At 28.1% G+C, this 57,671-nt stretch carries 48 protein-coding genes, 1 pseudogene and 1 other annotated feature (2 of these 50 cut by a window edge); of the genes and pseudogenes, 42 read left to right on the top strand and 7 right to left on the bottom strand.

What is annotated here, in order from left to right; all coding sequences use genetic code 11:
- The 6 genes from IC213_RS13725 to IC213_RS13750 form a co-directional block, all read right to left on the bottom strand.
- Nucleotides 1-356, bottom strand: the 5' portion of a protein-coding gene (locus IC213_RS13725; RefSeq protein WP_227863180.1) for a CD0873 family tyrosine ABC transporter substrate-binding lipoprotein. 667 nt of this gene lie to the left of the window's left edge; only the first 356 of its 1,023 coding nucleotides appear in the window; it begins with the start codon at nucleotides 354-356; its stop codon lies off the left edge, out of view.
- A gap of 153 nt (nucleotides 357-509) precedes the next feature.
- Nucleotides 510-1,265: an ABC transporter ATP-binding protein gene (locus tag IC213_RS13730; RefSeq protein ID WP_227433316.1), complete on the bottom strand. Its 756-nt coding sequence runs from the start codon at nucleotides 1,263-1,265 to the stop codon at nucleotides 510-512.
- A complete protein-coding gene (locus IC213_RS13735; protein WP_227482956.1) occupies nucleotides 1,252-2,154 on the bottom strand; it encodes an ABC transporter permease in 903 nt (300 codons plus the stop codon). Before IC213_RS13735 ends, IC213_RS13730 begins: the two co-directional genes overlap by 14 nt.
- Nucleotides 2,155-2,953: 799 nt before the next feature.
- Nucleotides 2,954-3,991: an ABC transporter substrate-binding protein gene (locus IC213_RS13740; protein ID WP_227824760.1), complete on the bottom strand. Its 1,038-nt coding sequence runs from the start codon at nucleotides 3,989-3,991 to the stop codon at nucleotides 2,954-2,956.
- Between the two features lie 153 nt (nucleotides 3,992-4,144).
- Nucleotides 4,145-4,900 carry an ABC transporter ATP-binding protein gene (locus IC213_RS13745; RefSeq protein ID WP_227824761.1) on the bottom strand — a complete coding sequence of 252 codons (756 nt, stop codon included), beginning with the start codon at nucleotides 4,898-4,900 and terminating at the stop codon, nucleotides 4,145-4,147.
- Entirely contained in the window at nucleotides 4,887-5,789 is a 903-nt protein-coding gene (locus tag IC213_RS13750) for an ABC transporter permease (RefSeq protein WP_227482956.1), read from the bottom strand. Before IC213_RS13750 ends, IC213_RS13745 begins: the two co-directional genes overlap by 14 nt.
- Before the next feature lie 816 nt (nucleotides 5,790-6,605).
- Between IC213_RS13750 and IC213_RS13755 the strand changes: the two genes are divergently transcribed.
- The 15 genes from IC213_RS13755 to speB all read left to right on the top strand — a co-directional run bounded on the left by IC213_RS13755 (nucleotide 6,606) and on the right by speB (nucleotide 26,210).
- Nucleotides 6,606-8,192 (top strand): NAD(P)H-hydrate dehydratase, encoded by a 1,587-nt coding sequence (locus IC213_RS13755; protein ID WP_227824762.1) that lies wholly within the window; start codon nucleotides 6,606-6,608, stop codon nucleotides 8,190-8,192.
- Between the two features lie 189 nt (nucleotides 8,193-8,381).
- Nucleotides 8,382-8,828, top strand: coding sequence for an NfeD family protein (locus tag IC213_RS13760; protein WP_227436772.1), 447 nt, complete (start codon nucleotides 8,382-8,384; stop codon nucleotides 8,826-8,828).
- A gap of 20 nt (nucleotides 8,829-8,848) precedes the next feature.
- Complete coding sequence (locus IC213_RS13765) at nucleotides 8,849-9,892, top strand: SPFH domain-containing protein (RefSeq protein ID WP_227436770.1); 1,044 nt, start codon at nucleotides 8,849-8,851, stop codon at nucleotides 9,890-9,892.
- 758 nt (nucleotides 9,893-10,650) lie between these two features.
- A complete protein-coding gene (locus IC213_RS13770) occupies nucleotides 10,651-11,811 on the top strand; it encodes a glucose-1-phosphate adenylyltransferase (RefSeq protein WP_227436768.1) in 1,161 nt (386 codons plus the stop codon).
- Between the two features lies 1 nt (nucleotide 11,812).
- Nucleotides 11,813-12,943, top strand: coding sequence for a glucose-1-phosphate adenylyltransferase subunit GlgD (gene glgD, locus IC213_RS13775; protein WP_227436767.1), 1,131 nt, complete (start codon nucleotides 11,813-11,815; stop codon nucleotides 12,941-12,943).
- A 28-nt stretch (nucleotides 12,944-12,971) separates the two neighbouring features.
- Nucleotides 12,972-14,414: a glycogen synthase GlgA gene (glgA, locus tag IC213_RS13780; RefSeq protein WP_227824764.1), complete on the top strand. Its 1,443-nt coding sequence runs from the start codon at nucleotides 12,972-12,974 to the stop codon at nucleotides 14,412-14,414.
- A gap of 13 nt (nucleotides 14,415-14,427) precedes the next feature.
- On the top strand, nucleotides 14,428-16,848 hold the full coding sequence (locus tag IC213_RS13785; protein WP_227482953.1) for a glycogen/starch/alpha-glucan phosphorylase: 2,421 nt from the start codon (nucleotides 14,428-14,430) through the stop codon (nucleotides 16,846-16,848).
- 6 nt (nucleotides 16,849-16,854) lie between these two features.
- Entirely contained in the window at nucleotides 16,855-18,720 is a 1,866-nt protein-coding gene (locus tag IC213_RS13790) for a glycoside hydrolase family 13 protein (RefSeq protein ID WP_227863181.1), read from the top strand.
- Between the two features lie 233 nt (nucleotides 18,721-18,953).
- Nucleotides 18,954-19,592 (top strand): GntR family transcriptional regulator, encoded by a 639-nt coding sequence (locus IC213_RS13795; RefSeq protein ID WP_227436760.1) that lies wholly within the window; start codon nucleotides 18,954-18,956, stop codon nucleotides 19,590-19,592.
- 143 nt (nucleotides 19,593-19,735) lie between these two features.
- Nucleotides 19,736-20,575, top strand: coding sequence for a MerR family transcriptional regulator (locus IC213_RS13800; protein ID WP_227436759.1), 840 nt, complete (start codon nucleotides 19,736-19,738; stop codon nucleotides 20,573-20,575).
- A 97-nt stretch (nucleotides 20,576-20,672) separates the two neighbouring features.
- Nucleotides 20,673-21,977 (top strand): MATE family efflux transporter, encoded by a 1,305-nt coding sequence (locus IC213_RS13805; RefSeq protein WP_227482951.1) that lies wholly within the window; start codon nucleotides 20,673-20,675, stop codon nucleotides 21,975-21,977.
- A 528-nt stretch (nucleotides 21,978-22,505) separates the two neighbouring features.
- Nucleotides 22,506-23,981: an aminotransferase class I/II-fold pyridoxal phosphate-dependent enzyme gene (locus IC213_RS13810; RefSeq protein ID WP_227824766.1), complete on the top strand. Its 1,476-nt coding sequence runs from the start codon at nucleotides 22,506-22,508 to the stop codon at nucleotides 23,979-23,981.
- 60 nt (nucleotides 23,982-24,041) lie between these two features.
- Nucleotides 24,042-24,455, top strand: coding sequence for an adenosylmethionine decarboxylase (gene speD / locus IC213_RS13815; protein ID WP_227436754.1), 414 nt, complete (start codon nucleotides 24,042-24,044; stop codon nucleotides 24,453-24,455).
- Between the two features lie 35 nt (nucleotides 24,456-24,490).
- A complete protein-coding gene (gene speE, locus IC213_RS13820; RefSeq protein ID WP_227436752.1) occupies nucleotides 24,491-25,342 on the top strand; it encodes a polyamine aminopropyltransferase in 852 nt (283 codons plus the stop codon).
- Entirely contained in the window at nucleotides 25,332-26,210 is an 879-nt protein-coding gene (gene speB, locus IC213_RS13825) for an agmatinase (RefSeq protein ID WP_227824767.1), read from the top strand. The genes speE and speB overlap by 11 nt, the downstream gene beginning before the upstream one ends.
- Before the next feature lie 173 nt (nucleotides 26,211-26,383).
- Here the strand turns inward: speB and IC213_RS13830 are convergent, their stop codons facing one another.
- The gene (locus tag IC213_RS13830; RefSeq protein WP_227436749.1) at nucleotides 26,384-26,584 is read right to left on the bottom strand and encodes a cold-shock protein; all 201 of its coding nucleotides are present in this window, start codon (nucleotides 26,582-26,584) and stop codon (nucleotides 26,384-26,386) included.
- Nucleotides 26,585-27,050: 466 nt separating this feature from the next.
- Between IC213_RS13830 and IC213_RS13835 the strand changes: the two genes are divergently transcribed.
- The 27 genes and pseudogenes from IC213_RS13835 to IC213_RS13965 form a co-directional block, all read left to right on the top strand.
- Nucleotides 27,051-28,541 (top strand): 4Fe-4S dicluster domain-containing protein, encoded by a 1,491-nt coding sequence (locus IC213_RS13835; RefSeq protein WP_227482949.1) that lies wholly within the window; start codon nucleotides 27,051-27,053, stop codon nucleotides 28,539-28,541.
- 262 nt (nucleotides 28,542-28,803) lie between these two features.
- Nucleotides 28,804-30,300 carry a 4Fe-4S dicluster domain-containing protein gene (locus IC213_RS13840; RefSeq protein WP_227436744.1) on the top strand — a complete coding sequence of 499 codons (1,497 nt, stop codon included), beginning with the start codon at nucleotides 28,804-28,806 and terminating at the stop codon, nucleotides 30,298-30,300.
- 170 nt (nucleotides 30,301-30,470) lie between these two features.
- A pseudogene (locus IC213_RS13845) lies at nucleotides 30,471-31,386 on the top strand (ComEC/Rec2 family competence protein).
- Nucleotides 31,387-31,506: 120 nt separating this feature from the next.
- On the top strand, nucleotides 31,507-31,698 hold the full coding sequence (locus tag IC213_RS13850) for a hypothetical protein (protein WP_054272897.1): 192 nt from the start codon (nucleotides 31,507-31,509) through the stop codon (nucleotides 31,696-31,698).
- 223 nt (nucleotides 31,699-31,921) lie between these two features.
- Nucleotides 31,922-32,272: a DUF6483 family protein gene (locus IC213_RS13855; RefSeq protein ID WP_227436740.1), complete on the top strand. Its 351-nt coding sequence runs from the start codon at nucleotides 31,922-31,924 to the stop codon at nucleotides 32,270-32,272.
- A gap of 261 nt (nucleotides 32,273-32,533) precedes the next feature.
- The gene (locus IC213_RS13860) at nucleotides 32,534-34,039 is read left to right on the top strand and encodes a DUF1846 domain-containing protein (RefSeq protein ID WP_227436738.1); all 1,506 of its coding nucleotides are present in this window, start codon (nucleotides 32,534-32,536) and stop codon (nucleotides 34,037-34,039) included.
- Nucleotides 34,040-34,433: 394 nt separating this feature from the next.
- Nucleotides 34,434-35,528 carry a DNA polymerase IV gene (gene dinB / locus IC213_RS13865; protein WP_227863182.1) on the top strand — a complete coding sequence of 365 codons (1,095 nt, stop codon included), beginning with the start codon at nucleotides 34,434-34,436 and terminating at the stop codon, nucleotides 35,526-35,528.
- A 274-nt stretch (nucleotides 35,529-35,802) separates the two neighbouring features.
- Nucleotides 35,803-36,939 carry an ABC transporter ATP-binding protein gene (locus tag IC213_RS13870; RefSeq protein ID WP_227436734.1) on the top strand — a complete coding sequence of 379 codons (1,137 nt, stop codon included), beginning with the start codon at nucleotides 35,803-35,805 and terminating at the stop codon, nucleotides 36,937-36,939.
- A complete protein-coding gene (locus tag IC213_RS13875) occupies nucleotides 36,932-38,479 on the top strand; it encodes a glycine betaine ABC transporter substrate-binding protein (RefSeq protein ID WP_227482946.1) in 1,548 nt (515 codons plus the stop codon). The genes IC213_RS13870 and IC213_RS13875 overlap by 8 nt, the downstream gene beginning before the upstream one ends.
- 253 nt (nucleotides 38,480-38,732) lie before the next feature.
- Nucleotides 38,733-39,599 carry a cation diffusion facilitator family transporter gene (locus IC213_RS13880; RefSeq protein WP_227436730.1) on the top strand — a complete coding sequence of 289 codons (867 nt, stop codon included), beginning with the start codon at nucleotides 38,733-38,735 and terminating at the stop codon, nucleotides 39,597-39,599.
- A gap of 139 nt (nucleotides 39,600-39,738) precedes the next feature.
- On the top strand, nucleotides 39,739-40,881 hold the full coding sequence (locus IC213_RS13885; RefSeq protein WP_227863183.1) for an aldo/keto reductase: 1,143 nt from the start codon (nucleotides 39,739-39,741) through the stop codon (nucleotides 40,879-40,881).
- A gap of 396 nt (nucleotides 40,882-41,277) precedes the next feature.
- Nucleotides 41,278-42,501 (top strand): DUF6080 domain-containing protein, encoded by a 1,224-nt coding sequence (locus IC213_RS13890; RefSeq protein ID WP_227863184.1) that lies wholly within the window; start codon nucleotides 41,278-41,280, stop codon nucleotides 42,499-42,501.
- Nucleotides 42,502-42,529: 28 nt separating this feature from the next.
- Nucleotides 42,530-43,417 (top strand): decaprenyl-phosphate phosphoribosyltransferase, encoded by an 888-nt coding sequence (locus IC213_RS13895; RefSeq protein WP_227824770.1) that lies wholly within the window; start codon nucleotides 42,530-42,532, stop codon nucleotides 43,415-43,417.
- A gap of 21 nt (nucleotides 43,418-43,438) precedes the next feature.
- Complete coding sequence (locus IC213_RS13900) at nucleotides 43,439-44,068, top strand: HAD family hydrolase (RefSeq protein WP_227436722.1); 630 nt, start codon at nucleotides 43,439-43,441, stop codon at nucleotides 44,066-44,068.
- Nucleotides 44,069-44,099: 31 nt separating this feature from the next.
- Nucleotides 44,100-44,537 (top strand): COG2426 family protein, encoded by a 438-nt coding sequence (locus tag IC213_RS13905; protein WP_227436720.1) that lies wholly within the window; start codon nucleotides 44,100-44,102, stop codon nucleotides 44,535-44,537.
- Between the two features lie 242 nt (nucleotides 44,538-44,779).
- A complete protein-coding gene (locus IC213_RS13910; RefSeq protein ID WP_227436718.1) occupies nucleotides 44,780-46,147 on the top strand; it encodes an MATE family efflux transporter in 1,368 nt (455 codons plus the stop codon).
- A gap of 212 nt (nucleotides 46,148-46,359) precedes the next feature.
- Nucleotides 46,360-47,625, top strand: a complete 1,266-nt coding sequence (locus tag IC213_RS13915; protein ID WP_227436716.1) for a 30S ribosomal protein S1 — start codon at nucleotides 46,360-46,362, stop codon at nucleotides 47,623-47,625.
- A gap of 118 nt (nucleotides 47,626-47,743) precedes the next feature.
- Nucleotides 47,744-48,463, top strand: a complete 720-nt coding sequence (locus IC213_RS13920) for a phosphatase (RefSeq protein ID WP_227482944.1) — start codon at nucleotides 47,744-47,746, stop codon at nucleotides 48,461-48,463.
- A gap of 20 nt (nucleotides 48,464-48,483) precedes the next feature.
- Nucleotides 48,484-48,930: a hypothetical protein gene (locus IC213_RS13925; RefSeq protein WP_227863185.1), complete on the top strand. Its 447-nt coding sequence runs from the start codon at nucleotides 48,484-48,486 to the stop codon at nucleotides 48,928-48,930.
- 156 nt (nucleotides 48,931-49,086) lie between these two features.
- Nucleotides 49,087-49,331: a binding site (T-box leader), on the top strand.
- A 129-nt stretch (nucleotides 49,332-49,460) separates the two neighbouring features.
- On the top strand, nucleotides 49,461-51,203 hold the full coding sequence (leuA, locus tag IC213_RS13930) for a 2-isopropylmalate synthase (protein WP_227436712.1): 1,743 nt from the start codon (nucleotides 49,461-49,463) through the stop codon (nucleotides 51,201-51,203).
- A complete protein-coding gene (gene leuC / locus IC213_RS13935) occupies nucleotides 51,160-52,437 on the top strand; it encodes a 3-isopropylmalate dehydratase large subunit (protein ID WP_227436709.1) in 1,278 nt (425 codons plus the stop codon). The genes leuA and leuC overlap by 44 nt, the downstream gene beginning before the upstream one ends.
- Nucleotides 52,438-52,451: 14 nt before the next feature.
- Nucleotides 52,452-52,943 carry a 3-isopropylmalate dehydratase small subunit gene (leuD, locus tag IC213_RS13940; RefSeq protein WP_227436706.1) on the top strand — a complete coding sequence of 164 codons (492 nt, stop codon included), beginning with the start codon at nucleotides 52,452-52,454 and terminating at the stop codon, nucleotides 52,941-52,943.
- Between the two features lie 6 nt (nucleotides 52,944-52,949).
- Nucleotides 52,950-54,020, top strand: a complete 1,071-nt coding sequence (gene leuB / locus IC213_RS13945) for a 3-isopropylmalate dehydrogenase (RefSeq protein WP_227863186.1) — start codon at nucleotides 52,950-52,952, stop codon at nucleotides 54,018-54,020.
- Between the two features lie 307 nt (nucleotides 54,021-54,327).
- Nucleotides 54,328-54,843 (top strand): PaaI family thioesterase, encoded by a 516-nt coding sequence (locus IC213_RS13950; protein WP_227436702.1) that lies wholly within the window; start codon nucleotides 54,328-54,330, stop codon nucleotides 54,841-54,843.
- A 355-nt stretch (nucleotides 54,844-55,198) separates the two neighbouring features.
- Complete coding sequence (locus IC213_RS13955; RefSeq protein ID WP_227436700.1) at nucleotides 55,199-56,275, top strand: pyridoxal-phosphate-dependent aminotransferase family protein; 1,077 nt, start codon at nucleotides 55,199-55,201, stop codon at nucleotides 56,273-56,275.
- A gap of 239 nt (nucleotides 56,276-56,514) precedes the next feature.
- On the top strand, nucleotides 56,515-57,456 hold the full coding sequence (locus IC213_RS13960) for a D-2-hydroxyacid dehydrogenase (protein ID WP_227824771.1): 942 nt from the start codon (nucleotides 56,515-56,517) through the stop codon (nucleotides 57,454-57,456).
- Nucleotides 57,457-57,487: 31 nt separating this feature from the next.
- Nucleotides 57,488-57,671, top strand: partial view of a DUF1015 domain-containing protein gene (locus IC213_RS13965; RefSeq protein WP_227436697.1) — the beginning only. Its footprint extends 1,067 nt past the window's final position; 184 of the gene's 1,251 nt are visible here — the first part of the coding sequence; the start codon lies at nucleotides 57,488-57,490; its stop codon lies off the right edge, out of view.

Genomic DNA, 57,671 nt, shown 5'->3' on the forward strand with positions numbered 1-57,671 from the left:
GCTTGAGCAGATGGAGTAGATATTGCAAATATTAAGTCCTTTTTATCAGATGCAAATTTACTTGCAATACTTTGTGTAGTAGGCATATCATTTTGAGCATTTTGGAAATCTATATCAATATTTTCTCCATCTTTAAATCCATTTTTTTCTAAGGCTTTTACAAATCCTGTTTTAGTAGCATCTAATGCTGGATGTTCAACCAATTGAGTTATACCAATTTTTTTAACTTCTTTGTCTTTAGAGTTATTTTCTTGTTTAGAATTGCTAGAGTCTCCACCTTGTGAACATCCTGTAAGCATAGATATTCCAAGAGCACCAGCTAAAATTAAACTTACCAATCTTTTTTTATTAATCATTTTTATATCCCCCTCGAAAATTTTATTATTATATATGTTCATATATTCATATAAATGGTCGTAGTATTGCTAAAAATATTATGACTTTAAAATTATTTTATAAATAAACTAATTTGTAACTAAGCTAAAATTAAATTATCATAATATATACTTTTAAACAGCATATTCAAATTTTTCTAAGATTTCTTCAACTGTTAATTCTTCTTTTTCTTTTCCCTTTACATCTAAGACAACTTCACCTTTATGGAGCATAATTAATCTATCTCCATATTGAAGAGCATGCTTTAAGTTGTGAGTTACCATAAGTGTAGTTATATTTTTTTCTCTTACAATTTTATCGGTTAATTCAATTACCTCATTTGATGTTTTTGGGTCAAGAGCTGCTGTATGCTCATCAAGTAATAAAACTGAAGGACTTGTTAAGCATGACATAATTAGTGAAAGTGATTGTCTTTGACCTCCTGATAAAAATTGTACTTGTACGTCTAGGTATTTTTTTAAATCTAGAGAAACTCCTTCTAATAAATTTTCTAGAAAATCTCTTTTATAACGAAGACATTTTTTTAGATTTAATAACTTACCTTTATTAAGAGCCAAAGATAAATTTTCTCTAACTGTCATAGAGGGACAAGTTCCTAAACTTGGGTCTTGAAAAACTCTACTTACTATTTGAGTTCTTCTATGTTCAGCCAAATTAGATAAATTGTGTTTATTTAATAATACTTGGCCAGAAGATTCTTTTATAAGACCCGATATTATATTTAATAAAGTGGATTTACCAGTTCCATTACTACCTATGATACTTACAAATTCACCGTCTTCTATGTCAATTGATAAATTTTCAAATATAGTATTAGGTTGACCGTATGGATTGGGGAAACTCTTTGAAAGATTTTTAATTTGTAACATCTATAACACCTCTTTTTTCAGATTTATTTTTGGTACTAGCCTTGCACTTGTTTTTTTTTAGTGAGATATTTAAGTTACCAGTAGCTAAGAAAGCTATTATAACTATGGCAGTTATCAGTTTTAAATCAGTTGATAACATACCTAAACTCATTGCAAAGTATATAGTGAATTGGTATATGAAAGAACCAACAATTATTGCAGTAGTATTTTTAATAAAAGTGAATTTCTTAAATAATGTAATACCAATTATGATAGAAGCAATTCCAAGTACTAAAGTTCCGATACCCATATTTACGTCTGAGAATCCTAAGAATTGAGCCATCAAACTACCAGATAAAGCTATAAGTCCATTTGAAATCATAAGCCCTAATATTTTTATAGAACCGATGTTTATACCCAAAGATTTAATCATTTGAGAGTTGTCACCAACACCTTTTAGAGTGTATCCAAGACCTGTCTTTAAGAATAAATCTAAAAGCACTTTACAGATAAGTACAAATGCTAGAGCTAAAACTATAGGAGATATTTCTCCATTGAATAAATGCTTAAAACTAAATAGTGGGATATTTGATTTTCCCATTATTCTTAGGTTGATAGAGTAGAGCATTCCCATAACTAAAATACCAGAAAGTAAGTTAGATATTTTAAATTTAATGTGAAGTATACCAGTTACAAGACCAGCAATACAACCACATAAAATAGCCATTAAAGTTGCTACTATAGGAGAAATCCCATTAGTAAGAGAAAATGCTACAATAGAAGCTCCCATTGTGTAGCTACCATCAGCAGACATATCGGGAAAATCTAAGATTTTGTAAGTTATATAAACCCCCAGTGCCATGATTGATAAAATTAAACTTTGCGTCATTACAGATATAATACCTGACATAAATAAAACACTCCTTTAAAAATATTTTTATAATTTTAATTATTTGTTAATTTTGTATATAAAAAAACCACATAGTATACACAACTATGTGGTAAAAACACGAATAAGCCACATAGTATAATCTATGTGGCTCTTATATAGTTAAATGAAAACTCTATAAACAATATAGCCTACATAGATACAATCCCAAAGTTTTGCTAGTCTTAAGGGGTCTGTATCTATGTTAAAACGTAGGTACAAACCCTAGAAATAGTGGCTATAGTAATAATAATATTTTTTATTGTTTAATAAAGTATTCATAATTATCTCTCCCTTTTAATATTTTAATTAGTCAGAAAATTATATGTATTCTTGACTTGTTATAAATTATAAATTATACAATAATAAAAGTCAACTGCTAAATTTAATTAAGATACTACATAGTGTATACTTGGAATTTTTAAAAGAGAATGTATCAATTGGAAAAAACGTTATCCTAAACTTATAAATTGAATGGGAATTTTGTGAAAAAATATTTAATTAAAGAAAAATGTGGAATGAAGATAAAGCTGTAGATATTAAAATTTATAAAAAAAAGCTGTCTAAGAAATTTAAATTTCTATTTAGACAGCTCAAATAATGATTAGAAAGTTATATAACTTTCATAATCTGTCGTCAAAATAGACGACTTTATGGAAAATGAATAACTTTATATGCAATAAATTGCTACAATAAGTACAATTTTCAAAGGGTTAGGGTGGATAAGAGTACTTACTATATAAAGTTTTCATATTACCTACTTTTTTGAATTTACTACATTTTACTCTGCAGATTTTGCATTTTTATCTGACTTTATATACTTTATATTATCTGCTGATAGCTTTTGCATGTCAAGTGCTTTTAGTGTATCTTCATTGATTATTATTTCAGTTTCATCTAACATAGCAACAGGTATATCACCAACAGGTTTACCCTCTAACACTTCAATAGCAAGTTCTCCAGCCTTGTAACCTAGTTTTTCATAGTCTATTCCACAACAAGCTAAAGCACCAGATGATACAGAGCCTTCTTCAGAAGCTATTATAGGTATTTTGTTTTCGTTAGCTACTTTAGAAACTATAGGCATAGAAGAAACTATTAAATTATCAGTAGGAACATATAAAACATCTATTTTGCCAACTAAACTAGAAATAGCTTGGTTAACTTCACTTGAAGAACTGATTCCTTTTTCAACAACTTCATAATTATTTTTCTTAGCATAATCATGTAGAGAATCAACTTGTATTTTTGAATTAACTTCACTAGTATTGTATATAACGCCTATTTTCTTTGCTTTTGGAGTTAAAGTTTTAACCAATTCAAGTGTTTTATCAATTGAAAGATAATCTGATGTACCTGAAACGTTTCCACCTGGTTTTTCAAGAGATTTAACCAAGCCAGCCTCTACAGGGTCTGTAACAGCAGTCATGATTATAGGTATATCTTTAGTAGCATTATAAGCTGCTTGAGCTGAAGGTGTAGATATAGCATATATCAAATCTTTTTTATCAGATACGAATTTACTTGCAATACTTTGTGTAGTAGGCATATCATTTTGTGCATTTTGGAAGTCTATTTTTATATTATCTCCATCCTTATAACCTTTATCTTCTAGTGCTTTTATGAATCCCTGTTTTGCCTTATCTAAAGATGGATGTTCTACTAATTGAGTGATTCCTATATTTTTTATTTCTTTCTTGTCTGTTTTTTCATTGTCTTTTGAAGCATCTGAGCCTCCATTTTGAGAACATCCAGTGAGCATAGATATTCCAAGAGTACCAGCTAAAATTAAACTTACCAATCTTTTTTTATTAATCATTTTTATATCCCCCTCAAAAATTTTATTATTATATATGTTCATATATTCATATGAATTATTGTAGTATTGCTAAAAATATTATGATTTTACAATTATTTTATAAATAAACTAATTTGTAACTAAGCTAAAATTAAATTATCATAATACATACTTTTAAACAGCATATTCAAATTTTTCTAAGATTTCTTCAACTGTTAATTCTTCTTTTTCTTTTCCCTTTACATCTAAGACCACTTCACCTTTATGGAGCATTATCAATCTATCTCCATATTGAAGTGCATGCTTTAAGTTGTGAGTTACCATAAGTGTAGTTATATTTTTTTCTCTTATAATTTTATCAGTTAATTCAATTACTTCATTTGATGTCTTTGGGTCAAGTGCTGCTGTATGCTCATCTAATAATAGAATCTTAGGGCTTGCTAAACTAGACATAATTAGTGAAAGTGATTGTCTTTGACCTCCTGAAAGATATTGTACTTTGATATCTAAGTATTTTTTTAAATCTAGAGAAATTCCTTCAAGTAAGTGCTCTAAGTCATTTGTTTTATGACGAAGACATCTCTTTAAATTTAGCAATTTCCCCTTATTAAGAGCCAAAGATAAATTTTCTCTAACTGTCATAGAAGGACAAGTTCCTAAGCTTGGGTCTTGAAAAACTCTACTTACTATTTGAGTTCTTTTGTGTTCAGCTAAATTTGTTATATTAGTATTATCTAGAGTGATTTCACCAGAGGATTCTTTTAATAATCCCGATATTATATTTAATAAAGTAGATTTACCAGTTCCATTACTACCTATGATACTTACAAATTCACCGTCTTCTATACTAAGGGATAAATTTTCAAATATAGTATTAGGTTGACCATATGGATTTGGGAAACTCTTTGAAATATTTTTAATTTGTAACATCTATAACACCTCTTTTTTCAGATTTATTTTTGGTACTAGCCTTGCACTTGTTTTTTTTTAGTGAGATATTTAAGTTACCAGTAGCTAAGAAAGCTATTATAACTATGGCAGTTATTAGTTTTAAATCAGTTGATAACATACCTAAACTCATTGCAAAGTATATAGTGAATTGGTATATGAAAGAACCAACAATTATTGCAGTAGTATTTTTAATAAAAGTAAATTTCTTAAATAATGTAATACCAATTATGATAGAAGCAATTCCAAGTACTAAAGTTCCGATACCCATATTTACGTCTGAGAATCCTAAGAATTGAGCCATCAAACTACCAGATAAAGCTATAAGTCCATTTGAAATCATAAGCCCTAATATTTTTATAGAACCGATGTTTATACCCAAAGATTTAATCATTTGAGAGTTGTCACCAACACCTTTTAGAGTGTATCCAAGACCTGTCTTTAAGAATAAATCCAAAAGTACTTTACAGATAAGCACAAATGCTAGAGCTAAAACTATAGGAGATATTTCTCCATTGAATAAATGTTTAAAACTAAATAGTGGGATATTTGATTTTCCCATTATTCTTAGGTTGATAGAGTAGAGCATTCCCATAACTAAAATACCAGAAAGTAAGTTAGATATTTTAAATTTAATGTGAAGTATACCAGTTACAAGACCAGCAATACAACCACATAAAATAGCCATTAAAGTTGCTACTATAGGAGAAATCCCATTAGTAAGAGAAAATGCTACAATAGAAGCTCCCATTGTGTAGCTACCATCAGCAGACATATCGGGAAAATCTAAGATTTTGTAAGTTATATAAACCCCCAGTGCCATGATTGATAAAATTAAACTTTGCGTCATTACAGATATAATACCTGACATAAATAAAACACCCCTTTGAAAATATTTTAAAATAATTTTTTAAATATAATTGAAAATTAAATTTTGGATATAAAAAAACCACACAGTACATATAACTGTATGGCAAAAACACGAATGAGCCACACAGTATAATCCATGTGGCTCTCTATAATATGATGATAAAATAAAAACTTTAACAACAATCACTATAGCCAACATAGATACAATCCTTAAAAATGGTAATCCTAAGGGGTCTGTATCTATGTTATGACAATTTGTCTTAACTTAGCTACAAACCCTAACTAAATTGGCTACTAAAAAATCGTACTTGTTTGTTTAATAAAGTCTTCATATTTACCTCTCCTTTTAATTTAATAATTTTGAAAATTTTGTTTTATATTTTGTATAGTAATTAGTTTAATACAGTAAAAAATAAAAGTCAACAATAAATTTTGAAAAATTATTAAATTGTCAGAAAATTGAGTTCGAATAAAAAAAGTTTTATGTATAGGATTGGGTAGTTTTCTTAACTTTTAATTTATAAATAAAAATTAAAATTCATTTGGATTTTAGAAACAAATTGAGCAAAAGGTAAACTTTTTATAGAATTAATGAAAATAGATTTTGAAGTAATATAATGACCAAAATTATATGATATAATAAATTGAATGATTATTTCAATTCAGAATTTTTATTATTTTTTTAATTATTTTTAGGAATCTTATTTTTGATGTTTTTATTCAAAATGTTTACAAGATTAAAAAGACTTCAGTAGATATTTATATGTTTTTATTTAAATATTTTAGGAAGTATTTAATTTTATAGGAGTGATGATATGTGTTGATAGGTACAGCGAATTTAAGTAGAAGTGTTGATAATGCATGCGTAGAAGAATTGGGAATTCCAATGATTGTATTGATGGAAAATGCAGTAATATCTGCAATGAGAAACATGGATATAGATATATATAATGATTATACAATTGTATGTGGTGTTGGAAATAATGGTGGAGATGGTCTTGGAATAGCAAGACATTTAAAGCTAAAAGAAAAAAATGTAAATGTCTTTTTAATTGGTAATATCAAGAAACTAAGTGAATGTTCTAAAATCAATTATAATATACTTTTAAATATGGGGATTAATATTATAAATATTGATAAAAATGATTTAAGCGAGGAATATAATGACTATATAAATAAAAATAAAGTAGATGAAATTATTGAAACAGAAAAACAGAGTATAATTAAAAATAAAAATTTAACAATGTTTAAGGAAGCAGTATCTAAAAGTGATGTTGTAATAGATGCAATATTTGGAACAGGACTAAAGAGAGAAATAACTGGTATTTTTAAAGAAGTAATTGATATAGTAAATGATAACAGCAAAAATACATATTCTATAGATATACCATCTGGTATAGATAGTGACAAAGGAAGTATACTTGGAATTTGTATTAAAGCAAAAAAAACAATTAGTTTTGAGTTTTATAAAAGAGGTTTTTTAAATTATGATGTAAACTCACTTATTGGGGATGTAATTGTAGAAAAAATAGGTATTCCAGATTTTATTACAAGAAAATACCATAATGATGAATTCATAACTGATGAGAGTTTTGTAAAAAATAATATTAGAAGAAGAGATAAGAATGGATTTAAAAGTGATTTTGGAAAAGTATCTATAGTTGCAGGCTCAAAAGGATTTTATGGGGCTAGTTTCATAGCAACTGAATCTGCTGTTAAAAGTGGAAGTGGTCTTGTAACTTTGATTAGTAGTAAAGATGTACAAGAAAAAGTATCTATTAGACTCACTGAAGCAATGACTGTAAATTTTGAAGAAGAGAGAGTTGATAAACTATTGAGCTCTAGCAATGCAATTGGTTTTGGTCCAGGAATGGGAGATAATCACAAAACTTTTGAGAGATTACTTAGAGTAGTAGAAAACTCTAGTTGTCCAATAATATTGGATGCAGATGGATTAAATGTTATGAAGGATAGATGCTATAAGTTTTTAGAGTGGAAAAATAAGTTTGTAATTACTCCACATCTGGGAGAAATGGCCAGGTTGACAGGTGACTCAATTGGGTATATAAGAGAACATAGAGTAGATGTGGCAAAAGAATTTGCTCAAAAATACAATGTAGTTGTCCTTTTAAAAGGATATCAAACTATCATAACAGATGGTAAAGAAACATATATAAATCCTACAGGAAATAGTTGTATGGCAACTGGTGGAATGGGAGACTGTTTACTTGGTATGATTACTTCTTTTGTAGGTCAAGGTATGGATATACTTGAAGCTACAGTGAGTGGAGCATATGTACATGGTTATATAGGAGATAAGTTAGGAAAAAGTATGTATACAGTAAATGCAACAGATTTAATAAGTAACATTTCGTTAACAATGAACAAGTTTTTGATTATTTAATTACTAATATTTGATACTACTTTGTAACAACTTTAACAAAGTATGCTGATATAATACTATTAAATTAATCTCAAATTGACTTATTTTATTGGTTTTTGGTTGATTGTTTAAAATCATATTCAAATATATTGTATAAAGAATATGATTTATATAGTGTTTGATAATTCATATGAAAAGAGGGTAGATAGTATGAAGTTGATATGGTTAATAGTAGCAGTCTTATTTGGAATAGCAGAAATGTTGACTCCAAGCTTAACACTAATATGGTTTAGTGTGGGAGCAGTAATACTTATATTTTTAAGTACTTTTATAAAGAGTATATTTTTACAAGTTTTAATATTTGCTGTAATTTCTATAGCTATGTTAGTTGTAGCTACTAAGAAAATTGTAAAAAAAGATAAAACTTATAAATCTAATACCAATTTACAAGCAATGATATCTAAAAAAGGTGTTGTTACAGAGGAAATTTCTCCAAATCAAACTGGTTTAGTTGTAGTTGAACATGAAACATGGACTGCTATTTCTATAGATGATGAAAAGATTGATAAGGGCTCTACAGTAGAAGTATTAAAAATAGAAGGGGTAAAACTAGTTGTTAAAAAAGTAAATTCTGCAACTAGTGTGACGAATCAATAAAATAAAAGGAGGATATATTTATGGGCATGAAAGTTGTTTTAAGTATTGTATTAATAATAGTAGTAGTAGCAATAAGTTTAACTTGTATAAGAGTAATAAAACAATCTAAAGTAGGTATAATAATGCGACTTGGTAAGTTTCAAAAAGTGGCTGAAACAGGAGTACATTTCTTGATACCATTTTTAGATAAAATGGCATATGTGATTGACTTGAGAGAAATTGTAATAGATTTCCCACCTCAGCCAGTTATAACTAAAGATAATGTAACTATGCAGATTGATACAGTTGTATATTATAAAGTTACAGACCCAGTTAGATATGTATTTGAAATAGCAAATCCAATAGCTGCTATTGAAAATCTAACAGCTACAACTTTAAGAAATATAATTGGTGAACTTGATTTAGATGAAACACTAACATCAAGAGATATAATAAATGTAAAAATGAGAACAATACTTGATGAAGCAACAGATAAATGGGGAATAAAAGTAAATAGAGTAGAGTTAAAGAACATAATGCCTCCTCATGATATTCAAGTTGCGATGGAAAAGCAAATGAGAGCGGAAAGAGAAAGAAGAGAAGCAATACTTCAAGCAGAAGGTAATAAGTCAGCTGCTATATTACAAGCAGAAGGAGAAAAACAATCTGCTATATTAACAGCAGAAGCAAGAAAAGAAGCTATGGTACGTGTAGCAGAAGGAGAAAAAGAGTCTGCTATATTGGTAGCAGAAGGTGAAGCTGAGGCTATAAGACAAACAGCTATTGCTAAAGCACAAGGTGAAGCTGAAATGATTAAAAGAACTCAAATGGCTACTGCAGAAGGTTTGAAATTAGTATTTTCAGCTATGAAAGAGTCTGACATTGACAATAATATCTTAGCATTAAAATCTATGGAAGCACTTGAAAAAATGGCTGAAGGTAAGTCAACAAAATTGGTTTTACCTTCAGAAGCAGTTAATTTCTTAGGAACATTCAAAGGAATAAAAGAAGTCATGAGTGATGATAAAAATGATATATTAGATGTAAAAGATGCATTTAGTGGAAATGATTCATTAAAAAAATAAAAGAGTTTTTTTATAGTAGGAAGGAAATGGAAATTAAATGTCGAATTAATTAAATATAGTATAGAATGCACATTGAAAAGAAGAAGACTTATAGTTTTTTAGGTCTTCTTCTTTGTTTTTATTTATAAAACGCGATTTTAAAAATAAATTAACAGAATTTTTATACAATTTACCCTTTACTAATGTAAAAAGTGTTATATAATATTAAATAAAACATATAGGAAAAGAAAGTAACTTTAATTTGGATATTTATATTGATAACATATATAGTTATAAAAATATCAAACATAATGAATATGTCTAACAATAGAACTAAAATTTTATAATTCACTGATTTAATCATAGATGAGCAAATAACAAAAAATAAAATTAGCTAGTAATTATTTAAAGATTTTTAGATAATCATGTCATATTATGTTCTATTATTATCAAATCAAAAAGCATAAAAATTTAAGTATGTTTGTATGATATAAATTGATTTATAAAAAATATTTTTTATATCTATAAAATAAATGTTTATATTATTTTCTAACTAGGAATTGAATATTATAAGTACTATAGCACTTATGGAAAATAATGTATACTTCAATAAAGTAATTATGGGGTATACATTATAGAAATTGTATAGTTTATATTATTTTACTCTTATTACATTATCATTTGGGCAAAATTTATACACAACATTTATTGACTAAAAGTTTATAAAGGTAAAAATGCAATTATAAATATTAATTACTAGATGAGGGGAGTGTCATTAAATGAAAAAAGAGATGTTAGCTATGATTTTGGCAGGGGGGCAAGGTTCAAGACTTGGAGTTTTCACAAAGAGAATTGCAAAACCAGCTGTATCATTTGGAGGAAAGTACAGAATTATTGACTTTGTTTTAAGTAATTGTTCAAATTCTGGTATAGATACTGTAGGTGTTTTAACTCAATATAGACCACTGATATTAAATTCTCATATAGGTATGGGAAGTCATTGGGATTTAGACAGAATAAATGGTGGAGTATATGTATTACAACCATTTATGAATGAAAAAGAGGGAAATTGGTATAATGGTACAGCACATGCTATATATCAGAATATGGATTTTGTAGATACCTATAATCCAGAATATGTATTAATATTATCTGGTGACCATATATATAAGATGGATTATAGTAAAATGCTAAAATTTCATAAAGAAAAAGGCTCTAAGGCTACGATTGCAGTAATTGAAGTACCTTGGGATGAAGCTTCTAGATTTGGCATAATGAATACAAATGAAGATTCAAGTATTTATGAATTTGAAGAAAAGCCAGGTGAACCTAAAAGTAATTTGGCATCTATGGGAGTATACATATTTGATTGGAAAATGTTGAGAAGTTATTTTAAAGAAGCAGAAAAAAATTCAGATATAAATTATGATGATTTTGGAAAGAATTTAATACCTAAAATGTTAGAGGATAATGTTGGAATGTATGCATATCCATTTAAGGGGTATTGGAGAGACGTAGGAACTATACAAAGTTTATGGGATGCAAATATGGATATAATTAAATCTCCAGAAACACTGGATTTATCAGACCCCAAATGGAAGATATATACAAATACAATGGCAATGCCTCCTCAATATATAGGTAAAAGTGCAAATGTTCATAGATCAATGATAGCTGATGGTTGTAGAATTTTAGGAGAAGTAGGAAACTCTGTATTATCACATGGAGTTGTTGTTGGAAAAGGAAGTAAAGTAATTGATTCAGTAATCATGCCAAATGTTGTAATAGGAGAAAATGTAACTATAGAAAAAGCTATGATAGGTGAATGTGCAACTATAAATGACAATGTTCAGATAAAAAATGTAAATAATGAGATAAATGTAGTTTCTGAATATGAAAATATAGAGCCTAGATGCGTATTAATAGAAGGAGGTCTTTAAGATGAGAAATGAATGTTTAGGTATAATAAATTTAAACAAAAAAGGAGACCCTGCAATAAATAAACTTAATTATGGAAGACCGATAGCTTCTACACCAATAGCTGGAAGATATAGAATAATAGACTTTGCTCTATCTAATATGATAAATTCAGGAATCACAAAAGTTGGAATATTCGCAAAAGAAAAGTATAGATCATTGACAGACCATATAGGTAGTGGAAAAGATTGGGATTTAAGTAGAAAAAAGGGCGGTTTATCAATTTTTAGCCCAGAAAATACTAAGTATAGAAATACTTACTCACATAGAGAAGGAGATATATACACAATACTAGCTAATCTTGATTATATAGAGAAAAGTGAAGAAGAATACATTTTAATAGCTCCAAGTTATATGTTATGTAACCTAGATTACTCTCAGGCTTTGGAGTACCATAAAAAATCTCATAATGATATAACTATAATATATAAAAATGTAAACAATGCAAATAAAGATTTTGCTGGTAATCTAACCTTAAACTTAGATAGTAATAACAGAGTAATAAATGTAGGAAATAATTTAGGAAAATTCCCTAGAGCAAATATATGTATGGAAACATATATTATGAAACGTGAAGATTTTGTAGAATGTATATATAATATTGTAAATAAAGGGAATTATTGTTATTTAGAAGAGTTCATTGTTGAAGAAGCAGAAAATATGAAAATAGGAGCTTATGAGTATACAGGATATTTGAAATGTGTAAATTCTGTTGAATCATATTTTCAAATGAGCAAAGATTTATTAGAAATAGAAGTGGCTGATGAATTACTGTATTCTGAAAGAAAAATATTTACTAAAGAAAAGAATGAGTCACCTACGATTTACACAGATAGTGCAAAGGTAGAAAATAGTTTTATAGCATCAGGTTGCTTAATAGAAGGTACTGTAAAAGATAGCATTATATTTAGAAAAGTTAATGTTGAAAAAGGAACAGTTATAGAAAACTCAATAGTAATGCAAAATTGTGTAATAAAGTCAAATGCAAAACTATATAATGCAATACTAGATAAAAATACAAGTGTATCAAAAGGAAAAGAGTTAAAAGGAGATGAAAAATATCCTATTGTAGTAGAAAAAAATACGAATATATAAAAATATTTTTTAGAAGGGGGAATAGCTAGTGAAGGTTTTTTATGTAACAGCAGAGTGTTGGCCCTTTGCTAAAACTGGAGGATTAGGAGATGTATCTTATGCATTGCCTAAAGAATTAAAAAAAGAAGGTGTAGATGTAAGGGTAATAATGCCTAAATATTCAACTATACCAAGTTATTTAAAAGATCAATTAAAAGAAATAGCCGTTTTTAGTGTACGCGTTGGATGGAGAAATCAATATTGTGGTCTTTTAGAAATGGAACTAGATGGTGTTAAATTTTATTTTATAGACAATGAATTTTATTTTAGAAGAGAAGATGAGAGAAAGAGTATTTATGGGTATGGAGATGATGCAGAAAGATATACATTCTTTACAGATGCTGTCTTAGAAGCTATAAGTAGAATTGACTTTTATCCAGATGTAATACATATAAATGATTGGCACACAGGTATGTTACCATTAATTTTAAAAGAGAGATATGCAACCCTTGAGGGGTATAAAAATATAAAAACTATGTATACTATACATAATCTACAATATCAAGGTGTATTTGATAAGTATGTCTTAAATGATATATTAGATTTACCTGAAAAATATTTTGATAATGGAGATATAGAGTATTATGGTTCAATAAATTTTATGAAAGCTGGAATAAATTTTGCAGATAAAGTTATAACTGTTAGTCCTACTTATGCAAATGAGATACAAACATCTTTTTATGGAGAACAATTAGATGGTTTACTTAGAAAGGAATCAGGCAAATTAAAAGGAATATTAAATGGCATAGATTATGACCTGAATAACCCTGAGAAAGATAAGGATATATTTGTCAATTACAATGTAAATTCTATTGAGAAAAAATTGGAAAATAAATTAAGATTACAAGATATATTAGGATTAAAAAAGGATTCATCTATTCCATTAATAGGGATAGTTTCAAGACTAGTTTCTCAAAAAGGATTTGATTTAATAGCCTATATGATGCCTGAGCTTATGAGGGAAGATTTACAAATTGTCATTTTAGGAACTGGGGAACATCAATATCAATCAATGTTTAATTATTATGATTCTAATTTTTCAGATAAAGTATCTGCTAGAATTACATTCAATGCATCGTTGGCTCAACAAATTTATGCTGCAAGTGATATATTCTTGATGCCATCACTATTTGAACCTTGTGGTATAGGTCAAATGCTAGCTATGAGATATGGTTCTTTACCAGTAGTTAGAGAAACTGGAGGACTTAAAGATACTGTAATACCTTACAATCAATTTACTGGAGAAGGTAATGGATTTAGTTTTAAAAATTACAATGCTCATGAGATGTTTTTCTGTTTGCAAAATGCAATTAAAGTTTTTAAAGATAAAGAAAAATGGATTAAAGTAGTTGAAAATGCAATGAATACTGATAATAGTTGGAAAAAATCAGCTAAGGAGTATATAGAAACATATAGAGACATATGTGATTAAAGGAGTGGTTTTTTTGGTAACAATAAGCAAAAAGAAATTCAAGCAAAAATTTGAAGTGAAAATGTATAGCTTATATGCACAGTCTATCAAGGAAGCTACTGATGAACAATTGTTAAATGTATTATGTAGTCTACTGAAAGATGAAATAGCAAAAAAATGGGTTGCTACGAAATTAGATAAGAAAAAAGAGGTTTATTATTTTAGTCTAGAGTTTTTAATAGGAAGACAATTAAAATCTAATTTACTAAATTTAAATATTGAAGAAGAAGTTAGAGAAGGATTACTAGAATTAGGAATTAACTTAGATGATTTAATCAAAGCTGAGGTAGACCCAGCTATAGGGAATGGTGGTCTTGGAAGATTAGCAGCATGTTTTTTAGATTCTATGGCATCTTTGAACATAAGTGGTCAAGGATATGGAATTAGATATAAATACGGTTTATTTGAACAAAAATTTGTAAATGGTTATCAGGTCGAAGTACCTGATAACTGGCTTACAGAAGGACGTTATGCATGGGAAACTGTAAGACCAAATGAAGCGACGATGGTAAAGTTTGGTGGAGAAGTAGAGTTGATTAAGGAGGGAAACCATTTAAAAGTAGTCCATAAAAACTATCTTCCTGTAATGGCAATGCCTTATGATATCCCAATAATCGGATACCAAAATCAGTGTATCAATACTTTAAGATTATTTAAAAGTGAGATACCAAAAAGAGACTTTGGAGAACTTACTTCAAATGCTCTAAATTATTCAGGAAGTTATGAAGAGGCTCTAAAACACAAGTACTATACTGAAGAAATTTCACAGGTGTTGTATCCTGATGATTCAAATTATGCAGGAAAATTATTGAGACTGAAGCAAGAGTATTTCTTTGTAAGTGCAGGTGTACAAGATATAATAAGGAAGTATAAAAAGAATAAACTAAACATCAGTAATTTATTTGATAAGGTGGCAATTCATATAAATGATACACATCCTACCTTGTGTATACCAGAACTTATGAGAATTTTACTTGATGAAGAAGGCTTATCTTGGGATGAAGCATGGCAGATAACTAAAAAAACAGTATCTTATACTAATCATACTATAATGTCAGAAGCAATGGAAAAGTGGCCTGTAAGTATGATAAAAGAGTTATTACCAAGAATTTATATGATAATAGAAGAAATAAACAGAAGGTATGTAGAAGAATTAAATAATAAAGGATATGACCAAGACAAAATAAGAAGAATGAGTATAATAGACTGGGACAACATAAATATGGCAAATTTATGTATTGTAACAAGTCACAGTGTAAATGGAGTTGCTAAGCTTCATACTCAAATTCTTGAAACAGAAGTTTTAAAAGATTTTTATCAAGACGAACCAAATAAATTTAACAATAAAACTAATGGAATTGCACATAGACGATGGCTTATAAGTTCAAATCCGCAACTTAGCAATTTAATAACAGATTTAATTGGTGATTCATGGAAAACAGATACTTTACAGCTAAAGAATATTGAAAAATTTAAAAATGATTCTTCTGTTTTAAAAAGACTTGATGATATAAAATACAATAATAAAGTAAATTTAGCAAATTTTATAAATGATAAATACGATTTAAATATCGACCCTAATTCTATATTTGATGTTCAGGTTAAGAGGTTGCATGCTTATAAAAGGCAGCTATTGAATATTTTTAATGTACTTCATATGTATCATGAATTACTTGACAATCCTAATTTAAATATTGACCCAAGAACTTTTATATTTGGAGCAAAAGCTGCACCAGGATATTATTTAGCCAAGTGCATAATTAAATTTATAAATTCAGTTGCAAGTACTATAAATAATGATGTTAGAGTAAAGGACAAGTTAAAAGTCGTATTTATAGAGAATTATGGTGTATCATTAGCAGAGATAATAATACCAGCAGCAAATGTGAGTGAGCAAATTTCAACGACAACAAAAGAAGCATCAGGAACAAGTAATATGAAGTTTATGATGAATGGTGCTATAACTTTAGCAACATTAGATGGTGCAAATGTAGAAATATGTGAACAAGTAGGAAAAGAAAATATGTTTTTATTTGGACTTAGTGCAGAGCAAGTACTTAATTATAATAAGTTTGGTGGATATTCTTCACTTGACTTGTATCATTCTAACATGGATATAAAAAGAGTAGTAGATGACTTAATAAATGGATTTATTCCTAACCTAGGTGAAGAAGGTAGAAGTATTTATAATTCACTTACCACTTACAATGATGAATACTTTGTATTGAGGGATTTTGAAAATTATGGGCAAGCTCAAGCAAATATAAACAAACTATATCGTGATAAAGAAAAATGGAATACAATGTCTTTGGTTAATATAGCTAATTCAGGATTTTTTTCTTCTGATAGAACAATTTCTGAATATGCAAAAGACATTTGGTTTAAAAGGGTGTGATTATAAATGCAAAACATAATAGAATATAACTCTTGGGATAAAAATTTTAAGGCTCCGTTTGGAGCTTTAAAATTTGATGAAGAATTGATGATTAATGTCAAAGTAAATGAAGGATATAATGTTGAGTCTATTTCCCTAGAAATAAACAAAGAAGATGAATCAAAAACAATAATTTTAAATGAAGAATTAAACAATAATACACTTAGAAAGTATTTTTATTGTAAGGTTGGAAAATTTGATACAACTGGTGTTTATTTTTATTATTTTAAAGTGATTGCTGAAATAAATGGTGAGAAAAAGACTGTATTCTATGGAAAGAATAGAGAAAATGGATACACTTGTGAATATAATTATAATGATATCAATAAATATCAAATTACTGTTTATAGAGACTTTAAAGTGCCAAACTGGTACAAAGAAGGAGTACTTTACCATATATTTGTAGATAGATTTAACAATGGAAATCGTAATGGGAAGGTTGATAATCCTAAAAAAAACAGCTTTATATATGGCAATTGGGACGATATACCTATGTACATAAAGGACAATAGAGGGGATATTATAAGATGGGATTTTCATGGTGGAAATTTAAGGGGAATAATTAATAAACTTGGGTATCTAAAAAAATTAGGAGTGAGTATATTATATCTGAGTCCTATATTTGAAGCTTCTAGTAATCACAAGTATGACACAGGAAATTATAAAAAGATTGACCCTATGTTTGGAGATGAAGATACATTTAAAGAATTAATTGATAAAGCAAAAGAAAAAGATATATCAATAGTACTTGATGGTGTTTTTAGTCACACTGGAGCAGATAGTAAGTATTTTAATATGTATGGAAATTATGATAGTTTAGGTGCATATCAATCAAAAGAATCACCATATTATTCATGGTATATGTTTGAAGAATTTCCTCATAAATATAAAAGTTGGTGGGATATAAAGACCTTGCCAAATACAAATGAATTAGAAAAAAGCTATATGGATTATATAATATATGACAAGGATAGTGTCATAAACAAATGGATGAATATGGGGATTAAAGGATGGCGATTGGATGTTGCAGATGAACTGCCAACTGAGTTTATAAGAGAGCTGAGAAAGGAACTAAAAGAAGCTGATAATGACTCTATACTTATAGGGGAAGTATGGGAAGATGCCTCAAATAAGATTAGTTATGGTCAAAGAAGAAGCTATTTATTAGGTGAAGAATTAGATTCTGTTATGGGATATCCATTTAGAAATAATATGTTTTCATTTTTAAAAGGAGAAATTAATTCATATGAACTTAGCAATAAATATATGCAAATTAAAGAAAATTATCCAGAAGAATCATTTAAGTCTAATTTAAATTTAATTGGAACACATGATGTCACAAGAGCTAAAACTGAATTAAATAATGATATAGATTTGATGAAACTTGCTGTAGCTACGCAGATGACATTTGAAGGAGTACCATATATATACTATGGAGATGAGGCAGGTCTTTGTGGAGATGTAGACCCAGACAATAGAAGAACATATCCATGGAAAAATGAAGATGAAGATATGTTAAATTTTTATAAAAATATTATAAAAATCAGAAATAAAAATAAAATTTTAAGTTCTGGAGAAACAGAATTTATATATACTAAAAATGACAATGTGTTTGCATTTATAAGATTTAATGAATATAATGATAGGATACTGATTTTAATAAATAGAAGTAACAATCCTGAAAATATATCATTAAATATAGAAGGTAACTTTATAGAGGAAATACCTATAAAGTATAATCTTAAAAATATAAATAAAAATATACAGATAGAAAACAATGAATTAAAAATCCATATGGATTCTAAATCATTTATTATTTTTAGTGTATTTTAAGTATAATAATTTAAGTTAAAAATAAAAATGTAGCAAAAATTTTGATTTATCAAAGGTTTTGCTACATTTTTGTTTTAAATTATCATAAAAATTTTAGTATTTCAAAATATACAAAGAAGTGTAAAAAATATAGAAGTTATGATATTATATAGATAAGTAAGATAAAACAAAACCTCTCTACTGAAGTTGTAGGGAGATTTAACTTTTATAATCTTAATATGGAGGAGTGTCTTATGAAAGTAGATCCACTTACAACTCAAGTCTATGACTATATATCAAAAAAAATCCAAAATGGAGAGTATGAAGCTAATCAGAGAATTACTGAATCTGAAATTTGTAACTCTATTGGAGTTAGTAGAACACCAGCAAGGGAAGCACTAACGAGGTTGGCAGGTGAAAATTTACTAGAAAAGATACCTAATAAGGGATTTGTGGTAAAAGAGTTTCAGGAAAAGGAAAAACTAGACACATACTCTGTAATTGGTATGTTAGATGCGTTAGCAGGCTCTTCATCTTTAGAAAATTTAACTGAATCAGATTTAATAAAAATGGACGAGTTAACAGAAATGATGGCTATCTCTATAAAGTATAAAAATTACAATAACTACTTAAAACTAAGCAATGAATTTCACGATATATACATAGCAAAATCAGATAATCAGGTGTTAATAAATATGTTGAACTCTCTTAGATATAATTTTATGTCAAAGTCATATACTAGCGACAATGAAGAAGAATTGTATAAAATGCTAACTTACAGCAATAATCAACATATTGAGGCAGTGAAGTTTATGAGAGCAAAGGATTCAGAAAATGTTGAAGCAATTTTAAGAAAACATTGGAAAACGATACCTATAGCAGAGATGGAATAAGAGAAGCTTTTAAAAGCTTCTCTTATTTTTTTATAATTCTATCATTATTTTATTATTTTTAATATATAAATATCAATATAAAATTAATTAAAAATACAATTAATTTTATATTGATATTTATAGGTTAATGTAGTACTATTTTAATGCAAAATATAAAGGGAGGGGATAATATAAAAACATATTTTTCAATAGGAGAAGTGTCTAGACTTTTTGATTTATCAATAAAAACTCTAAGATACTACGATAAAGTAGGTATATTAAAACCAGCATATGTAAATCAAGAAAATAAATATAGGTATTATTCAAGAGAACAATTTATGAGTATAGATGTAATTAAGTACTGTAAGATTATGGGTATGGCTCTTGAAGATATAAAAAAATTAATTGATTCAGACAGTTCAATTGATTCTATGATGAATACAATTGATAGACAAAATAAAATGATAGAAAATAAAATAAAAGAACTATCAGATGTGAAAAATTATCTAAATGATATAGAATTTAAAGTAAATGAATTGTTAAAATATGATTTAAATAATGTATTTATAAAATACAATAAAGAAAGAAAAGTAAATGTATATAAATGTAATTCAAAGGATGAAGTGGAACTTGAGATGTATCTGAGACATATTATTTTACACATTCAAGATAAGTATAATGATGTATATCCTATAATCTCAGGTAGTATTTCATATGAGAAAGTAATCAAAGAAGGTAAAGCATTATTATATGATGATATAGTAGATTTTAAAGAAAGAGAAGAATATGAGAATGAGCATATTTTACCAGCAGGTGAATATTTAACAATTATATATGATGATAATTGGAATAATGCCTATGATTATTATCAAAAAATAATAGATTATGCAAAGAATAATAATATAGAACTTGTTGGAAATTTTAATGAAATATGGATGCTTTCCAGAGTAGATTCAGATACAAAAGAAAAGACATTAGTTCAATTAGAAATAAGAAAAAAATAGTATACAAAAAAACTTGACTCTACCCTCAGAGGATAGATTAGTATTTTATATAGTGAAATAATATTTATTATAATAATCTATGGGAGGGAGATTTTTAATGGCAAAAAAATTTTTAGAGTATGCTATACCATCAGCTCTTGCTATGTTTGTATCATCATTTAATACAATATTAGATGGAATATTTTTGGGAAAAGGACTAGGCGATTCAGCACTTACAGCTGTTAGTATAGTAATGCCTCTTGTAATGGTATTTTTAGGATTATCCAGTTTAATGGCAGTTGGAGGAGGAGTACTAGTTTCCAAAAAATTTGGTTCTAGAGATGATGAAAGGGCTGTAAATATATTTAGACAAGTGATAAAAATCTTAATAATAGGTAGTTTATCTCTTACAATAATTTGTATACTTTTTTCAGAGCATATAGTTAGAATTATGGGAGCAACAGAAAATTTAGTAGGATTATCTTCTGAATATTTAACATTTTATGCTATTTTCTGTCTACCAAATTTGCTAGGTCTTGTTTTTTGTAGTTTTTTAAGAAATGATGGAAGACCAAAACTTGCTATGATAGCTACTGTGTCAGGAACAATATTTCATATAACTTTAAATTATCTATTTATATTTAAGCTTGGATTTGGTGTAAAAAGTGCAGCAATTGCAAGTGGCTTAGGTCAACTATCCACACTTTTAATAATGTTACCTCATTTTATGTTTAAAAAAGGTAAGTTATCTTTTGGTTCAGCAAAGATAGAAAAGGATGTTTTAAAAGAATTATTTAATATAGGATTTCCCTCATTCTTTGCAGAGAGTGCTTTTTCAATAATTATACTTGCACATAATATAGTTTTGACAAGAGTTGTTGGAGATGTAGGTCTTTCTGCTTATGCTGTAGTAAACTATGTAACTACTAATATTTATAATCTCTTAATGGGTATAACTTTAGGTGTTCAACCACTTATAAGCTATAATTTTGGTTCTAAAGAAAGTAAAAAAATGTTAGGCTATTATAATATGGCAACAAAAATGAGTTTCTTTGTATCTATAATGTTTACAGTAATATGTTTTTTATTTGGAAAAGAAATTATAAAAATATTTACAAGTGATAGAGAAATTATTTTAATGGCCTATGTTGCACTTAATATGGCTAATTTAGCCTATCTTATGATTGGGAAGAATTTGACAACTATGATGTATTATCAGGCGATAGAAATGCCAGTACATTCTAATATTATAGGTGTTTTACGTTCAATCCTACTGTTGCCAATTATACTACTTGTTTTTTCTAAGTTATTTGGAGTAAATGGAATATGGGTAAGTATGGCTGTTTCAGAACTTTTAACAGTTATAATTATGAGTAAAGTAGCAAATATAAAGGAATGTACAAAAAATGCTATAAGTCTATAATGTTATGATACTATAAATCTAGAGTAGTGAATTTATTTACTACTCTATTTTTGTTTGTACAAATAGAATTTATTCTATAGTATTAGATTAAATTTTAATAATTTTTATAAAAAATTTAAATCTACAAATATGAAAATTATTTAGTTACACTAAACTATGGATTTTAATATATAAAATAAAAATAGTATAAAAGTTTAGTAATAGAATACATACTAATTAAAAATATTAAACTTAAAGTGTTAGTAAAACTTGAAAAAAATAAAAATAAGAAATTGACTAAAAATAAGAAAGTTTACAAATACTAATTTTAAAAAAAATTAATATAAACAATAAAAAATATAAAAGTTTATAAATATTGATAACACTAAGGTATAGGTTTTTGATATGAAATAAAAAAATACTTGTAAAAATACTCGTTTGTTAATATAATAAATATCATGAGTTTAATAAAAGTAAAAATAAAAAATAGAAATAATAAATAAAAACAATGAAAATATTAGAATATAGAGAGGGGATGAATTTAAAGTCATGGACAGTGAGTTCGCAAATGCAGTTGAATTGAGCTATGAATGTGCTCCATTATTGGAATCATTAAAAGAATATTCAAAAAGAGATATAGCTTGCTTTGATGTACCTGGACATGTGAAAAATAGAGGTGTAGATATATTAAATAAATATCTAGGTGAAAATCTCATGAAAATGGATATAAACTCATCACCCACTATGGATAATGTATCTAATCCAACTGGAGTCATAAAAAATGCACAAGATTTATTAGCACAGGCTTATATGGCTGATGAAGCATTCTTTATAACTAATGGTACTACACAAGCAATACATGCAATGATTTTAAGTGTAATAAATCCAGGAGAAAAAGTATTGCTACCAAGAAATATTCATAAGTCAGTAATAAATGCTTTAATACTTTGTGGAGGAATACCAATATTTATACAACCAGAATTTGATGAGCAATTAGGTATAAGTTTAAATATTACTATTGATAAAGTTAAAGAGGAAATAGAAAAAAACTGCGATATAAAAGCTTTATTTTTACTTAATCCAACTTATTATGGTGCTTGTGCAGACCTTGAGAGCATCATAGAATTATGTCATAAAAATAATCTTTTAGTATTAGTAGATGAAGCTCATGGTGCTCATTTTCCATTTCATTTAGATTTACCTCCTTCTGCAATAAGTTTAGGAGCAGATATGGTGGCTGTAAGTATACATAAAACTGGAGGAGCATTGACACAATCTTCAGCACTTTTATTGAATAGAGAAAATATAAGAGTTGAAAAAGTACTTCAGTCAATCAACATGTTACAGTCTACATCTGCATCTTATTTACTTATGGCAAGTATAGATGGAGCAAGAGTTAACCTAGTTGAAAATGGAGAAGAACAATTATCAAAAGCATTAAATTTATCTAGATATGCAAAAGCTAGATTAAATAAAATAGATGGAATAGATGTTTTGTCTACCGAAATATTAAAAAGAAAAGGTGTTAAATTTATAGATGAAACTAAATTATGTATAAATGTAAAAGGGTTAAATTTAACTGGTTTTGAAGTGTATGATTTGTTGTATAAAAAGTTTTCAATTCAAGTAGAACTAGGCGATTTGTACAATATCTTGGCACTTGTGTCTATTGGAACCAACAAATCAGATATTGACAGATTGGTTAAGGCTCTTTCTATAATTGAAAAAAATTATAGAAAAGAAACCAAGTTAAATGAGTTTAATATGATTCAAATAAATCCAACTATTGAGCTTAATCCGCGAGAAGCTTTTTATGCATCTAAAGAAAGCATAGATATTAAGTCATGCATAGGTAGAATTTGTGGAGAATCAATAATGGCATACCCACCAGGCATACCAATTGTTACTCCAGGAGAATTAATAACAAAAGAAATTATGGAGTATATTGTTTTTTTAAAAAAGAGTAATGCATATTTGACTGATATGCAAGATAAAAACTTAGATACAATACTCGTTATAAAATAAATTGTGTTATTGGATAAATACAATAGTACATATAAATATGTAAAAGGAGTTGGGATTGAAATGAAATTTGAAACACTAGGAAGACATATACTAGTAGAATACTATAACTGTGATGAGAGTATACTTAAAGACCCACATCTTATAGAAAATTTTATGAATGATTCAGCATTAAACGCAAAGGCTACAATTGTTGATTCTGTATTTCACCATTTTAATCCTTGGGGGGTTTCAGGTGCTGTAATAATTGCTGAATCTCATTTGACAATACATACTTGGCCTGAATATGGTTATGCAGCGGCGGATTTTTTCACTTGTGGTGATATAGACCCATGGAAAAGTTTTGAATTATTGGAACAGCTTCTAAAATCAGAAAGAAGTGAGTCCACAGAAATTCCAAGAGGATTGACAACAAAAATAAAAAAATATTCAAAAAAAGATTTAGGTAAAATCACTCATAAACCTGAAGCAGTATAAACGTAAAATAGATAAATGAAAGTGAGGATTATTATATGGAACTTTGGTATACAGAGGAATGGACAAAAAATGTAAGATTTTCTATAAAAGTAGATAGACATTTGTTTGAAGGAAAATCTGAATTTCAAAGAATAGATGTGTTTGATAGTGAGGAATTTGGTAAGTTTCTGACAATAGATGGTTTAATGATGGTGACATATAAAGATGAGTTTATATATCATGACATGATAACTCATGTTCCTATGGCTACAAATCTAAATATTAAAAAAGTCTTAGTTATAGGTGGTGGAGATGGCGGTACAGTAAGAGAGTTAAGTCGTTATCCTAAAATAGAAAAAATTGATATGGTTGAAATAGATAAAATGGTTGTGGATGTGTCTAAAGAGTATATAGATATATGTTCGTGTAAATTAGATGATGAAAGAGTAAATTTATATTTTGAAGATGGAGTTAAATTTGTTAAGGAAGCTTATGACAAATCTTATGACCTGATAATAGTAGATTCAACTGACCCAATAGGACCAGGAGAAGGACTTTTTTCAAATGATTTTTATAGAGATTGTTATAGAATACTAACTGATGATGGAATTTTGGTAAATCAAAGTGAAAGTCCTTATTTCGAGTTTAATGCTAAGGAAATGAAAAGAGCCAACGATAAGTTAAAAGGGATATTTCCAATAGCTAAAGTTTATCAAGCACATATACCAACATATCCATCTGGACATTGGTTATTTGGCTTTGCTTCAAAAAAACTAGACCCAATAAAGAATCAAGATAGAGATGGCTGGGAAAAATTAAATTTAAAAACGAAGTATTATAATAGTGATATCCATTTAGGTTCATTTATGTTACCTCAATATGTAAAGGAGATGCTAAATGAAGAGTAATTTCTATCATATAAATACATTTATGGGTATGGATAAAAGTTATGAAGAATCAAATCTGATAGTGTTTGGAGTAGGGTTTGATGGAACTACTTCAAATAGACCTGGAGCTAGATTTGCAAGTAGCTCAATGAGAAAAGAATTTTATGGTCTTGAGACATATAGTCCTTTTTTAGACTTGGATTTAGAAGATTATAATATATGTGATTGTGGAGATTTGGAAATTAGTGTTGGAGATACAGAACAAGTTTTGAAAGAAATATATGATGAAACTGCTAGTATAGTTGAAGATTTAAAGATTCCATTTATGATTGGTGGAGAACATCTAGTTACTTTACCAGCCTTTAAAGCAGTTTATGAGAAGTATAATGATGTGTATGTAATTCATTTTGATGCTCACACAGATTTAAGAGAAGAATATAATAACAGTAAAAATTCTCATGCAACAGTAATTAAAAGAGTATGGGATATTGTTGGAGATGATAAAATATTTCAATTTGGAATAAGGTCTGGAACAAGAGAAGAATTTAAGTTTGCAATAGAACAAAAACATACCTATATGGAAGTCGGTGGAATAAATACATTTGAAAAGATAATTAATAAATTGAATGGGAAAAATGTTTATTTAACTATAGATTTAGATGTGTTGGATGCATCTGTATTTCCAGGAACAGGCACGCCAGAACCTGGTGGTATAAATTATAGAGAATTTCAAGATGTTTTTAAGATTATAAAAAAATCTAATATAAATATAGTTGGTTGTGATATTGTAGAGCTTAGCCCTGATTATGATACGACAGGAGTATCAACAGTTATAGCATGCAAAGTATTGAGAGAATTATGTTTAATAATATCAAGTAAATTTAGGTAGAGAAGTCTGTATAAATAATATACTATAAAATAAAGAAGTTACTTTAAATAAGTTGTTTTAAGCTTAGCACTTTTTTAAGGGAACTTCTTTATTTTTTAAACAATAAATTTAAACAATAAAAAAGAGCCTTATGTAGCTCCTTTTTCTAAAATATATATATTTAAATTAAATAATTATATTCTATTTACGTTTTCAGCTTGAGGTCCTCTATTACCTTGAGTTATATCAAAGCTAACCTTTTCGCCTTCTTCTAAAGTTTTGTATCCATCAGTTTGTATAGCTGAGAAATGTACAAAAACATCGTCTTCTCCTTCTACTGATATGAATCCAAATCCTTTTTCACTATTAAACCATTTTACTATTCCGTTTTTCATTATAAAAAAACCTCCGCTTTATTAAAAAATACAAACTAAATAAATTAAGTCTGTTCTATTAATATAGCATAAATTTTAAAAAAAAGCAATTGAAATTTTAAAAAAAGTTAATCAATTTTATAATTTAAAAAAATTTATTAAAAAATATATTAATAATGAAAGAAAATAAAATAGAAATCTGAGAGAGTCTGGTAAATTTAATATCAAAAAATGTAATATATAAATTGAAAAATAAAAAATAAAATTTAAAAAAATAATAAAAAATATTATAAAATAGGTTAAAAATAAAATTTAAAAATAGTGAAATTTCAGAAATATCACTATTATTATATAATAAAATAAAAAAACAATATATGAATTCGATAAAATAAAAATTAAATATATAATATTTTACATATATATTAATAAAAGGAAATATTATGCTATAATAATACCGTATAAAATTATTTACGGGGGTGGTATTAACATGTTTCAATTTGAAACACAAATACACAAATTAAGACATGATGTTTTAACTGCAATAGCTAGGCTTGGAAAAGAAGATAACCTTACAAGAGAAGCAATGGATAATATTCAATATGAAATAATAAAAGGCGAGAAACCTACATACAGATGTTGTGTTTATAAAGAAAGAGCTATAATATCTGAAAGAGTAAATGTAAGTATGGGACTATTGCCAGGTCAAGATAAAATAGATTTAGATACAATGGATGTAGGAGAAGATGAACAAATAATATATATTTTAGAAGCAGCATGTGATAGTTGCCCAATAAATGAATTTACAGTAACTGATATCTGTAGAGGTTGTTTAGCACATAGATGTAAAGAAGCTTGTAAATTTGGGGCTATTACACATGTTGGAGGAATGGCTTATATAAACCATGAATTATGTAAGGCTTGTGGAATGTGTAAAAAAGCTTGTCAGTATGATGCCATCTCAGAGGTTGTAAGACCATGTAAGAGCGTATGTCCAACTAATGCTTTAGGGTTTGATAGAGAAAATATGAAAGCTATGATACATGAAGATAAATGTTTAAACTGTGGTGCTTGTATGTCAGCATGCCCATTTGGAGCGATATCTGATAAGAGTTTGATAGCTCCAGTAGCTAGAAAATTAGTACAAAAAGAAAAAATGTACGCAGTAGTAGCTCCAGCTATAACAGGTCAAGTTGAAGCAAATGTTACATATGGTCAAATAAAAAATGCTATAAAATCATTAGGTTTTGTCGATGTACTAGAGGCAGCTTGTGGAGCAGATGCAGTTACAGTTCATGAAAGTTTAGAGTTTGCTGAAAGAATGGAAAAAGGAGACACTTTTATGACAAACTCTTGTTGCCCAGGATTTGTTGGTTACATAGAAAAGACATTCCCAGACCTTGTAGGAAAAATATCTTCTACTGTATCTCCTATGATAGCTAGTGGAAGATTTATAAAAAATTATGAACCTGATGCAAAAGTAGTATTTATAGGTCCTTGTACAGCTAAAAAGAATGAAGCAGCTAAAAAGGAATTAAAAGGAGCTGTTGACTATGTACTAACTTTTGAAGAAATAATGGCACTATTTGAAGCCTTTGATATAGACTTAGCTAAGTGTTCAAATGAAGATATAGATGATGCATCAATATTTGGAAGAGGCTTTGGTGCTGCTGGTGGACTTACAAAAGCTATAGAAAATTATCTTGCTGAAAAAGGTATTGGAGTTAATTTCGAACCTGTAAAAATTTCTGGTTCAAGAGAGATTAAGAAGACAATTACTATGGCTAATTTAGGGAAATTAGAAGGAAACTTTATAGAAGGTATGATGTGCGAAGGTGGATGTATTAATGGTTCTGGTAAGTTCTTACTAGGAGCAAAAGCTAAAGCTACATTTGATAGAAAAAATTCTCAATCAACTAAGAAAAGTGTTTTAGCAAATACAAAAATAAAAGATTTTAGTGATATAAATCTAGAAAAATAAATCTATAGATAATCATAAAAAATATAGATGGAGAATAGAGTTGTTCTAAGTTGTAATTTAACATTAGGATAACTCTATTTTTATTTAGATTTATATCAAGATGTTTAAGTACTTAAAATAAAAATTAGATATATAATATTTTGTATATAACTTAACAAAAACTATGCCTGTGTTATAATAATTTATGGAAATAAATAAAAAATACAATATACATAATAGTATAAATATAGGTGAAATAGGTGATTTATAGGGAGGAGTACTTATGTTTGAGTTCGAAACACAGCTAAAAAGATTAAAACATGAAGTTTTAACAGTTGTAGCAAAGTTATCAATTGAAGAAAATTTAACAAAAGAAAATATAGAAAAAATTCCATATGAAATAATTAAAGGAGAGAAAGCAAGATATAGATGTTGCGTTTATAAAGAGAGAGAGGTAGTTCTTGAACGAGCACAGCTTGCACTGAGTTTGACACCAAATGCTAAATATGAAAATATAAATCCAGATTCAGTAAATTTAGGTTCTAATGAGCAAATTATGTATATAGTAGAAGCTGCATGTGATAGATGTCCAATAAATGAATTTACAGTAACAGAACTTTGTAGAGGGTGTTTGGCACATAGATGTAAAGAAGCTTGTAAGTTTGGAGCAATTTCTTATATAAATGGAAGAGCTTATATAAACCATGATTTATGCAAAGCTTGTGGAATGTGTAAAAGTTCATGTCAATATGATGCTATCTCAGAAGTTGTAAGACCATGTAAAAGTGTATGCCCAACTGGGGCGTTAGATTTTAACAGGGATACTATGAAGGCTATGATACATGAAGATAATTGTATAAATTGTGGTGCATGCATGTCAGCCTGTCCATTTGGAGCAATATGTGACAAGAGTTTGATAGCACCAGTTGCAAAAAAACTTGCAAGAAAAGAAAATATGTATGCTATAGTAGCTCCAGCAATAACAGGTCAAATTGATAGTAATATTACATATGGACAATTAAAAAATGCTGTAAAATCACTAGGATTTATAGATATGATAGAAGCTTCTTGTGGAGCAGATGCAGTTACAGTTCATGAAAGTAATGAATTTATTGAAAGAATAAAATCTGGAGATAAGTATATGACCAATTCATGTTGTCCTGGCTTCTTTAAGTATATAGAGAAGATGTTCCCAGATGAAGTTGATAAAATATCTTCTACAGTATCACCTATGGTAGCCACAGGAAGATTCGTAAAAAAATTTGATTCTGATGCTAAGGTAGTATTTATAGGTCCATGTACTGCAAAAAAGAGTGAGGCAACTGAGGAATGTTTAAAAGATGCAGTAGATTATGTACTTACTTTTGAAGAATTAATGGCATTATTTGAAGCTTTTAATGTAGATTTGTCAAAATGCTCAAATGATGATATAAATGATGGTTCAATTTTTGGAAGAGGATTTGGAGCATCTGGTGGGCTCACAAAATCAATACAAAATTATATTGCTGAAAAAGGTATCAGTTTTGATTTTGAGCCTATAAAAGTTTCTGGACCAAGACAAATTAAGAAAACAATGACAATGGCTAAATTAGGTAGATTAGAAGGTAATTTTATAGAAGGAATGATGTGCGAAGAAGGCTGTATTAATGGAGCTGGTAAGTTCTTATCAGGTGCAAAAGCTAAAAATACTTTTGATAGAAAAAATGGACAGTCAACTAAGAAGAGTGTTTTATCTAATGATAAAATAAAAGAGTTTGAAGATTTAAATTTAGAAAGATAGTATTAATTAATATTTTAAAAAATACTTAGTTACAATTATAAAACTAAACTATTTGTTATATTTAATGCCACAAATATGCCTAGAATTTGCCCTTTTTCTAGGTGTATTTTATTATGTCAGCATTGCTATACTATAAATATGTAATAAATAAAATTTATAGGAGCTTTTGGATGAAGAAAATAATATTAAAAGACATCATGTTTTTAATTACAACAGTATCTTTGATTGCAGTTCTATTGATTGTAGTAAATGTAACTGCTAATGGTAAGACAGAGTCAACAAGTAAATCTTATTTAGATAGTGAGAAAAATAGTATGAGTCAAAATAATATTCAAAATGATATAGGAAATACTGCATTTAAAACTACTATACTAAATACTGGAAAGTCAGATTGCATATTAATTGAGATAGGCAAAAAAGCCATAATGATTGATACAGGAGAAGATAAAGATGGTGAACAAATAGTTAATAAGTTAAAAGAAAAAGGAATAAATACACTTGATTATCTAATTTTAACTCATTTAGATAAAGACCATATAGGTGGAGTTGATAGTGTGTTGTCCAGTGTTAAAGTGAATAATTTAATACAAGCAAATTATAAAAAAGACAGTAAACAATATGATGAATATGTTAACTCACTTAAAAAAACTGGTATAGAGCCCATAATATTGAAAGAAAAAATGAATATTGTAGTTAATAATGCAAATATAAGCATACAACCAGCTTTAAAAAGTGAGTATGAGAGTTCAAACGATTACTCAATAATCACTAGTATAAATTATGGCACACACAATTTTTTATTTGCAGGAGATGCAGAAGAAGAACGTTTAGCTGAATTTATAAGTGAAAATACTTTAAAATACGATTTTGTGAAAATTCCTCATCATGGAAGGTATGATAAATTAAGTGAAGCATTTTTAAAATCTATTTCACCAAAATATGCTGCTATTACTTGCTCACAAAAAAAAGAACCTGATAAAGAAGTATTAGAAATATTAAAAAAATTAGATATAAAAACTTTTCTTACTTAATAATGGAGAGATAGTTATAGATAGTGATGGAAATAAATTAAGTGTAAGTCAATAGTGTTTTCTGAAAAATTGTATAAAAAAATTTAAAAAAATCATTAGCAAATATAAGACCTTAAACATAGTATATTTTAGGAGCTGAAACTCCACATACAAAATAACTAGGAGGTAACATATTATGTTGGATAGATTTTTTGGTGAAGGCGGATTTGGCGGATGTGCTTGGTGGATAATAATATTATTTTTCTTATTCTTAGCATTCCAAGACTGTTGGGCTGAGATGGACTTATGTGCATGGATACCTTTCTTAATATTATTATTAATACTTTGCGAATGTGGTGACGGTTTTGATGGAGGATGTGGATGCTAAAAAAATCAATTTAAATGATTTAAAAAAGCTTATGGTGGGTATAAACAAAATACCAAACCAATCACAATCTAGTGTTTGAAGGTAGTCGGAGATCCCCCGCTACCTTCTTTTTTTTATTATTTAAAATTTATTTATTCATCATTTTATTTACATACAATAATTTTTTCTATAAAGTTTGGTATAATTAAAAAGAAAATAAATTTTATTTATAGGAGATGTAAATATGGCTATAGTGGATAAGATTTTCAATGAGATAAAATTGATGGTTGCAAGATTCTTATTGGGGAAAAAATACAGTGAATATGAAGAGAAAGATTTAGTATATAATACTGAAGAAGAAGTTATATTAATAACCTTGAAAAGATTAGTTTTCCAGGGAAATGTGAATGAAGCAGAAGAAATTTTATTTGATAAAGCTAAAACTGTAAATAGTGAAAATATGCAGTATATAGCAATAGAATTTTATACTATGCTTATGGAAAAAACTGATGAAGAATTAGAGGCTATGAATTTTTCTAAACAAGAAGTTTATCAAGGGATAGAAGATATTAGGAAAGTTTTAAATTTAGAATAAAGCATGTATAAATATATTAAAATAAATTAATGTTAAGATGAGAATATTATATTTTATATATTTAAATATAATATTCTTATTTTATTAATAATATAAGTATATCTTATTTACCATAAAACTATCTTGAAAAAAATTAATCTTAAATGTATAATATTACTTTGAGTGAAAAAGTATTAACATTTTTTTATAAGATGTTTTACTAAAAAAATATATATAAATATACTGTTATCAAAAAGAAATTTAATTTAGTGAGGTGTTAAGATGAAAATAGGATTTGACCACAAAAAATATTTAGAAGAGCAGTCTAAATATATCTTAGAAAGAGTAAATAATTTTGACAAGCTTTATTTGGAGTTTGGAGGAAAATTAATGGGAGACCTTCATGCAAAAAGAGTACTTCCAGGGTTTGATGAAAATGCAAAGATAAAAGTATTACAACATATGAAAGAAAAAGTTGAAGTTGTAATTTGTGTGTATGCAGGAGATATAGAAAGAAATAAAATAAGAGGTGACTTTGGTATCACTTATGATATGGAAGTTTTAAGATTAATAGATGATTTAAGAGGTTATGAGCTAGATGTAAACAGTGTAGTAATCACTAGATTTGAGGGACAACCTGCAACGACTGTATTCATAAATAAGTTAGAGCGTAGAGGAATCAAAGTTTATAAACATTATCCAACAAAGGGATATCCTTCAGATGTTGAAACTATAGTTAGTGATGAAGGATATGGAGCAAATGATTATATAGAAACTACAAAGCCAATTGTAGTAGTAACAGCACCAGGACCTAATAGTGGAAAACTTGGTACTTGTTTAAGTCAGTTATACCATGAAAATAAAAGAGGAAATGTAGTTGGATATTCTAAATTTGAAACATTCCCAGTTTGGAATATACCTGTGAAACATCCTTTAAACATAGCTTATGAGGCAGCTACAGTAGATTTAAAAGACGTAAATATGATAGATTCATTCCATCTTGAAACGTATGGTGAAATGTCAGTAAACTATAATAGAGATTTAGAGTTATTCCCAGTGCTAAAAAAAATAATAGAAAAAATAACTGGAAAAGAATCAATTTTCCAATCTCCAACTGACATGGGTGTTAATAGAGTTGGTTTTGGAATAATAGATGATGAAGTAATAAGAAAAGCTTCTATAGAAGAAATTATAAGAAGATACTTTAAAACTGCTTGTGAGTATAAAAAGGGACAAGTTGATAAAGGTGCTTATGATAGAATGAAAATGATTATGGAAGAGCTTAATTTAAAGCCAGAAGATAGAAACGTTGTTTTACCTGCTAGAAATTACAGTAATAAGTTAAAAGAAAATGCTGATAAAAATGATACTTGTCCTGTAGTGGCACTAGAATTAGAAGATGGGACAATATTAACTGGTAAAGGTTCTGACTTAATGAATGGAACAGCAGCAGCAGTACTGAATGCAATTAAGCATTTAGCTAATATATCTGATGATATGCACTTAATATCACCTGTAATATTAGAGCCTATTATAAATTTAAAAACAAAAACTTTAGCAAGTAGAAATGTTTCACTTAGTTGTCAAGAGGTTTTAACTGCTCTTAGTATTTGTGCTGTAACTAATCCAACTGCACAATTTGCTATGGAAAAGTTAGCTTTATTAAAAGGGTGTCAAGCACATTCTACTACTATATTAAATAGAGATGATGAACAAACATTTAGAAAGCTTGGTATAGATGTAACTTGTGACCCAGAGTATCCTTCACAAAATCTTTACTATAGCTAAAAATATAATTATACAAAAAAATATGGGCTGTTTTAAAGTAATAGTTTGAGCAGTCCATTACAATTATAATAAAATCAGTAGACTGTCTTGTATAAGGCAGTCTTTTATTTTTAAAACATCCCATTTAAATTAATATATATACTGTTATCCATAAGGAATTTTAATTTAGTTCCTTGGAATACCTATTGTAAAGCTTTTACCTAGTTTTTGCAAGTGTTTTTTATGATTTTTTATAAATTGTATTGAATTAATTGATTATAAACTGTTTTAGTAAGAGAAAGTATTGACATATAAATAAAATAGATGAAAAAATAGCATAAAGAAACATAAGTTTGGTATAATTAAAACAGTGATGTAAATAAATTTAATCTAGTTATACTTTAAGGTGATAAGAATGGAATTTTATAGAAAAATAATTCATATAGATATGGATGCTTTTTATGCGTCTATAGAACAAAGAGACAATAAAAAATTAAAAGGTAGACCTGTGGTTGTTGGTGGAAATCCACAAAGCAGAGGAGTAGTTGCAACGTGTTCTTATGAGGCTAGAAAATTTGGCATACATTCAGCTATGCCATCCACTGTAGCTTACAATAGATGTCCATATGCAGTTTTTGTAAGACCTAGATTTGAGGTATATAAAAGTGTATCAAATCAAATAAGAAATATATTTTATAGATACACAGATTTAGTAGAGCCACTATCTTTAGATGAAGCATATTTAGATGTAACAAAAAATAAAAAGAATATTGATTCATCAATTGAAATAGCAAAGCAAATTAAAAGAGATATATTTAGGGAAGTTGGACTTACATCTTCAGCGGGTATCTCATATAATAAGTTTCTTGCTAAGATAGCATCAGACTTAAAAAAGCCTAATGGTTTGACTGTAATAAATGAAGAAAATGCTCAGGATTTTTTAGATAAATTGCCTGTAAATAAATTTTTTGGTGTTGGAAAAGTCACTTCAAATACTCTTAAAAATTTAGGGATAAAAACAGGATATGATTTAAGGTGTTTAGATTTATTTGAACTTGAGAACATATTTAAGAAAAAAGGATATGACTTATATAAATTTGCAAGGGGTATAGATGATAGACCAGTAGAGCCAAATAGAGTTAGAAAATCTGTTGGAGCAGAGACTACACTAAGTCATAACTTGGATATTGACGAAGAGGAAACACGTAATATCCTTGATGAACTTTGTGAGGAAGTGTGCCATAGATTAAAAAACTCTGAGAAATTTGGAAAGACGTTGACATTAAAAGTTAAGTATGAGGATTTTACACAGATAACTAGAAGTCTTAGTTTAGAACATTATATTGATGAATATAATGATATAAGAAATGGTGTTGACAATTTATTGAGAAATGTTGAAATGAATGGAAAACAAATTAGACTATTAGGAGTTACAATATCAAACTTAAGCGACAAAAAAGAAACTTACAAAGACATTACTTTATTTGAGTATATGGATAGTATTCAGTGATGACTATTTGTTTAAATGAATGAATTAACACTAGCCTTAATTATATATAATTAAGGCTAGTGTTGTATTGTTTTATTAAGATTTTTTTATTTTTTTTTATATCTTTTAAATTTGAGTATTGTATACAAATACTTGATATTTATAGTAATGTTTACTAATATGTATTAACCCAAAAGTCGTACTTTGTTTACATAAAGGGGATATTGTGATATAATTATAAAAACAACTTATTGCGTTGGCAAGGGTTGCTTGTCGAAAGAGGGGATGATAAATTATGATAGAGATAAGAAACGTAACCAAGAAAATGGGAAATAATGTAATATTAGATGATATTTCTCTAGCTGTCGAAACAGGCACATTGGTAGTTTTAATTGGCTCAAGTGGTTGTGGGAAAACTACTACTTTGAAGCTTATAAACAAATTAATAAAACCTACATCTGGTGAAATATATATTAATGGTAAACCAATTTCTCAAGAAAATGAAATAGAACTTAGAAGGAAAATAGGATATGTTATACAGAACACAGGTCTATTTCCTCATCTTACAATAAAAGAGAATATAGAGTTAATTCCACGTTTAAAAAAGGAAAAGTCAGTTGAAGAAATTGAGGCAAGAACTTTACAATTACTTGAAATGGTAGGTCTTGATAGTGATGATTTTTTAAATAAGTATCCTTCAGAGCTTAGTGGGGGTCAACAGCAAAGAATTGGTGTTGCAAGAGCCATTGCAACTGATGCTGAAATAATATTAATGGATGAGCCTTTTAGTGCTTTAGACCCAATAACAAGAACATCTTTACAAGAACAATTATTTTCTCTTCAAGATGAACTGAAAAAAACTATAATATTTGTAACTCATGATATGGATGAAGCTTTAAAGATAGCTGATAAGATTTGTATTATGAAAGATGGAAGAATAGCGCAGTATGATACTCCAGAGAACATACTTAGAAATCCAGCAAATGATTTTGTAAAAGACTTTATTGGAGAAGATAGAGTCTGGGATAATCCAGAATATATAAAAGCAAAAGATATTATGATAAAAAATCCTATTGCTGTTAATTCAACAAGAACTGTAACTCAAGGTATAGAAATTATGAGAACGAGTAAGGTTGATAGCTTACTAATCATAGATAGAGCTAGAACACTAAAAGGTATTGTCACTGTAAAAGATATGAAAGACCGTCATGATAAATCGACATTGCTTGGTGATATTATGTCAAGAGAGCCTTTGCATGTAAATGAAGGTGATAATTTAGTAGAAATACTAAATATAATGAACTGTAATTCAGTTGGATATATTCCAGTTGTTTCAAGTGAAAATAAATTAGTAGGACTGATTACTAGAAGTAGTTTACTTTCTGTTTTAAGTGAGCAATTCCTAGAGATGGAGGTGAGTGTCCTTGGATAATTTTTTTAATTTTATACTATTGCAAAAAGATAAGATTATAGAGCTTTTGATACAACATATGAGCTTAACTGTTACATCTATTTTGATAGCTATACTAGTGGGTGTTCCTCTAGGAATAATTATTTCAAGAATACCATCTCTTAGAAAAATTGTGCTTGGATTTGTAAACTTAGTTCAAGCAGTTCCATCAATGGCACTTTTGGGTCTTCTTGTACCAGTACTTGGTATAGGAAGCAAACCAGCAATATTTATGGTAGTAGTATATTCATTATTACCAATTGTAAAGAACACATATATAGGTATAACAAGTATTGACCCAGTAGTATTAGAATCGGCTAAAGGTATTGGTCTTACAAGAAATCAAACTTTATTTAAAATACAGTTTCCTTTAGCTTTGCCTATAATAATGGGTGGGGTTAGAATTTCTGCTGTTACAGCGGTTGGTCTTATGACTCTTGCAGCATTTATAGGTGCTGGTGGTCTGGGATATTTAGTATTTTCAGGTGTACAAACTGTAAATAACAATATGATTTTAGCAGGAGCAATTCCATCATGTATAATTGCATTGCTAGTTGATTATTTATTTAGTAAGATTGAAGTTGCAGTTACTCCAAAAGGCTTAAATCCAAAGGCTCCAAAGAAAAATTATATAGGGCTTAAAGTAGTATCTGCTATAATAATTATTGCAATGTTATTTGTTACTTTTGGTTCAAGTTTTTCAAGCAAAAAAGAGACAATAACTATAGGTTCAAAAGATTATACAGAACAACTTATTCTTGGTAATGTTTATGCTGAATTGATAGAGAAAAATACAGACCTTAATGTTAAAAAGAATTTAAATCTAGGTGGTTCATCTGTTGCATTTAATGCTATTAAATCTGGTGAACTTGATATGTATGTAGATTATACAGGTACACTTTTAGTAAATGTAATGAAGCATGCTCCAATTAAAGATGCTGATGAAGCATATAAAGTTGTTAAAGATACTATGGAAAAAGAGAATCAATTAACTTTACTTGACCCTATTGGATTTAACAATACTTATACATTAGCCATGATGCCTAAAACTGCTGAGAAATATGGAATAAACACTATTTCTGATTTAACTAAATATAGTAGTGACTTTACTTTCTCACCAACTTTAGAGTTTGAAAATAGAGAAGATGGTTTTGTAGGTATTTCTAGAGATTATGGTCTAAAATTCAAAGATATAAAAGCTATGAATGGAAGTTTAAGATATACAGCTTTAGATAATAATGAATCTCAAGTTGTAGATGCGTTTTTAACTGATGGTCTTATTAAGAAGTTTAATCTTAAGATATTAGAAGATGACAAAAACTTCTTTGTTCCATATTATGCGGCTCCATTAGTGAGACAAGATACTCTTAAGAAATATCCTGAGTTAGAAAAAGTGATGAATATTCTTTCAGGAAAAATAAATGAAGAAACTATGAGAGAACTTAACTATCAAGTTGATGAGCTTGGAAAATCACCAGAAGAGGTTGCTCATTCATTCTTAGTTAAAGAAGGTTTAGTATAGAAAATTAATAGTTTATATTATGAACTTAAGTTATAGATAGTATTTTAAATACTATTTATAACTTATTTTTTTGTATACAAAACCTATATTATGATTTTTAATTCATAATTAATTTTTAAATTGAATGAACAAGTACAACCAACTTTGAATATAAATATAGTAAGTGTGCATATATACAATTTGCTTTATCTAGTCAATTGATATTGATACATAGTCTTTTTTCGATTAAGTCGAAGGGAGGAGGTATACAGTTATGGATAATTATAAAAAAGTGAAGCAAGTGTTATGGATAATTTTATTTGCCAATTTTGCTGTAGCATTATTAAAAATAATTATTGGTAATAAAATTAAAAGTTATAGTATGACAGCAGATGGGTTTCATTCTCTGTCAGATGGAGCATCTAATATAGTAGGATTAATAGGTATTTTTTTTGCATCTAAACCAAAAGATAAAGATCATCCTTATGGGCATAAAAAATTTGAAATTATAACCAGTTTATTTATTAGTGGTATGCTATTTGTTATAGCAGTTAAGATAATTCTTAGTTCTATATCAAGACTGGCAAACCCAGTTACACCTTCTATAACTATAGAAAGTTTAATTGCTCTAGTCATTACTCTTTTTATAAATATTTTTGTCTGTATATATGAGTATAGAGTTGGAACTAAACTGAATAGTTATGTCTTAATTTCAGACTCATTGCATACAAGAAGTGATATATTTGTGTCTTTAGGAGTATTGGTTACTTTAGTTGGTGTTAAGTTAGGATTTCCAGTAATAATAGAATCTGTAGTTCCTATTATTATTTCTGGGTTTATAATTTATTCAGCTTATGGAATATTTAAACCGTCTATTGGAATTTTAGTTGATAGAGTAGCTGTAGATGAAGAGTATATAAGGGAAATTGTATTTGAATTTAATGAAGTGAGAGATGTTCATAATATTAGAAGTAGAGGTAGTAAGAGTGTTATTTATATTGATATGCATGTAATGGTAGACCCATTTATAAGTGTAGAGCAATCACATGACTTAACACATAAAATTGAGAAACAAATACAAGAAGAAATTAATGAAAATGCTCAGGTAATAGTGCATATTGAACCTTTTTATAGCTTTTAATTTGATTATAAAGACATAAGTATAAAAATTTATAATTCATAAAAAAAATATTATACCATAAATATTTTCAGAAAATATTTATGGTATAATATTTTTTATAGAGAAATTAAGTCTTAATATACCTAAGGAGGAATTTATTATGAGATACGTTGAATATGGAAAGACTGGGAAAATAGTTTCGGTAGTTGGATATGGAGGATTAAGATTTGATTTAGAAAAAAATGACCAAGAAAATGCAGATTTAATTAAATATGCATATGAAAAGGGCATTAATTATTTTGATACAGCACCAGGGTATTGTGATGACAGAAGCGAAGATATATTTGGACTAGCTTTTAGACAAATGATAAAAGAAGGTAAAACAGACTTTTACGTATCTACAAAAGGAAAGCCAAAAGTATACGACACAGCAGAAAAAGCAATAGATGCTGTGAAAAAGTCAATAGAAAGATTGGGCGTATCTAAAATAAATTTCTATCATATATGGAATATTAGAAAGATGGAACATTATGAATTTGCAATGAGACCTGGAGGTCAGTATGAGGGTCTATTAAAATGTAAAGAAGAAGGATTGATAGACCACATAGTATTTTCATCTCATCAGCCAGGAGATGAAGTCATAAAGGTTCTTGATGAAAATAAGTTTGAAGGTGTTACTATGGGAATTAATATACTAAACTTTCCATATAGATTAAAAGGTGCTAAACATGCTATTGAAAATGGATATGGTGTTGTAGCTATGAATCCATTAAGTGGTGGAACTATTCCAAAGTACAATGAAGAGCTTTCTTTTCTAGCAAGAGAAGGTGAAAGTACTATAGAATCAGCCTTAAGATTTAACATAGGAATTCCACAAATAAATATATCGTTAATAGGAGTTAATAAAAAGCAGGATATAGATGATGCTTGTAAAATTGCAGATGAGCATAAAATATATTCAGATGAAGATATACATGATATTGAAACTAGATTAAGTAAAAATATGAATGAAATATGTACAGGTTGTGGATATTGTAAAGTATGTCCAAAAGATATAAACACTCCAGCATATATGCTTTTTTATAATGAAAAACAGATGTTTAAAAAGAGTGATGAAGAAATGACAAAATCGGTCTATGGGCTAGCACATTGGAATTATACAATGAATAGTAAAGCAAAAGCTAAAGAATGTATAGCTTGCGGAAAATGTGAAATTGAGTGTACTCAACATTTACCGATAATTGACAGATTAAGAGAAATTAAGCAATGGGAAGAACATGGAGTCAATAATGTCACAGTATAGTCAGTTTATATTGTACTTAAAATTTGTATAGTATTTAATAAGGTTTAATATATAAGGAGACAAATTATGATTTTGTCTCCTTATATATTATGCTTTAATTTATTATGGGTAAATTTTATCTATACTAACTGACAGTATCTATTTTCACATTGAATTATTCCAATATTTTACAATAAAATTACTTGCAAACTCTAATTTTATAAGCTTTCAATATATATTACACAAATAATTTTTATTTAATTATAGCTTTTAATAAAGTAAATATTGTGGTTGTAAATAAGGAATTATTCAATTACAATAAAACAAGTAAGGATATTATAAAAGTGATTATTATAATTAAAAGAATAAATTGTAGGTAGTAACAAATCCTATATAATGAATGGAGGGTGATATATATTGAAAAATAATATATTTAAATATAAAAATGAGATGTTTTTATTTATATTAGTCATAATAACTTATTTAATAATAACAATAGCATTCTTTTCTAAAACTACAATATTTTATGATTTGAACAACACTTATGATGTGTTATTAGATACAGATACAGGTGTACTATTCAATTTAAATGTATTTGCTATAAATCAAGACAATAGCAAGCACGTATTATTTTCAGCTATTATATCAATTTTTGCATATCCAATATATTTACTATGTACTTCGATAGCAAATCCAGGGACAACCGATTTTAATACTGCTTATGGATTTGGATTGATTTGTCTACAAATAGTAACTAGTGCTATATCTATAACTTTAGTTTTTAATCATATTAAAAAAATAAAAATGCAGAGGTTAACCTTAATTTTACTTACTATGATAATGATATTTTCTTTTCCACAACTATTTATGACCTTAAATGTAGAAAGATTTATATATAGTCAGTTTACATTAATATTTTTTATATTTATTGCAAATAAAATGAACGGAAAAAACTCTTATTTAGTAGAATTAGCAGCTATACCATTATTTGGAATAACTATTAGTAATATATATTTGTATTTGCTCAACATAATATTTGAATTTAAATTAAAAATAGGAAAAATATTAAAGCATTTAATTACATTTATTTTAATGGCATATATTTGTGTAGTTTCAACAAAATCTTATGAAAGTTTTATGAATCTTGGAAATGTAATACAATATGATACAAAGTTTATAAGTGGAGAGCCTATTTTAGAAAAAGTTGCAATGATTATAGAAAGATTATTGTATTCAGTTTTTTATTTTCCTGGAGCAGAGATTAAAAAAGGACTATTTTTACAAAATGGAGAAGTTGCAACGATACCAGTTATCCTTACTTTATTAGCATTTTGTTTTTGTGTTTTAGCTGTTATTGAGAACTCAGAAAAAAGAGTTCCTAAATTGTGTATGGGAATAATTTTATTTAATTTAGTTTTACATGGTATAATAGGGTACAATCTGACTAATTCAAGTATAATGACTATAAATTTTAGTTTTGCTGTTATAGTTTTGTTAGCTTACTTTACTAAAGCACCTAGAAAAAATGAAAAAAGTATGTACAATATATTTTTATCATTGTTGCTAGTCACTATAATAATTAGTAATATAAATGGATTTATAGAAATTTTAAATATTGGGATAAAATCATATCCTGTTTAAAAAATAATGTTGAAAGGGTAGTAAGTTTATGAAACAGACAAATACAATAATTAATCTTCTTACTAAAATTTCAGATTATATAAGATTAATGAGAATAAAGCAGTATATAAAGAATTTATTTATATTTGCTGCTATAATATTTTCAAACAATATACTAAATATAAGTCTATTGTTAAATACATTTATAGCTTTTGTGTGTTTTTGTTTGATATCATCATCAGCATATGCATTAAATGATGCTATAGATATGGATAAAGATAAAAGACATCCTAAAAAACGTAATAGACCAGTAGCAAGTGGAAGAATAAGTAAAAGAAGTGCGAATATATTATTTGTTGTTTTAGCTTTAATTTCAATTTGCTTGTCAACGGTTATTAATTTTAAATTAACTATAATTCTCATTTTATATTTGATAAATAATATATTATATTCTCTTAAGTTAAAGAATATAATTCTATTAGATGTGTTTTCTATATCTCTTGGTTTTATACTTAGAGTTTATGCAGGATGTGTAGCTATAGATGTTAGATTATCAAACTGGATAATATTATGTACATTTTTTTTATCTCTGTATTTAGCTCTTGGAAAGCGCAAAAAAGAAATCATAATTTTAAAAGATAATGCAGTTGAGCATAGAAAAATACTAGAAGATTATGATATAGAAAATTTAAATCAAATGATGATAGTTATACTAAGTTCTACAATTGTATGCTATGCATTATATTCTACAAGTAATCCAGAAAAACCAGATATGATATTTACAACAATATTTGTAGTTTATGGTGTACTTAGATATAATTATATAATTAACAAAACAAATGAAGGAAATCCTACTGACATTATACTAAAAGATAATGCTTTAAAAATAAACGTAATCTTATGGGTAATTACATGTTTAATAATATTAATTTTTTAGTGATAGGATGGGAAAATACTTATGAAAAAAAGTGTATTATTGCTCGATATAGATTATACTGTTATAAATACTGATAGTATGGTAGACTTTTTTATTTATTCTTTAAAAAATAAAACACTTAAGACTATTATAAAATTGCCATACATAATTTTTACTCTAATGATGTATTTGGTTAAAATAGTACCTTTGAAAAAAGCAAAAGAGGCAATCTTTTATCCAATAGTAGATTTTAGCGAAGACGAGTTAAAAGATTTTTTTGATAGTTGTATAATGAAAAAAATTAATGAGTCTATAAAAAAAGTAATTTATAAAAACAAAGAAGAGCATAATGTTGTAATTATGATAACTGCATCTCCATATGCATATATGAAGTACTTTAAGTATTATGATTTCGCAGATGAGGTTATAGGCACTGAGCTATTTTGTGAAAATTCAAGATACAAAAACCAATTCATTGGCGAAAACTGCAAGGGAATTGAAAAAATACAGAGAATAAATACTGTATTAGATAAGCTTGGAATTGAGATTGATTATGAAAATTCATATGCATATTCAGACTCTAAAAGTGATTTACCTATGCTTTCCTTAGCTAAAAATGCATTTTTGGTTAATAAGAAAAATGGTGAGGTTATAGAACAAATAAATTCATAGCTTTATATCACTTAGAATAGGAGGGGATAGTTTGGGATATTTGCACATATTAATTTTGTCTATGGTTCCTGTAACAGAGTTAAGAGGAGCCATTCCTATAGGTATTGCAATGGGCTTAAATCCTATATGGGTTTATGTATTTAGTGTGATTGGTTCTACATTAGTATCAATTCCTTTGATATTGACATTTAGACATATATTGCAATTTTTGAAAGGTAAAAAGTTATTTAAGGGACTTGCTAACACAATTGATAAAAAAATAAATTCAAGAATGAAGAAATTAAAAAGCGTTTCAATAATAGGTATAATACTATTTGTAGGCATACCACTTCCAACAACAGGAACATGGACTGCGTCTGCGATAGCCTCAATACTAAAAATGAGAATAAAAGATGCTTTTATAGGAGTATTTTTAGGAAATTTATTGTCTGGAGTCATAGTGTCAGCCCTTTCTCTACATATAATATAAAACTATCCAAATATACTATTGGATAGTTTTTTTATGAAAATATGTGAAAAATATTTTTTATTTAGACAAAATATTTAAATTCATTTGGTCTTAAAATGTTTACTATCATAAAAGAAATATAGTATAGTAGTATTTATGAGGAAATTAATTTAAACTTGCCTATCAATAAAATAAAGTTTTTATATAAAATGTATTTTTAATAGTAATAGATTTAAACATTAAATTATTAAGGAGGTTTTAAGATGGAAAATTCAAATACTGATTTAGGTCGTGAGAATGTAGGCAAATTGCTTTTTAAATTGGCTACACCAGCTATTATTGCACAAATTGTGAATGTTTTGTACAACATAGTAGATAGAATCTTTATTGGTAGAATGGAAAGTGGCGAAGTTGCTATGGCAGGTGTTGGAGTAGCATTTCCTATAATAATTATAATAACTTCATGTAGTTATTTAATTGGTATGGGGGGAGGACCTTTAGCTGCTATAAAAATGGGGGAACAAGATAATGATGGGGCAGAGAAAATAATGAGTAATAGTTTTTCTGTATTAGTTATTTTGGCGATACTATTGACTATAGGTTTTCAGATTGGAAAAGAACCCTTACTTTGGCTATTTGGAGCAAGCGAATCTACAATTGGATATTCAATGGATTATTTGAATATTTATTTAATAGGGACAGTATTTGTTCAAATTTCACTAGGTATGAATACCTTTATAAATACTCAAGGATTTGCGACAACTGGTATGATTACGGTTGCTATAGGAGCTTTGATAAACATAATACTAGACCCAATTTTTATATTTGGATTTGGTATGGGGGTAAAAGGAGCTGCATTAGCCACTATAATTGCACAAGGAGTTTCTGCTATTTGGGTATTGGTATTTCTATTTGGAAAGAAAAGTATACTTAAGATAAAAAAGAAATACATGATGCCTAAAGCAAGTATTATTTTGCCAGTATTAGGTCTGGGAATTTCTCCATTTATAATGCAATCTACAGAAAGTTTAGTGCTTATAGCCCTAAATAGCAAATTACAGATGTATGGAGGAGATTTAGCAGTAGGTTCAATGGCAATAATGAGTAGTATAATGCAAATTCTTATGCTTCCTAACATGGGATTTACACAAGGGGCACAACCAATAATAAGTTACAATTATGGTTCAGGACAGATTGACAGAGTAAAAAAGACTTTTAAGTTATGTTTATTGTCATGTTTTACATACTCTGCAATTTTGTGGATTTTACTTATGATATTCCCTACGTTCTTTGTAAGTATATTTAATAAAAACCCACAATTACTTAGTATGACTAGTTGGAGTATAAAAATATATTTTGCTGGCTCTTTTATGTTTGGAATACAATTAGCTTGCCAGCAGACATTTTTAGCGCTTGGAAAAGCAAAAATATCTTTAATTTTAGCTCTTCTTAGAAAAGTTGTACTTTTGATACCTTTAATATTTATACTTCCAATGTTTTTTGATGAAAAACTTTTTGCTGTACTTTTAGCAGAGCCAATTGCAGATATAACAGCAGCCACTATTACAGCAATTTGTTTCTTTGTGTTTTATAAATGTTCTCTATCAAAACCTAAAGTAATAGAGGAGTAAAATATAAATAGTAGAAAGTTTTTAGGAGCATATATTATTAGTTAAAAATTAAAATTTGTATTTTAATTTAAGAAGATATTTTTTATAATTTACAAAGATACAAACTAGAATTAAAATTTAAAATTATAGTAAGAAAAATGTAAGTATTTGCAATATTAATGGTATAATATTTACAGATATGATAATCAATAAGAGGAAAGGATGTTTATATAATGGAAAATGATTTAACAATGCAAGAGCTACTTGAGCAACAAGAGCAAGTGTTCAGCAAAGTGAAAGTTGGGGAATTGATAACTGGAAAAATAACTGCAGTGAGAAATGATGAAGTACAACTAGAATTAGGTTATGGGTTTGATGGAATAATACCTATAAGTGAATTAAACATAGAAAAAAATCAATCTATAGAAGAGTTATATCATATAAATGATGAAATAACTGCTATAATAACAAAAGTATCTCAAAAAGATGGAACAATAACTTTATCTAAGTTACAATTAGATAGAAAAAATGATTTTGCTGATTTACACAAAGCTTATGATGAACATAGAATAATAACTGTAAACGTTGAAAAAAATATAGAAAAAGGTGTATTTGCTAATTACAATACATATACATTTTTTATACCAATTTCTCAGCTTGACACAAAGTTTATTACAGATACGTCTAAATTTGTTGGTCGTAACTTAGAAGTATATATAAAAGAAATGGATGCTAGAAAAAATAGATTTGTAGCATCTCATAGAGACGTATTACAAGAACGTATAAATAAAGAGAGAGAAGAAAGAAGAGTTCAAATTAAGGCAGAAAAGGAAGCCGAAAGAGCTAGAATAAAACATGAAAGAGAAGAAGAAAAAGCTCGTATTAAATTAGCTAAAGAAGAATTGTTTAATTCCCTTGAAGTTGGTCAGAAAAGAGATGGTAAAGTAACAAAGATAATGTCTTATGGTGCATTCATAGATATTGGTGGAATTGAAGGATTAGCACATATAAATAACCTATCTTGGACAAGAGTTGAAAGTGTGGAAGATGTTGTCTCTGAAGGTCAAGAAGTGGAAGTTTATGTATTAGATGTAAATCAAGAAACTAAAAAAATTGCACTAGCATTAAAAGATATAAACAATGACCCATGGGATTTAATAGCAAAAGAATTACAAGTTGATGATGTTGTTAATGCTAAAGTTCTTAGAATTATAGAAAAGGGAGCTTTTGTCCAAATCGAAGAAGGTGTAGATGCTTATTTACCAATTTCTGAATTGAGTGATACTAGAGTAGCTAAAGTTACTAATGTTGTTAATATTGGAGACGAAATTAAAGTTAAAATTCTTGATTTTAAACCAAAAACTAAGAGAATGTTAGTTTCGATAAAAGAAGCAACTAGAGAGCCAGAAGAGGATATAACAGAGTTTTTAGAAGTAGAAGAATCTCTAGGAAGTATTGGAGAATTATTTAAAGATAAATTTAAAGACTTAGAAATATAAAATAATCAAAAAGGGGGGCTGTTTTAAAACATTACTCTGTCTATTTTGACAGCTTTAGTTTTAAAATAGCCCTTCAACTATCTATAAAAATTTATATACAGTATTAGGAGGAAAATTAATGAAAAAAGCTATTATAGATGTACATTGTCATACTTTAATAAGTGGACATGCACATAGTACTTTTAAAGAAAATGTTGAAGAAGCAATTCAAAAAAATATAAAATATTTAGGCATATCAGACCATGGTCCTAATATGCCAGGAGGACCACATCCATTTTACTTCTATAATTTACATCTACTTCCACGCCAAATACAAGATTTAAAAATTCTTAGAGGTATAGAAGGAAATATCATGGATTATGATGGAAACTTAGATGTTCCAGAAGACATGCTACAACATTTAGATTATATAATTGCAAGTTTGCATAGACCTTGTATAGCTTCAGGTACAAAAGAAGAAAATACAAATGCTATTTTAAAAGTGATGGATAAACCTAGAGTAAAGATAATTGGGCATCCAGATGATAGTAGATATCCTTTAGATTATGAGTCTATAGTAAAAAAAGCAAAGGATAAAAATATTCTTTTAGAAATAAATAACTCTTCATTAAGTTCAAATTCTCATAGAACTGGAACTTGGGAAAATGCAAGTGAAATGTTACTATTATGTAAACAATATGGTGTAAGAGTTATTCTTGGTACAGATTCGCATATATGTTACTCTATAGGTGAATTTGAAAGTGCAGAGAAAGTTTTAAAATCAGTGGATTTTCCAGAAGAACTAGTAATAAATTATCATGAAGATGAAATTGTAGAGTTTTTTAATATAAATTTTTAGAATTTTAGGAGTGAGAAAATTTGAGTAAAAATAAGTTTATCTACATGAATTATTATGACAATGGTTATTTCAAAAAGGGAATGGTTATAAATATGGTTTTAGCTCTTATAATTTTGGGCACAATTTTTATATACTCAACAACATTTTTATATCTTTTATGTATAATAACAGCGGTTTTTCTTTTTAAGCAAGGTCGTGATTTTTCAAATAGATATAAGGGAAAAGTATATCTTACTCTTGATAATCATTCAATATCAATAAATAATCAATGTATTTTCAGTATAAAAGCTAGAAAAAATCAAAAATTTAACTATAAAGTAATAGAAAAAATAGAAGTAACAAAAAATATATTAAATATATGTGCTGATAATTTTAATTACAAAATTAGATTAAATGCATTGAGTTTGGAAGATGAAAAAAAATTATTGAGTACAATAGATGAAAAGATAAAAAAATTTAAGGGGTAATACCATACTATTTTCAATAGTTAGCATGATTTAGAATATTACTTGACAAAAATAAATAATAAAAAAATACAGATAATTATTTTTTTATGTTGACAATACATTTTAATGTGTATATAATAACTATTAAATCAAAATATTTAGAAAATTTAAATGATTTTAAAAGCGATGAATAGAAGTAGTAAGAATCATGAAACTTCCAGAGAGCTAAAGTATGGTGTGATTTAGCAGTTGATAATTCTGAACTTGTCTAGGAGCTGTTTCCTGAGTTGTGTAACTTAGGATAACCGTATTTCCACGTTATAGGAAAAATAGCTATTATAATAATTAGTAGTAGCTATGACTAAGGGAGCTTTTTAAAAAGCTAAATAGAGTGGTACCGCGAGCAAAACCTCGTCTCTAGTTTTACTAGAGATGGGGTTATTTTTATTCTAATGATAAATCTAACATTTGTACTTATGAATTGAAAAGGGGTAGAATTGCGTCGATATAAGGTATACTGAATACAAAAAACAGAAAAGGGGGAAAATAACATGAAATATGGAAAATATAAAAAATATAATAGAATGAAAATGGTAAATCGTAAATGGCCAGATAACGAAATAACAAAAGCTCCAGTTTGGTGTAGTGTCGATTTAAGAGATGGAAATCAATCACTGCCAACACCTATGAATGTAGAAGAAAAAGTCAGAATGTTCCGAATGCTTTTGGATACAGGGTTTAAAGAAATAGAAGTAGGCTTTCCATCAGCATCAAATACAGAGTATACATTTTTAAGAAAGCTAATAGATGAAAATATGATTCCAGATGATGTAACTATACAAGTACTTACACAATCTAGAGCTCATCTTATAGAAAAAACATTTGAATCAGTAAAAGGATGTAAGAAAGCAATAATACATTTATATAATTCTACATCTGTTCTTCAAAGAGAAGTGGTTTTTAATATGAGTAAACAAGAAATCATAGATATAGCAGTTGAGGGAGCAAGATTATTCAATGAAGAAGCAAAGAAATATCCTGAAACAGAGTTTATTTTTGAATACTCACCTGAAAGTTTCACAGGTACAGAAATGGATTATGCACTTGAGATATGTGAGGCAGTTATAGATGTGTGGAAACCAACGCCACAAAAGAAAGTTATAATAAATCTTCCATCAACAGTAGAAATGGCAACACCAAATATATATGCAGACCAAATAGAATGGTTTTGTGAAAATATAAGCTGTAGAGATTCTATTATAATGAGTTTACACACTCATAATGATAGGGGAACTTGTACAGCAGCAAGTGAACTTGGATTATTAGCTGGAGCAGATAGACTTGAAGGTACATTATTTGGAAATGGTGAAAGAACTGGTAATATGGACATAGTAAATGTGGGTCTTAATCTTTATACACAAGGAATAAACCCAGAATTAGACTTTAGTAATATTGATAAAATGATAGAAATATATGAAGACTGTACAAAACTTACAGTACATGATAGACATCCATATGCAGGAAATCTTGTACATTGTGCCTTTTCAGGTTCTCACCAGGATGCTATTAGAAAAGGTATGATAGCAATTAGCAATAGAAATGATGGTTGTTGGGAAGTTCCATATTTACCAATAGACCCTCATGATATAGGAAGAGAATACAAAGAAATCATTAGAATAAACAGCCAATCTGGAAAAGGTGGAGCTGTTTATATAATGGAAACAGATTATGGTTTCATGATACCTAAAAATATGCATGCTGATTTTGGAAATGTGGTTAAAATGGAATCTGATAGAATAGGAGCGGAACTTAGCAGTGAGTCAATATTTAACTTATTCAAGAAGGAATATATTGATGTTGAGAGTCCATATAAAGTTAAGAAATATAAGATAAAATCAATGGATGAGATAAACTATGAAAGTGATGATTCTGATGATACTAATATGATTGAGATGACTGCAAGAGTAACTTATATGGGTAATGAACAAAGGATTGTTGGAATAGGAAATGGGCCAGTAGATTCATTTAATAATGCATTAAAACAATGTGGAATGAAAGATTATAAATTTAGATATTATTGGGAACATGCATTAGAGGAAGGTTCACATTCAAGAGGTGTGGCCTATGTGGGAATAGAACATAATGATAAAGTTTATTTTGGGGTAAGCATATCAGAAAATATAAATACAGCAGCTATTAATGCTCTTATGAATGCAATAAATAAAAGTTATATTGAGGAGGAAGCAGAAAATGGGGATGACTATGACGCAGAAAATCTTAGCGAAACATGCTAATTTAAATGAGGTTAAGAAAGGACAATTGATTGAAGCAAACTTAGATATAGTTTTAGGCAATGATATAACATCACCAGTAGCTATTAGAGAATTTGAAAAGTTAGGAATTGAGGATGTTTATGATAAATCTAAAGTGGCAATAGTTTTGGACCATTTTACACCTAATAAAGATATAAAGAGTGCAGAGCAGTGTAAGTTTACAAGAAGTTTTGCAAAATCCAAAGGAGTGGTCAATTTCTTTGATGTAGGGGATATGGGAATAGAACATGTTCTTCTTCCTGAAAAAGGTATAGTAACAGCAGGAGATGTAGTCATAGGTGCCGATTCTCATACTTGCACATATGGAGCATTAGGCGCTTTTTCCACTGGCGTAGGTTCAACTGATATGGGAGCTGGCATGGCTACAGGAAAATGTTGGTTTAAGGTACCTGGTGCAATAAAATTTGTCCTAAAGAATAAGCCAAATAAATGGATAACTGGAAAAGATGTGATACTTCATATAATAGGGAAGATAGGTGTTGATGGGGCACTTTACAAATCAATGGAATTTTGTGGAGATGGAGTAAGTAATCTATCTATGGATGATAGATTTACTATTTGTAATATGGCAATAGAAGCAGGGGCTAAAAATGGAATTTTTCCAGTAGATGATAAAACTATAGAATATATAAATTCACATAAATGTACAACAACAGAAAAAGTTGTAAATGTATACGAAGCAGATGAAGATGCAATTTATGATGAAGTATATGAAATTGACTTAGCTACATTAAAAGAAACAGTAGCTTTTCCACATCTTCCTGAAAATACTAAAACAGTAGATGAGATTGATAACGATATAAAGATAGACCAAGTTGTAATAGGCTCTTGTACAAATGGAAGAATATCAGACCTTGAAGTTGCAGCTGAAATCATGAAAGGTAAAAAAGTTGCAGATGGGGTTAGAGTGATGATATTTCCTGGAACTCAAAAAGTATATCTTGAAGCAATAGAAAAAGGATATATTACTATCTTTATAGAAGCAGGAGCAGCTGTTTCTACACCAACATGTGGACCATGTCTTGGAGGTCATATGGGTATACTTGCAGCAGGAGAAAGGTCAGTTTCAACAACAAATAGGAACTTTGTAGGAAGAATGGGTCATGTTGATTCAGAAGTCTATCTTGCCAGTCCAGCTGTAGCAGCAGCATCAGCTATAACTGGAAAAATATCAAAACCATCAGAAATAATTTAAGGGAGGTAAAGTTTATGATTGCTAATGGAAGAGTTTTTAAATTTGGTGATAATATAGATACAGATGTAATAATACCAGCTAGATATTTAAATATAGCTGATTATAAGGAACTCTCAACACACTGTATGGAAGATATTGATGATAAGTTTGTATCTAAAGTAAAGGCAGGAGATATTATAGTTGCAACTAAAAATTTTGGATGTGGTTCGTCAAGAGAACATGCTCCAATCGTAATAAAAGAAAGTGGAGTATCCTGTGTAATTGCATCAACTTTTGCTAGAATATTTTTTAGAAATTCTATAAATATAGGGCTTCCAATACTTGAATGTGAGGAAGCAGCTAATAGCATAGAAGAAGGTGATACTATAGAAGTGGATTTTTCAACAGGTGTAATAAAAAACATAACAAAAGGAACAAAATATAAGGCTGAACCATTTCCTGAGTTTATGCAAAATATCATAACAAATGAAGGTTTAATTAACTCAATAAAGGTAAACAGGGGGTAATGGTGTATGAATTGTAAAGTAGCAGTCATAAAAGGTGATGGTGTTGGGCCAGAAATTATAAAAGAAGGTATAAAAGTCTTAAATAAAATTTGTTATAAATTTAATCATAAATTTGATTGTGAATATGTATTGGCTGGAGGATGTGCAATTGATGAAACTGGAGAAACTCTACCTGATAAAACTGTTGAAATATGTCGAAAAAACGAGGCAGTATTACTTGGAGCTGTTGGGGGTCCAAAGTGGGATAAATGTAAAGGGGATGCAAGACCAGAAGCAGGTCTTTTGAAATTGAGAGAATCCTTAGGCTTATTTGCAAATTTGAGACCAGCAACTATATATGAAAGTATAAAGGAATCTTCACCACTTAGAGCAGATATAGTAGAAAAAGGCATTGATTTTGTTGTTGTGAGGGAGTTAACAGGGGGCATTTATTTTGGAGAACGTGGAAGAAAGATTATTGATGGTGTTGAAGAGGCTTATGATGTAGAGGTATACAATGAAAATGAAATAAGAAGAATTGGAAGAAGGGCTTTTGAAATCGCTAGAGATAGAAAGAAGAAGCTTGTCAGTATAGATAAAGCAAATGTGCTTGAAAGTTCAAGACTTTGGAGAGGTATTATGGAGAACTTAGCTAAAGAATTTGATGATGTAGAGCTATCACATATGTATGTTGATAATGCTGCTATGCAAGTTGTGAAAGACCCTAGCCAATTTGATGTAATAGTGACTAATAACATCTTTGGAGATATAATATCTGACGAAGCATCCATGGTTACAGGTTCTATAGGTATGTTACCATCTGCATCACTTCGAGAAGATAGCTTTGGAATGTATGAACCAATACATGGGAGTGCTCCTGATATAGCTGGAAAAGATATTGTAAATCCAATTGCAACTATTTTATCTGTCGCAATGATGTTAAGACATAGCTTTAATCTAGAAGATGAAGCTAAATGCATTGAAGATGCAGTACAAAATGTACTTAGAAAAGGATACAGAACTAGTGATATATATAATAGTATAGGAACTGTTGTTGGTACAAAGAAAATGGGAGAATTAATAGTAAATGAAATTTAGAATTATAGTTTAATTTATATAATACGATTTGGTCATATAATGGGGGGCATTAGTAAAAAATTTATTGTGAAATAGTTTTATATTTGGGGTAGAAGAGATATTTTATTTTTAAAGCACAACATGATTTTAGGTAATTTTAATTACATAAAATCACGTTGTGCTTTTTTATAAAATAACACTTTGGATTAAGATTTTAATGCTGAAATAGCCTATTTTTGTTTATTAGAAATTTGCAGGGATTTAATTAATATTATATAATATATTTTAGTATTATGAATATTAAGTGACTGTCAATATTAGTTAGGAGATGGAGTTTTTGGGAAAATATAAGGTTTTAAAAAAGCAAAACAGTAGTAAATCTTGTTTAGTTTGTGGAACGCAAAATGAATTAGGATTAAAAGCAGATTTTTATGAACTTGAAAATGGAGAACTTGTATCAATTTGTAATACAAAAGATTGGCATCAGAGTTATCCAGGAAGAGTTCATGGAGGTATGTCTGCTGCAATATTAGATGAGACTATTGGAAGAGCTGTAAGTATAAATGATGACCAAATATGGGGGGTTACAGTATCTTTGGAATTGAAATATAAAAAGCCAGTACCAACAGATGCTACTATAAAAGTAGTTGGAAGGATAACTAAAGAAAATAGAAAATTATTTGAAGGTACAGGAGAAATAATTTTGCCAAATGGAGAGATAGCAGTAACAGCAACTGGAAAATATATGAAGATGCCTATTGGTCAAATAGCAGAAGGTGATTTTTCTGATGAAGAATGGTTCTTTGCTGAATCAGAAGAAAAAGTTGAATATATTGAGATTTAAGTGATTACATATTTGCTATGTAAAATGATGTGTAAAAAAATATAAAATTGAAAAACATAAGATAAAAATAACTTAGCTATACTTAAAAAAAATTCTTATAATAGCATTAAATTTACACGTTAAAAAAAATAATTTATATATTTAAAAAGTGTATTTTTTTTATAGGTAAAATTCAGAAAATTCAAACTAATGATGAGGTGTAAAATGGATGATTTCACAAAATATAGAAAATAAATTATATATAAAATATAATTTTTATGTTGACATACTTAATTTAGCTTGATATTATAGATATTAAAAATAAGGACAGTAAACACACTATCCATATTACAAACTAAAAAAGGAGGGAATTATAATGAGTAAGAAATTATTTATTCCTGGTCCTATTGATGTTAGAGCAGAAGTCTTGGAAAAGATGGCTACACCAATGATAGGACATAGAGGGAAAGATGCATCTATACTTCAAAAAAGTATAAGTGAAAAAATGCAAAAACTATTCTATACCAACAACACGATACTTTTATCCACGTCGTCCGGAACTGGTTTAATGGAAGGATCCATTCGTTCCTGTACATCCAAAAAGGCAGCAGTATTTTCCTGTGGGTCCTTTGGTGATAGATGGTACAAAATGGCAGTGGCTAATAATGTCCCAGCGGATATATTTAAAGTTGAATTAGGAGAGGCAACAACACCAGAAATGGTTGATAAGGTGCTTTCTACCGGAGAATATGATTTAATAACCGTAACTCACAATGAAACTTCAACTGGAATAAGAAATCCAATAGAAGAAATTGGAGAAGTTGTTAAAAAATATAAAGATGTGGTCTACTGTGTAGACACTGTAAGTTCAGCCGGTGGAATAAAAGTCGAGGTTGATAAGATTGGAATAGATATTTGTATAACATCATTACAAAAAGCACTGGGATTACCACCAGGAATGTCTATTTGCACATTTTCTCAAAAAGCAATCGATAGAGCTAAGCAAGTACCTTTTAGAGGAGTTTATTTTGATTTGTTAGAAATGTATGAATACTTAATCAAGAAAAACTACCAATACCCTTCAACACCATCTCTTTCTCACATGTTCGCTTTAGATTTCCAATTAGATAATATATTAGATGAAGGCCTAGATAATAGATTCAAACGACATGAAGACATGGCAAACTTAGTTAGAATCTGGGCTAAAAAACACTTCCAAATTTTTACCAATGAAAATCACTTATCCAATACACTTACTGTTATAGAAAATACTCAAGGTATTAGTGTATCAAATTTAAATTCAAAATTACAAGAACGAGGATTCCAAATAGCAAATGGCTATGGCAATTTAAAAGAAAAAACTTTTAGAATTTCACATATGGGTGACTATACTGTCGAAGATGTACAAGAATTATTAGATAATATTGATGATATATTAGGTTTTAATAAGTAATATTACAAAATTATGTGTATTTTAAGTTAAATTTAAAATATATAAAATAAAATGTGTTTTATGAAAATTACATATTAAATTTTTAACAAACATTAATGAAATTTGATATGACTTTAATAAAAAATATTTTGAAAATTATATAAATAGAAAGTGTAATTAAATAAAGTTTTTTAGTGATGAAAATACTTTAAAAAATAAAAATTGGAAAAATTAAGTGAATATAATTGGAGGAGTTTGTTATGTATAATATATTAATTACTGATGGAATAGAGAAAGATGCAGCGAGAAAATTGAGAGAGTTAAATTTTAATGTGATAGAAGAGTTTTATGAAAAAGATGTTTTAGGAGATAAACTTAAAGATGTTGATGTGCTTGTAGTACGTTCAGCTACTAAGGTTACTAAGGATGTAATAGACAAAGCATTAGAAGGTAAAAAGTTAAAATTGATAGTAAGAGGTGGGGTAGGATTAGACAATATAGATGTTAAATATGCAGAAGCTAATGGAATAAAAGTCATGAATACTCCAAATGCAAGCAGTATATCTGTTGCAGAACTTACAATAGGTCAATTATTTGTACTTGCAAGATTCATAAATACTGCAAATGTAACTATGAGAGATGGAAAATGGGAAAAGAAAAAATACAAAGGTACAGAAATTAATGGAAAAACATTAGGACTTATAGGTTTTGGAAGAATTGCAAAAGAAGTTGCAAAGAGGGCAGAACTATTAGGAATGAATGTCATATATACTGATATAATGGGTGAAGCACAAGGCTTTAACAAATATAGATTCTGTGATATGGAAGAAGTTTTACAAAAAGCAGATTTCTTATCTTTACACATACCTTTTGATAAGAATAAGGGGGCAGTAATAACTGAAAAAGAAATAAATAAGATGAAAAATGGAGCTTATTTAATAAACTGTGCAAGAGGCGGTTTGGTGGACGAAAAAGATTTACTAAAAGCATTAGATGAGGGTAAATTATCAGCAGCAGCTATAGATGTTTATGAGCAAGAACCTACATTAAATCTAGATTTAGTAAATCACCCAAGAGTTTCTCCTACACCTCATATTGGTGCATCTACAGTAGAGGCTCAAGAAAGAATTGGAGAAGAAATTGTAAATGTGATTCAAGACTACTTTCTTGACTTCAACAATCTAATAGGGGTAGCATTATAAAATATTTTATACAATTAGGAGGAATTTAGTAATGGCAACGATTAAACCATTTAAGGCGATTAGACCAAATAAATATATAGTAGATAAAGTAGCAGCACTTCCTTACGATGTTATGAATAGTGAAGAAGCTAGAGAAATTGCAAAAGGGAATCCATATTCATTTTTGCATATAGATAAATCAGAAATTGATTTAGATGAAAATATAAATTTATATG

The organism is Clostridioides sp. ES-S-0049-02 (genome assembly GCF_020658465.1).
In the GTDB taxonomy this organism is placed as follows: domain Bacteria; phylum Bacillota; class Clostridia; order Peptostreptococcales; family Peptostreptococcaceae; genus Clostridioides.

Bases quoted from the DNA above. Each gene is read 5' to 3' on its own strand.
- IC213_RS13860 (WP_227436738.1), top strand. From the start codon at position 32,534: ATGAAAATAGGATTTGACCACAAAAAATATTTAGAAGAGCAGTCTAAA.
- speE (WP_227436752.1), top strand. From the start codon at position 24,491: ATGGAACTTTGGTATACAGAGGAATGGACAAAAAATGTAAGATTTTCT.
- IC213_RS13850 (WP_054272897.1), top strand. From the start codon at position 31,507: ATGTTGGATAGATTTTTTGGTGAAGGCGGATTTGGCGGATGTGCTTGG.
- IC213_RS13950 (WP_227436702.1), top strand. From the start codon at position 54,328: ATGGAGTTTTTGGGAAAATATAAGGTTTTAAAAAAGCAAAACAGTAGT.
- leuD (WP_227436706.1), top strand. From the start codon at position 52,452: ATGATTGCTAATGGAAGAGTTTTTAAATTTGGTGATAATATAGATACA.
- leuC (WP_227436709.1), top strand. From the start codon at position 51,160: ATGGGGATGACTATGACGCAGAAAATCTTAGCGAAACATGCTAATTTA.
- IC213_RS13870 (WP_227436734.1), top strand. From the start codon at position 35,803: ATGATAGAGATAAGAAACGTAACCAAGAAAATGGGAAATAATGTAATA.
- IC213_RS13795 (WP_227436760.1), top strand. From the start codon at position 18,954: ATGAAAGTAGATCCACTTACAACTCAAGTCTATGACTATATATCAAAA.
- IC213_RS13745 (WP_227824761.1), bottom strand. From the start codon at position 4,900: ATGTTACAAATTAAAAATATTTCAAAGAGTTTCCCAAATCCATATGGT.
- IC213_RS13835 (WP_227482949.1), top strand. From the start codon at position 27,051: ATGTTTCAATTTGAAACACAAATACACAAATTAAGACATGATGTTTTA.
- glgD (WP_227436767.1), top strand. From the start codon at position 11,813: ATGAGAAATGAATGTTTAGGTATAATAAATTTAAACAAAAAAGGAGAC.
- IC213_RS13900 (WP_227436722.1), top strand. From the start codon at position 43,439: ATGAAAAAAAGTGTATTATTGCTCGATATAGATTATACTGTTATAAAT.
- IC213_RS13895 (WP_227824770.1), top strand. From the start codon at position 42,530: ATGAAACAGACAAATACAATAATTAATCTTCTTACTAAAATTTCAGAT.
- IC213_RS13810 (WP_227824766.1), top strand. From the start codon at position 22,506: ATGGACAGTGAGTTCGCAAATGCAGTTGAATTGAGCTATGAATGTGCT.
- IC213_RS13760 (WP_227436772.1), top strand. From the start codon at position 8,382: ATGAAGTTGATATGGTTAATAGTAGCAGTCTTATTTGGAATAGCAGAA.
- IC213_RS13790 (WP_227863181.1), top strand. From the start codon at position 16,855: ATGCAAAACATAATAGAATATAACTCTTGGGATAAAAATTTTAAGGCT.
- IC213_RS13915 (WP_227436716.1), top strand. From the start codon at position 46,360: ATGGAAAATGATTTAACAATGCAAGAGCTACTTGAGCAACAAGAGCAA.
- IC213_RS13740 (WP_227824760.1), bottom strand. From the start codon at position 3,991: ATGATTAATAAAAAAAGATTGGTAAGTTTAATTTTAGCTGGTACTCTT.
- speB (WP_227824767.1), top strand. From the start codon at position 25,332: ATGAAGAGTAATTTCTATCATATAAATACATTTATGGGTATGGATAAA.
- IC213_RS13910 (WP_227436718.1), top strand. From the start codon at position 44,780: ATGGAAAATTCAAATACTGATTTAGGTCGTGAGAATGTAGGCAAATTG.
- IC213_RS13880 (WP_227436730.1), top strand. From the start codon at position 38,733: ATGGATAATTATAAAAAAGTGAAGCAAGTGTTATGGATAATTTTATTT.
- IC213_RS13920 (WP_227482944.1), top strand. From the start codon at position 47,744: ATGAAAAAAGCTATTATAGATGTACATTGTCATACTTTAATAAGTGGA.
- dinB (WP_227863182.1), top strand. From the start codon at position 34,434: ATGGAATTTTATAGAAAAATAATTCATATAGATATGGATGCTTTTTAT.
- IC213_RS13800 (WP_227436759.1), top strand. From the start codon at position 19,736: ATGCAAAATATAAAGGGAGGGGATAATATAAAAACATATTTTTCAATA.
- IC213_RS13885 (WP_227863183.1), top strand. From the start codon at position 39,739: ATGAGATACGTTGAATATGGAAAGACTGGGAAAATAGTTTCGGTAGTT.
- IC213_RS13735 (WP_227482956.1), bottom strand. From the start codon at position 2,154: ATGTCAGGTATTATATCTGTAATGACGCAAAGTTTAATTTTATCAATC.
- IC213_RS13830 (WP_227436749.1), bottom strand. From the start codon at position 26,584: ATGAAAAACGGAATAGTAAAATGGTTTAATAGTGAAAAAGGATTTGGA.
- IC213_RS13805 (WP_227482951.1), top strand. From the start codon at position 20,673: ATGGCAAAAAAATTTTTAGAGTATGCTATACCATCAGCTCTTGCTATG.
- IC213_RS13770 (WP_227436768.1), top strand. From the start codon at position 10,651: ATGAAAAAAGAGATGTTAGCTATGATTTTGGCAGGGGGGCAAGGTTCA.
- IC213_RS13855 (WP_227436740.1), top strand. From the start codon at position 31,922: ATGGCTATAGTGGATAAGATTTTCAATGAGATAAAATTGATGGTTGCA.
- IC213_RS13960 (WP_227824771.1), top strand. From the start codon at position 56,515: ATGTATAATATATTAATTACTGATGGAATAGAGAAAGATGCAGCGAGA.
- IC213_RS13765 (WP_227436770.1), top strand. From the start codon at position 8,849: ATGGGCATGAAAGTTGTTTTAAGTATTGTATTAATAATAGTAGTAGTA.
- leuA (WP_227436712.1), top strand. From the start codon at position 49,461: ATGAAATATGGAAAATATAAAAAATATAATAGAATGAAAATGGTAAAT.
- IC213_RS13750 (WP_227482956.1), bottom strand. From the start codon at position 5,789: ATGTCAGGTATTATATCTGTAATGACGCAAAGTTTAATTTTATCAATC.
- IC213_RS13840 (WP_227436744.1), top strand. From the start codon at position 28,804: ATGTTTGAGTTCGAAACACAGCTAAAAAGATTAAAACATGAAGTTTTA.
- IC213_RS13730 (WP_227433316.1), bottom strand. From the start codon at position 1,265: ATGTTACAAATTAAAAATCTTTCAAAGAGTTTCCCCAATCCATACGGT.
- leuB (WP_227863186.1), top strand. From the start codon at position 52,950: ATGAATTGTAAAGTAGCAGTCATAAAAGGTGATGGTGTTGGGCCAGAA.
- IC213_RS13955 (WP_227436700.1), top strand. From the start codon at position 55,199: ATGAGTAAGAAATTATTTATTCCTGGTCCTATTGATGTTAGAGCAGAA.
- speD (WP_227436754.1), top strand. From the start codon at position 24,042: ATGAAATTTGAAACACTAGGAAGACATATACTAGTAGAATACTATAAC.